Annotated in this window: 51 protein-coding genes and 5 tRNA genes (2 of these 56 cut by a window edge); 30 read left to right on the top strand and 26 right to left on the bottom strand. The window is 51.0% G+C overall.

Annotation, left to right across the window (positions count from 1 at the left end; all coding sequences use genetic code 11):
* The 8 genes from lpxD to tilS all read left to right on the top strand — a co-directional run.
* On the top strand, nt 1-559 hold the 3' portion of the coding sequence (gene lpxD / locus CCY32_RS13785; RefSeq protein WP_088331670.1) for a UDP-3-O-(3-hydroxymyristoyl)glucosamine N-acyltransferase. The gene continues 488 nt to the left of window position 1, outside the view; the window shows 559 of its 1,047 coding nt (coding positions 489-1,047); its start codon lies off the left edge, out of view; its stop codon occupies nt 557-559.
* Nucleotides 560-1,006 (top strand): 3-hydroxyacyl-ACP dehydratase FabZ, encoded by a 447-nt coding sequence (gene fabZ, locus CCY32_RS13790; RefSeq protein ID WP_088331672.1) that lies wholly within the window; start codon nt 560-562, stop codon nt 1,004-1,006.
* A gap of 4 nt (nt 1,007-1,010) precedes the next feature.
* Nucleotides 1,011-1,781: an acyl-ACP--UDP-N-acetylglucosamine O-acyltransferase gene (lpxA, locus tag CCY32_RS13795; RefSeq protein ID WP_088331674.1), complete on the top strand. Its 771-nt coding sequence runs from the start codon at nt 1,011-1,013 to the stop codon at nt 1,779-1,781.
* A gap of 228 nt (nt 1,782-2,009) precedes the next feature.
* Nucleotides 2,010-3,167 (top strand): lipid-A-disaccharide synthase, encoded by a 1,158-nt coding sequence (lpxB, locus tag CCY32_RS13800; RefSeq protein WP_088331818.1) that lies wholly within the window; start codon nt 2,010-2,012, stop codon nt 3,165-3,167.
* Nucleotides 3,157-3,759 carry a ribonuclease HII gene (gene rnhB, locus CCY32_RS13805; RefSeq protein WP_088331676.1) on the top strand — a complete coding sequence of 201 codons (603 nt, stop codon included), beginning with the start codon at nt 3,157-3,159 and terminating at the stop codon, nt 3,757-3,759. Before lpxB ends, rnhB begins: the two co-directional genes overlap by 11 nt.
* The gene (gene dnaE, locus CCY32_RS13810; RefSeq protein ID WP_088331678.1) at nt 3,746-7,213 is read left to right on the top strand and encodes a DNA polymerase III subunit alpha; all 3,468 of its coding nucleotides are present in this window, start codon (nt 3,746-3,748) and stop codon (nt 7,211-7,213) included. The genes rnhB and dnaE overlap by 14 nt, the downstream gene beginning before the upstream one ends.
* A gap of 124 nt (nt 7,214-7,337) precedes the next feature.
* Complete coding sequence (gene accA, locus CCY32_RS13815) at nt 7,338-8,294, top strand: acetyl-CoA carboxylase carboxyl transferase subunit alpha (protein ID WP_088331680.1); 957 nt, start codon at nt 7,338-7,340, stop codon at nt 8,292-8,294.
* 40 nt (nt 8,295-8,334) lie between these two features.
* Nucleotides 8,335-9,654, top strand: coding sequence for a tRNA lysidine(34) synthetase TilS (gene tilS, locus CCY32_RS13820; protein ID WP_088331682.1), 1,320 nt, complete (start codon nt 8,335-8,337; stop codon nt 9,652-9,654).
* A 60-nt stretch (nt 9,655-9,714) separates the two neighbouring features.
* Here the strand turns inward: tilS and CCY32_RS13825 are convergent, their stop codons facing one another.
* The 6 genes from CCY32_RS13825 to rnt all read right to left on the bottom strand — a co-directional run bounded on the left by CCY32_RS13825 (nt 9,715) and on the right by rnt (nt 16,398).
* On the bottom strand, nt 9,715-10,599 hold the full coding sequence (locus CCY32_RS13825) for a GGDEF domain-containing protein (protein ID WP_088331684.1): 885 nt from the start codon (nt 10,597-10,599) through the stop codon (nt 9,715-9,717).
* Nucleotides 10,600-10,677: 78 nt separating this feature from the next.
* Nucleotides 10,678-11,805, bottom strand: coding sequence for a patatin-like phospholipase family protein (locus tag CCY32_RS13830; protein WP_088331686.1), 1,128 nt, complete (start codon nt 11,803-11,805; stop codon nt 10,678-10,680).
* Nucleotides 11,806-11,970: 165 nt separating this feature from the next.
* On the bottom strand, nt 11,971-12,810 hold the full coding sequence (locus tag CCY32_RS13835) for an MBL fold metallo-hydrolase (protein ID WP_088331688.1): 840 nt from the start codon (nt 12,808-12,810) through the stop codon (nt 11,971-11,973).
* A 376-nt stretch (nt 12,811-13,186) separates the two neighbouring features.
* Nucleotides 13,187-14,896: a proline--tRNA ligase gene (locus tag CCY32_RS13840; protein WP_088331820.1), complete on the bottom strand. Its 1,710-nt coding sequence runs from the start codon at nt 14,894-14,896 to the stop codon at nt 13,187-13,189.
* A gap of 121 nt (nt 14,897-15,017) precedes the next feature.
* A complete protein-coding gene (gene tsaA, locus CCY32_RS13845) occupies nt 15,018-15,749 on the bottom strand; it encodes a tRNA (N6-threonylcarbamoyladenosine(37)-N6)-methyltransferase TrmO (protein WP_088331694.1) in 732 nt (243 codons plus the stop codon).
* Entirely contained in the window at nt 15,736-16,398 is a 663-nt protein-coding gene (gene rnt, locus CCY32_RS13850; protein WP_088331695.1) for a ribonuclease T, read from the bottom strand. The genes tsaA and rnt overlap by 14 nt, the downstream gene beginning before the upstream one ends.
* Nucleotides 16,399-16,606: 208 nt before the next feature.
* On the opposite strand from rnt, the gene CCY32_RS13855 reads away from it, so the two are divergent.
* Nucleotides 16,607-17,470, top strand: a complete 864-nt coding sequence (locus CCY32_RS13855) for an OmpA family protein (RefSeq protein WP_088331696.1) — start codon at nt 16,607-16,609, stop codon at nt 17,468-17,470.
* Between the two features lie 78 nt (nt 17,471-17,548).
* On the opposite strand, the gene gloA is transcribed toward CCY32_RS13855, so the two are convergent.
* From gloA to CCY32_RS13905, 10 genes are all read right to left on the bottom strand, one after another.
* Complete coding sequence (gene gloA, locus CCY32_RS13860) at nt 17,549-17,932, bottom strand: lactoylglutathione lyase (RefSeq protein WP_088331697.1); 384 nt, start codon at nt 17,930-17,932, stop codon at nt 17,549-17,551.
* Nucleotides 17,933-18,021: 89 nt separating this feature from the next.
* Nucleotides 18,022-18,657 carry an endonuclease III gene (nth, locus tag CCY32_RS13865; protein ID WP_088331698.1) on the bottom strand — a complete coding sequence of 212 codons (636 nt, stop codon included), beginning with the start codon at nt 18,655-18,657 and terminating at the stop codon, nt 18,022-18,024.
* A 4-nt stretch (nt 18,658-18,661) separates the two neighbouring features.
* Nucleotides 18,662-19,354, bottom strand: coding sequence for an electron transport complex subunit E (locus CCY32_RS13870; protein WP_088331699.1), 693 nt, complete (start codon nt 19,352-19,354; stop codon nt 18,662-18,664).
* Nucleotides 19,347-20,003, bottom strand: coding sequence for an electron transport complex subunit RsxG (gene rsxG / locus CCY32_RS13875; protein WP_088331700.1), 657 nt, complete (start codon nt 20,001-20,003; stop codon nt 19,347-19,349). The genes CCY32_RS13870 and rsxG overlap by 8 nt, the downstream gene beginning before the upstream one ends.
* Nucleotides 20,000-21,076, bottom strand: coding sequence for an electron transport complex subunit RsxD (rsxD, locus tag CCY32_RS13880; protein ID WP_088331701.1), 1,077 nt, complete (start codon nt 21,074-21,076; stop codon nt 20,000-20,002). The genes rsxG and rsxD overlap by 4 nt, the downstream gene beginning before the upstream one ends.
* A complete protein-coding gene (rsxC, locus tag CCY32_RS13885; RefSeq protein WP_246840624.1) occupies nt 21,073-23,247 on the bottom strand; it encodes an electron transport complex subunit RsxC in 2,175 nt (724 codons plus the stop codon). The genes rsxD and rsxC overlap by 4 nt, the downstream gene beginning before the upstream one ends.
* Before the next feature lie 27 nt (nt 23,248-23,274).
* Entirely contained in the window at nt 23,275-23,829 is a 555-nt protein-coding gene (gene rsxB / locus CCY32_RS13890; RefSeq protein WP_088331703.1) for an electron transport complex subunit RsxB, read from the bottom strand.
* Nucleotides 23,829-24,410 carry an electron transport complex subunit RsxA gene (gene rsxA / locus CCY32_RS13895; protein ID WP_088331705.1) on the bottom strand — a complete coding sequence of 194 codons (582 nt, stop codon included), beginning with the start codon at nt 24,408-24,410 and terminating at the stop codon, nt 23,829-23,831. The genes rsxB and rsxA overlap by 1 nt, the downstream gene beginning before the upstream one ends.
* A 152-nt stretch (nt 24,411-24,562) precedes the next feature.
* Nucleotides 24,563-24,639 (bottom strand) — tRNA-Asn (locus CCY32_RS13900).
* Between the two features lie 24 nt (nt 24,640-24,663).
* Nucleotides 24,664-24,740 (bottom strand) — tRNA-Asn (locus tag CCY32_RS13905).
* A gap of 840 nt (nt 24,741-25,580) precedes the next feature.
* Here CCY32_RS13905 and CCY32_RS13910 point away from each other — a divergent pair.
* The 3 genes from CCY32_RS13910 (at nt 25,581) to CCY32_RS13920 (ending at nt 29,907) form a co-directional block, all read left to right on the top strand.
* Entirely contained in the window at nt 25,581-26,900 is a 1,320-nt protein-coding gene (locus tag CCY32_RS13910) for an MATE family efflux transporter (protein ID WP_088331707.1), read from the top strand.
* Nucleotides 26,897-28,900 (top strand): excinuclease ABC subunit UvrB, encoded by a 2,004-nt coding sequence (uvrB, locus tag CCY32_RS13915; protein ID WP_088331709.1) that lies wholly within the window; start codon nt 26,897-26,899, stop codon nt 28,898-28,900. Before CCY32_RS13910 ends, uvrB begins: the two co-directional genes overlap by 4 nt.
* A 92-nt stretch (nt 28,901-28,992) precedes the next feature.
* Nucleotides 28,993-29,907: a LysR family transcriptional regulator gene (locus CCY32_RS13920; protein ID WP_088331711.1), complete on the top strand. Its 915-nt coding sequence runs from the start codon at nt 28,993-28,995 to the stop codon at nt 29,905-29,907.
* A gap of 44 nt (nt 29,908-29,951) precedes the next feature.
* Here CCY32_RS13920 and CCY32_RS13925 read toward each other — a convergent pair whose 3' ends face one another.
* Complete coding sequence (locus tag CCY32_RS13925) at nt 29,952-30,404, bottom strand: YaiI/YqxD family protein (RefSeq protein ID WP_088331713.1); 453 nt, start codon at nt 30,402-30,404, stop codon at nt 29,952-29,954.
* 28 nt (nt 30,405-30,432) lie between these two features.
* On the bottom strand, nt 30,433-31,899 hold the full coding sequence (locus tag CCY32_RS13930; protein WP_088331715.1) for a diguanylate cyclase: 1,467 nt from the start codon (nt 31,897-31,899) through the stop codon (nt 30,433-30,435).
* 263 nt (nt 31,900-32,162) lie between these two features.
* Here CCY32_RS13930 and CCY32_RS13935 point away from each other — a divergent pair, with 263 nt between their 5' ends.
* From CCY32_RS13935 to tyrA, 4 genes are all read left to right on the top strand, one after another.
* Nucleotides 32,163-33,695 carry an AbgT family transporter gene (locus tag CCY32_RS13935; protein ID WP_246840625.1) on the top strand — a complete coding sequence of 511 codons (1,533 nt, stop codon included), beginning with the start codon at nt 32,163-32,165 and terminating at the stop codon, nt 33,693-33,695.
* A 24-nt stretch (nt 33,696-33,719) separates the two neighbouring features.
* Complete coding sequence (locus tag CCY32_RS13940) at nt 33,720-34,295, top strand: DNA-J related domain-containing protein (RefSeq protein WP_088331719.1); 576 nt, start codon at nt 33,720-33,722, stop codon at nt 34,293-34,295.
* A gap of 268 nt (nt 34,296-34,563) precedes the next feature.
* Complete coding sequence (locus CCY32_RS13945; RefSeq protein ID WP_088331721.1) at nt 34,564-35,655, top strand: 3-deoxy-7-phosphoheptulonate synthase; 1,092 nt, start codon at nt 34,564-34,566, stop codon at nt 35,653-35,655.
* Between the two features lie 2 nt (nt 35,656-35,657).
* Nucleotides 35,658-36,785 (top strand): bifunctional chorismate mutase/prephenate dehydrogenase, encoded by a 1,128-nt coding sequence (gene tyrA, locus CCY32_RS13950; protein WP_088331723.1) that lies wholly within the window; start codon nt 35,658-35,660, stop codon nt 36,783-36,785.
* Between the two features lie 41 nt (nt 36,786-36,826).
* Here the strand turns inward: tyrA and bfr are convergent, their stop codons facing one another.
* Both bfr and CCY32_RS13960 read right to left on the bottom strand, forming a co-directional pair.
* Nucleotides 36,827-37,300: a bacterioferritin gene (bfr, locus tag CCY32_RS13955; protein WP_088331725.1), complete on the bottom strand. Its 474-nt coding sequence runs from the start codon at nt 37,298-37,300 to the stop codon at nt 36,827-36,829.
* A 100-nt stretch (nt 37,301-37,400) separates the two neighbouring features.
* Nucleotides 37,401-37,595, bottom strand: coding sequence for a bacterioferritin-associated ferredoxin (locus CCY32_RS13960; RefSeq protein WP_088331727.1), 195 nt, complete (start codon nt 37,593-37,595; stop codon nt 37,401-37,403).
* A gap of 231 nt (nt 37,596-37,826) precedes the next feature.
* Here CCY32_RS13960 and CCY32_RS13965 point away from each other — a divergent pair, with 231 nt between their 5' ends.
* The 5 genes from CCY32_RS13965 to CCY32_RS13985 all read left to right on the top strand — a co-directional run bounded on the left by CCY32_RS13965 (nt 37,827) and on the right by CCY32_RS13985 (nt 43,345).
* Complete coding sequence (locus CCY32_RS13965; RefSeq protein ID WP_088331729.1) at nt 37,827-38,432, top strand: peroxiredoxin C; 606 nt, start codon at nt 37,827-37,829, stop codon at nt 38,430-38,432.
* Between the two features lie 424 nt (nt 38,433-38,856).
* On the top strand, nt 38,857-39,780 hold the full coding sequence (locus tag CCY32_RS13970; protein ID WP_088331731.1) for an ATP-binding cassette domain-containing protein: 924 nt from the start codon (nt 38,857-38,859) through the stop codon (nt 39,778-39,780).
* Nucleotides 39,780-40,514 carry an ABC transporter permease subunit gene (locus tag CCY32_RS13975; protein ID WP_088331733.1) on the top strand — a complete coding sequence of 245 codons (735 nt, stop codon included), beginning with the start codon at nt 39,780-39,782 and terminating at the stop codon, nt 40,512-40,514. Before CCY32_RS13970 ends, CCY32_RS13975 begins: the two co-directional genes overlap by 1 nt.
* 6 nt (nt 40,515-40,520) lie before the next feature.
* Nucleotides 40,521-42,350, top strand: a complete 1,830-nt coding sequence (locus tag CCY32_RS13980) for a Gldg family protein (protein ID WP_088331735.1) — start codon at nt 40,521-40,523, stop codon at nt 42,348-42,350.
* On the top strand, nt 42,350-43,345 hold the full coding sequence (locus CCY32_RS13985) for a DUF4340 domain-containing protein (protein ID WP_088331737.1): 996 nt from the start codon (nt 42,350-42,352) through the stop codon (nt 43,343-43,345). Before CCY32_RS13980 ends, CCY32_RS13985 begins: the two co-directional genes overlap by 1 nt.
* 28 nt (nt 43,346-43,373) lie before the next feature.
* On the opposite strand, the gene CCY32_RS13990 is transcribed toward CCY32_RS13985, so the two are convergent.
* Nucleotides 43,374-43,916, bottom strand: coding sequence for a DUF1415 domain-containing protein (locus tag CCY32_RS13990; RefSeq protein WP_088331739.1), 543 nt, complete (start codon nt 43,914-43,916; stop codon nt 43,374-43,376).
* An 8-nt stretch (nt 43,917-43,924) separates the two neighbouring features.
* A complete protein-coding gene (folD, locus tag CCY32_RS13995) occupies nt 43,925-44,779 on the bottom strand; it encodes a bifunctional methylenetetrahydrofolate dehydrogenase/methenyltetrahydrofolate cyclohydrolase FolD (RefSeq protein ID WP_088331740.1) in 855 nt (284 codons plus the stop codon).
* Nucleotides 44,780-45,151: 372 nt separating this feature from the next.
* Here folD and CCY32_RS14000 point away from each other — a divergent pair.
* The 9 genes from CCY32_RS14000 to CCY32_RS14045 all read left to right on the top strand — a co-directional run bounded on the left by CCY32_RS14000 (nt 45,152) and on the right by CCY32_RS14045 (nt 54,663).
* Nucleotides 45,152-45,228: transfer RNA gene (locus tag CCY32_RS14000), tRNA-Pro, on the top strand.
* Nucleotides 45,229-45,250: 22 nt separating this feature from the next.
* A tRNA-Arg gene (locus CCY32_RS14005) sits at nt 45,251-45,327 on the top strand.
* Between the two features lie 62 nt (nt 45,328-45,389).
* Nucleotides 45,390-45,465, top strand: a tRNA-His gene (locus CCY32_RS14010).
* A gap of 235 nt (nt 45,466-45,700) precedes the next feature.
* Nucleotides 45,701-47,002 carry a trigger factor gene (gene tig / locus CCY32_RS14015; RefSeq protein WP_088331741.1) on the top strand — a complete coding sequence of 434 codons (1,302 nt, stop codon included), beginning with the start codon at nt 45,701-45,703 and terminating at the stop codon, nt 47,000-47,002.
* 141 nt (nt 47,003-47,143) lie between these two features.
* The gene (clpP, locus tag CCY32_RS14020; RefSeq protein ID WP_088331742.1) at nt 47,144-47,773 is read left to right on the top strand and encodes an ATP-dependent Clp endopeptidase proteolytic subunit ClpP; all 630 of its coding nucleotides are present in this window, start codon (nt 47,144-47,146) and stop codon (nt 47,771-47,773) included.
* 127 nt (nt 47,774-47,900) lie between these two features.
* Nucleotides 47,901-49,178 carry an ATP-dependent protease ATP-binding subunit ClpX gene (gene clpX, locus CCY32_RS14025; protein ID WP_088331743.1) on the top strand — a complete coding sequence of 426 codons (1,278 nt, stop codon included), beginning with the start codon at nt 47,901-47,903 and terminating at the stop codon, nt 49,176-49,178.
* Between the two features lie 361 nt (nt 49,179-49,539).
* Nucleotides 49,540-51,906 carry an endopeptidase La gene (lon, locus tag CCY32_RS14035; RefSeq protein WP_088331746.1) on the top strand — a complete coding sequence of 789 codons (2,367 nt, stop codon included), beginning with the start codon at nt 49,540-49,542 and terminating at the stop codon, nt 51,904-51,906.
* Nucleotides 51,907-52,143: 237 nt separating this feature from the next.
* Complete coding sequence (hupB, locus tag CCY32_RS14040) at nt 52,144-52,416, top strand: nucleoid-associated protein HU-beta (protein WP_088331748.1); 273 nt, start codon at nt 52,144-52,146, stop codon at nt 52,414-52,416.
* 330 nt (nt 52,417-52,746) lie between these two features.
* A complete protein-coding gene (locus CCY32_RS14045) occupies nt 52,747-54,663 on the top strand; it encodes a SurA N-terminal domain-containing protein (RefSeq protein WP_088331750.1) in 1,917 nt (638 codons plus the stop codon).
* A gap of 115 nt (nt 54,664-54,778) precedes the next feature.
* On the opposite strand, the gene CCY32_RS14050 is transcribed toward CCY32_RS14045, so the two are convergent.
* The 4 genes in view from CCY32_RS14050 to CCY32_RS14065 are tightly spaced (each overlapping or abutting the next) and all read right to left on the bottom strand, a layout consistent with a single transcriptional unit that may run on beyond the window.
* Entirely contained in the window at nt 54,779-55,558 is a 780-nt protein-coding gene (locus CCY32_RS14050) for an ATP-binding cassette domain-containing protein (protein WP_088331752.1), read from the bottom strand.
* Nucleotides 55,555-56,550, bottom strand: coding sequence for an oligopeptide/dipeptide ABC transporter ATP-binding protein (locus tag CCY32_RS14055; RefSeq protein ID WP_088331754.1), 996 nt, complete (start codon nt 56,548-56,550; stop codon nt 55,555-55,557). The genes CCY32_RS14050 and CCY32_RS14055 overlap by 4 nt, the downstream gene beginning before the upstream one ends.
* On the bottom strand, nt 56,550-57,443 hold the full coding sequence (locus CCY32_RS14060; protein WP_088331756.1) for an ABC transporter permease subunit: 894 nt from the start codon (nt 57,441-57,443) through the stop codon (nt 56,550-56,552). The genes CCY32_RS14055 and CCY32_RS14060 overlap by 1 nt, the downstream gene beginning before the upstream one ends.
* A protein-coding gene (locus tag CCY32_RS14065) for an ABC transporter permease subunit (RefSeq protein WP_088331758.1) crosses the window boundary here: on the bottom strand, nt 57,430-57,671 show its end. Its footprint extends 790 nt past the window's final position; the window shows 242 of its 1,032 coding nt (coding positions 791-1,032); its start codon lies off the right edge, out of view — the gene reads right to left on this strand; the stop codon is at nt 57,430-57,432. The genes CCY32_RS14060 and CCY32_RS14065 overlap by 14 nt, the downstream gene beginning before the upstream one ends.

A 57,671-nucleotide genomic window follows, 5' to 3' on the forward strand; every position in this document is an offset into this window, starting at 1 on the left:
CGTTCACATTGGCCATTCATGCCTGATTCAGGCCGGTGCCATTATCGGTGCGGATGGTTTTGGTTATGCCAATGATAACGGGCAATGGGTGAAGATCCCGCAACTGGGCCGGGTTATCATCGGTGACCGCGTAGAGATAGGCGCCAGTACCACGGTAGACCGCGGTGCGCTGGACGATACCTGTCTGGCGGACGGGGTCATCATCGATAATCAATGCCAGATTGCACATAACGTAGTGATTGGTGAAAACACGGCCATAGCCGGGTGCACTGTGGTAGGCGGAAGTACACGGATTGGCCGCAATTGCACTATAGGCGGCCTGAGTGCAATCACCGGTCATGTCGAGATTGTGGACAATGTGCACTTTACGGGAATGAGTATGGTGACTAAAGGAGTGAGTCAGGCGGGAGCGTATTCCTCAGGGCTGCCATCACAACCGAGTCGTGAGTGGCGTAAAGCAGTGGTCAACGTGCGCAACCTCGATCGGCTCAGCCAACGTGTCAGAGAACTGGAAAAACATTATTCGGAGCACGATAGTGCTGGCAAAGGAGACAGATAGTTGGCTAACGAGTTAAAGCTTATCGATATTGAAGAGATCATGGAGCTATTGCCCCATCGCTACCCGTTTTTGTTAATTGACAGGGTGACGGATTATGAATTGGGCGTCTCCATTAAAGCGTATAAAAATATCTCATTTAATGAACCCTGCTTTACCGGGCACTTTCCCGGAAAGCCCATCTTTCCAGGTGTCATGATTCTGGAGGCCATGGCGCAGGCCGCTGGTATTCTGGGCTTTAAAACCGTGGGTAATTCAGATGAGCTCTACCTGTATGCCGGCATTGATAAGGCTCGCTTTAAGCGCCCTGTGGTGCCCGGAGACAGGCTGGATTTTTCAGTTGAATTGATCAAAGAGAAACGGGGAATCTGGAAGTTTTCCGGCGTGGCCAGTGTGGACGGTGAAGAGGCCTGTAGTGCCGAATTTATGTGTGCAATGAGGAAGATGTAGCAAGGTGATCCACCATACAGCCCAAATAGACCCCAGTGCAAAGCTTGGCAACAACGTAAAAGTGGGTGCCTACTCACTGATCGGAGCGGATGTTGAAATAGATGACAACACGGTGATTGAGTCCCATGTCGTCATTAAAGGCCCGACCCGAATCGGTAAGGCTAACCATTTTTATCAGTTTTGCTCCATCGGTGAAGATTGTCAGGATCTCAAGTATGCCGGTGAACCGACTCGCCTGGAAATCGGCGACGGTAACACCTTCAGAGAATGTGTCACGGTGCACCGTGGCACAATCCAGGACAACTCACTGACACGCATCGGCAATAATAATCTGCTGATGGCCTATGTGCATCTGGCCCATGACTGCATGGTGGGTGATAACAATATTTTTGCTAACAATGCCAGTATTGCCGGCCATGTGCATGTGGGCGATTGGGCCATTCTCGGCGGTATGTCGGGGGTACACCAGTTTTGTCATGTGGGATCCCACAGTTTTTGTGCAGCCGGTACTATCCTGCTGAGAGACCTGCCACCTTACGTCATGGTGGGAGGGAAGGATGCCAAACCTCATGGTATCAACGCCGAAGGGTTACGCCGCCGCGGATACAGTAAAGAGAGTATTTTACAGATCCGCCGGGCTTACAAGGTGCTGTATCGCAGTGGTAAGACGACAGACGAAGCGTTGCGTGAACTGCGTGCTATGCAGGAGCAGACTCCTGAGCTGGAGATTCTGGTAGACTTTGTGGCGAATTCTCCCAGAGGTATTGTCCGCTAGGGTGAGCAAGGTGCTTTCGGCCCTTGTCGGCGACGTGGTGATGTATTTCATCAGGCACTGCGCGTCAGTCATAGTGATTGCCGTCCTTTGAGGCAGCGCATACAAAGCTCACTCCGGAGAGGTTGTTTCTGGCCCGTTCCGCTGACTAAACCATAGCGGTTGCCTTTGATTGAAGCAGTTTTGCGTTCAACAGAATCGAATATGAAAGAGAAGCAGGCCCACATCCGTATGACGACTCCCCCTATCCGAATCGGCATTGTTGCCGGAGAAGCGTCCGGCGATATTCTCGGAGCCGGACTGATTCAGGCCTTGAAAAAGCGCCTGCCACAGGTCGAATTTATTGGTATTGCCGGTCCCAGAATGCAACAGCAGGGATGCCAGACACGGTTCGATATGGAAGAGCTATCCGTCATGGGGCTGGTAGAGGTGCTGTCACGCATTCGCAGGTTGCTGGAGGTCAGACGTCAGCTGGTGAGCTACTTTACCGCCAATCCGGTAGATGTGTTTATTGGTATTGATGCACCGGATTTTAACCTCGGGCTGGAGCTGCGACTCAAGCAACAGGGTATCCCGACCGTACACTATGTCAGCCCCACTGTCTGGGCGTGGCGGGAAAAACGCATTGTAAAGATTGCCCGTGCTACTAACATGGTGCTCAGTCTGCTTCCCTTTGAAAAAGTCTTTTACGATCGTCACAAGGTGCCCTGTACGTTTGTGGGCCATACCCTGGCAGATGCGATTCCGTTGAAGCCTGATCAACAGGCGGCGAGACAGCAACTGAATATTGCCGCCGATGCATCCGTACTGGCAGTACTGCCCGGAAGCCGTGGCTCAGAAGTTGAAAGGCTACTGCCCCCCTTTTTGCAGACCGTTGCGCTGTTGCAGCAACAGAACCCGACGTTAATTGTCATTATCCCTGCGGCCAACGAACGCCGGCGTACGCAGATTGCCGCGATGCTTGCCAGCACGCCACAAAAGGTAGATGTCATTGTCATCGACGGGCAGTCCAGAGAAGCCATGATTGCGGCAGACGCGGTACTACTGGCTTCCGGTACCGCTTCCCTGGAGGCCATGTTATGCAAAAGGCCCATGGTTGTGGCCTACAAGTTTAACTGGTTAACCTATCAGATGGGTAAGCGCATGTATAAACCTCAATGGTTTTCACTGCCTAACTTGCTGGCTAATGAAGCGTTGGTGCCGGAATTGGTGCAGCACCAGGTGCAACCGGCTGTGATGGCGGCAAAGCTCAAAGGCCTGCTGGAACAGGATACCTCGGCGTTAGTGCAACGCTTTGAAGGTCTGCACAAAACGCTCAGACTTGGGGCCGATGAGCGGGCCGCGGACGCGGTGCTGAGCCTGTTGAATGCGAGTCAAAATGAACAATAGCACTTTGATCGCCGGCGTGGATGAAGTGGGGCGGGGCCCTCTGGTCGGGGATGTGGTAACCGCAGCGGTGATCCTCGATGCCCGTCATCCCATTGAGGGACTGATGGATTCCAAGAAGCTCAGTGAAAAGAAGCGCCAGCATTTTTATGCCTTAATTAAAGAAAAAGCGCTGTGCTGGTCCATTGGCCGGGCCAGCGCCAAAGAAATCGATGAGCTGAATATCTTGCAGGCCACCATGTTGGCCATGGAACGCGCTGTCGAAGGGCTTTTTATTCAGCCCCAGCATGTGCTGGTAGATGGCAATCGTTGCCCTGCCTGGGCCTATTCCAGTGAGGCGGTAGTGAAAGGTGACGGGTTGATTCCGGCGATTTCCGCGGCCTCCATCCTGGCCAAAGTGACCCGGGACGCACAGATGAGCGAGCTGGCCCGGGAATATCCGGCATACGGATTTGAGCGTCATAAGGGCTATCCTACGGCGGCGCATCTGCAAAGTCTGGCGCAACTGGGGCCCACCCCTCATCATCGGCTCAGTTTTAAACCCGTACAGCGCGCTCTCGAACAACAGCAGGACAGTACCAATGGCAGACATTAACTTTGTGCACCTGCGGGTGCACAGTGACTTTTCTATGATGGATGGGTTGAACAAGACCGCGCCCATTCTTGAAAAGGTGAAAGCGCTGAACATGCCCGCAGTGGCCATTACTGATCAAATGAACCTCTGTGGTCTGGTGCGCTTTTACGATAAAGCCCATAACCTGGGGATCAAGCCGGTGATTGGCGCAGATTTCTGGGTTCAGAGTGATTTGCTTGGCGACCAGCTTTATCGTCTGACCTTACTGGCCCGTAATAATCAGGGTTACCAGAATATTACCCAGCTTATCTCAAAGGCCTATCTGCGTGGCCATGTGCAGGAAAGACCGGTTATTGATCGGGACTGGCTGCAGGAACACCATGAAGGCATTATTGTTCTTTCCGGTGCCATGGCGGGGGATCTGGGTATTGCGCTGACTAAAGGCAATAGCGAAATGACGCAGAGCATTGTTGATTTTTATCAGCAGTATTTTGCCGAGCATTACTATGTAGAAATAATGCGCACCGGCCGTCCCGGCGAAGAGGATTATCTGCATCAGGCGGTCGCTATGGCGACACAGCGGCAGTTGCCTGTGGTTGCCACCAATGAGGTCTGCTTTCTTGAAGCCGAACATTTTGATGCCCATGAGATCCGGGTGGCGATCCATGATGGCTATACCCTTGACGACAAACGGCGCCCCAAACGCTACAGCGCAGAGCAATATCTGCGTAGTAGTGAAGAAATGTGTGAACTTTTTGCCGACATTCCTGAAGCCCTGCAAAATACCGTTGAGATTGCCCGGCGCTGCAATGTGACCGTGCGTTTAGGCGAGTACTTCCTGCCTAAATTCCCTACCGGCGATATGACCGATGAAGATTTTCTGGTGATGAAATCTGAGCAGGGGCTGGAAGAACGTCTGGCCTTTCTGTTTCCCGACCAGCAGGAACGTCAGGCCAAGCGAGGGGAGTATGATGAGCGCCTGAAAATAGAGCTTCAGGTGATTAATCAGATGGGCTTTCCGGGTTACTTCCTGATCGTCATGGAATTTATCCAGTGGAGTAAAGATAACGGCATTCCCGTTGGACCGGGGCGGGGGTCAGGGGCCGGCTCGCTGGTGGCCTATGCACTGAAAATCACCGATCTCGACCCGCTGGAATTCGATTTGCTGTTCGAGCGGTTTCTGAACCCTGAACGGGTATCCATGCCCGATTTCGATGTCGACTTTTGTATGGATCGCCGTGATGAAGTGATTGATCATGTTGCCGATCTGTATGGGCGCGAGGCGGTGTCTCAGATTATTACATTTGGCACCATGGCGGCCAAAGCTGTGGTGCGCGACGTGGGCAGGGTACTCGGACATCCCTATGGTTTTGTCGATCGTATATCCAAGTTGATCCCCGGTGATCCCGGTATGACCCTGGCGAAAGCCTTTGAGGTAGAACCGCGTCTGCCGGAAACCTACGAGCAGGATGAAGAGGTACGGGATCTGATTGATATGGCCCGCATTCTGGAAGGGGTCACCCGTAACGCCGGAAAACATGCCGGTGGTGTGGTTATCGCCCCCACTAAAATCACCGACTTTTCGCCCTTGTATTGTGACGAACATGGCCAGTTCCCGGTGACGCAGTTTGACAAGAACGATGTGGAAACCGCGGGACTGGTTAAATTTGATTTCCTTGGCCTGCGTACGCTGACGATTATCCAGTGGGCGCTGGATATGATTAAAGCCGGTCAGGGCAAAGATATCGATATTACGGCTATCCCCCTTGAGGATGCGCCGAGCTTTAAAGTGCTGCAAAACGCAGAAACCACCGCGGTGTTTCAGCTTGAATCCCGTGGCATGAAGGACCTCATTAAGCGTCTTCGTCCGGACAGCTTCGAGGATATCATTGCATTGGTGGCACTTTTTCGTCCCGGCCCGTTGCAATCGGGCATGGTGGATAACTTTATTGACCGTAAGCATGGTCGAGAAGAAATTTCCTATCCCGATGCGCAGTACCAGCATGAATGTCTTGAAGAAATTCTGCAGCCCACCTACGGCATTATCCTGTATCAGGAGCAGGTCATGCAGATTGCCCAGGTCATGGCGGGATACAGCCTCGGTGAGGCCGACTTATTGCGCCGTGCGATGGGTAAGAAAAAACCTGAAGAAATGGCCAAGCAGCGGGAAGTGTTCCGCCAGGGGGCTGCCAGGAATCAGATTGATCCCGACCTGGCGATGAAAATTTTTGATCTGGTGGAGAAGTTTGCAGGCTACGGCTTTAACAAGTCTCACTCCGCTGCCTATGCCCTGGTGTCGTATCAGACCCTGTGGCTGAAGACTCACTATCCCGCTGAATTCATGGCTGCGGTCATGTCGGCGGACATGGATAACACCGATAAGATTGTTACGCTGGTTGACGAATGCCAACGCATGGGACTCACGGTGCTGCCTCCTGATGTTAATACTGGCCAGTACAAGTTCTCCGTCAATGAGCAGGGGCAGATTGTTTATGGTATTGGTGCCATCAAGGGGGTGGGTGAAGGTCCGATTGATGCCATTATTGACGCCCGCAAGCAACAGGGCGCCTTCAGCGACCTGTTTGACTTTTGTGCACGCCTGAATCTCAAGCGCATCAACAAAAGGGTATTAGAGAAGCTGGTGCTGGCCGGTGCCATGGATAACCTGGGACCCCACCGGGCGTCCCTGATGGCCAGTTTGCCAGAGGCCATTGCCGCAGCCGATCAACACGCCAAGGCGCAGTCCTTCGGACAGGAGGACATGTTTGGTTTGCTCAATACCGAGCCGGAACAGGTTCAGCAGGCCTTTGCCGATGTTGCACAGTGGCAGGAGAAAGTGTGGCTGGAAGGAGAGCGCGAAACCCTGGGGCTTTACCTGACCGGGCATCCCATAAACCAGTACCAGCAGGAAATCCGCCACTATAGTAATGGGCGCTTAGTGGACATTAAACCGACCGGACGGGAGGGCAGTGCCACCGTCGTGGGGTTGGTGATTGACATGCGTGTGCTGGTGAACAAAAAAGGCCGACGCTGGGCAATTGTGACACTGGATGATAAAAGTGCCAGAATGGACGTGCGCTTTTTCCCCGATATGCTCGAAGAGTATGAAGCGGTGCTGCAAAAAGATAAAATTTTGGTAGTATCGGGACAGGTCAGCTTTGATGAGTATTCGGGTGGCAATACAATGTCCGCCCGGGATGTCATGGATATTGTGCAGGCCCGGGAAAAAAATGCCAGAGCGGTTATACTGCAGCTTCAGCAACAACAGTGCAGCAGCCACTCGGTGGCTGAACTTAAAGCGGTGTTAAGTCAGTATCAGGGAGGAACCTGTCCGGTTCATTTCGATTATTATCAGCCACATGCGCGGGCTGTTTTGGCGGTGTCGGCCAACTGGTACGTCACCCCGGATGATGACTTATTACATCAGCTACAACAGTTATTAGGTGAAGAGCAGGTCAAGCTGGCATTTCATTAGTCAGTGCATGTGTTCTCGCCAGAGCGCCACCTGGTCATATGCCACAAGGGCAAGTGAAGGAAGGCAAACAGTTTTTTATTATTTCCCCATATCGGGGAAATATCAGACGAGTTAAGGTCGTGGGATGAGTTTGAACTATCTGAGTTTTGAGCAGCCAATCGCAGATTTGGAAGCCAAGATTGAAGAATTACGCCTGGTCAATCAAGGGGGCGAGTTCGATGTCGGGCTGGAAGAAGAAATCACCAAGCTCAGGGAGAAAAGTGCTGAGCTGACCAGAAAAATCTTCGGTGATTTAGGTGCCTGGCAGGTGTCCCAACTGGCCCGTCATCCGTTACGTCCTTATACGCTCGATTATCTGCCGCGTATTTTTACGGAGTTTGACGAGCTCGCCGGAGATCGTGCCTTTGCCGATGACAAAGCAATCATTGGCGGTCTGGCAAAGCTTGATGAGCAACCGGTTATGGTTATTGGCCATCAAAAGGGCCGTGACACGCAGGAAAAGATAAAGCGCAACTTTGGTATGCCCAAACCTGAGGGATACCGTAAAGCGTTGCGACTGATGGAGGTGGCAGAACGCTTTCGTCTTCCCATTATCACCTTCATTGATACGCCTGGGGCTTACCCGGGAGTGGGGGCTGAAGAACGTGGGCAGAGTGAAGCTATCGCCCGCAATCTCAAGGTGATGGCGGGACTTAAAGTGCCGGTTATCTGTACCGTCATCGGTGAAGGGGGCTCCGGTGGCGCCCTGGCCATCGGTGTGGGAGATCGGGTTAACATGCTCAAATACAGCACCTACTCGGTTATTTCACCGGAAGGCTGTGCATCCATTCTATGGAAAAGTGCCGAGAAGGCACCATTGGCGGCTGAAGCCATGGGCGTCAGCGCGGAACAGATTAAGAAACTGGGATTGATAAACAGCATTGTCGAAGAGCCGCTGGGCGGTGCTCACAGAGATTATGACGGCACCGCTGCGAACCTTAAAGCCTGCCTGAAACAGCAACTTGCGCAGTTGCAAAAACTGGCTATTCCGGAGCTGCTGGAAGAGCGCTATCAGCGCTTAATGTCATTTGGATATTGTTGATCATGAGTAAGGGCCGCATCAGCGGCTCTTTTTTTAAGCCATGTTGTATACCCATTTCGAAGCGCAGTTACTGAGCTACCTGACCCCCGCACAACCCTTGTATGTGGCCTACAGTGGGGGGCTGGATTCTCATGTTGTGCTGCACCTTGCATCACGTTTTGTCTCCACACACCCCCAGCATACGTGTCATGCCGTGCATATCCATCATGGTTTGAGTCCACATGCAGATAGCTGGCAGAAACATTGCGCCAGGGTCTGCGAGGACATGGCGATCCCCTTTCTCAGCCATCGACTCGCTTTACAGCACCAGCAAGGCGAGAGCCTTGAAGCTCAGGCCAGAAACGCTCGCTATCAGGCCCTGGCGAATCTGATTCCCGCTGGCGCCATGGTCCTGCTGGGACAGCATCAACAAGATCAGGTGGAGACGCTGTTATTGCAGCTAAAGCGCGGTGCTGGCCCGAAAGGCTTAAGCGGTATGGCGGTTTACGCACCAAAAGACGACCTGCACTATATCCGACCGCTGTTAGCATGCGATCAGCAACAGCTTTGTGATTATGCCCGGCAACATCACTTGCACTGGGTAGAGGATGAGTCGAACGAGGACAAGCGCTTTGATCGCAATTTTCTGCGCCACGAAGTGTTGCCTTTATTAACTAACCGCTGGCCGGGTGTGCAAAAGGCCATAGCGCGTAGTGCTGAATTATGTGCACAGCAGCACAGGTTGCTGGAAGAGCAGAGCCGGATGAACCTTGAGCAGGTGATGGCTGATGATCAGACTCTGCGACTTCCTGCGCTGATGAAATTCAGCGAGCTCTGGCGAAAACACATGATCAGAAGCTGGCTGGCGGAGCTTGGGGTACCGATGCCGCCCCAGGCGATGATGCATCGAATCGAGTCAGAACTGATTCATGCCCGTGAGGATGCCTGTCCGAGCCTGGTATGGGGGGACTGGCAGTTAAGACGATTTGACCGGCATGTGTACCTGCTGCCGAGCCAGATGGGCGCTTCACCAGAGCCTCTTTGCTGGCGCAAAGAGTCACAACTGCGTCTTTGTGATGGACGCCACATCATTTTTGTCCCGGGCACACGACCCGATGCGTCATCAGGCTGGCTGGGTTTAAAAGCGTACGACGAGCTTAATATCGAGTTCAGTGGCTGGTCGCAAGCCTTTCGACCTGCTGGCGCGAAGCAGAGTAAGCCCCTCAAACAATGGTTTCGGATTTGGAAGGTGCCACCCTGGCAACGTCCTTACATTCCCTTGTTACGACATGGGGGAGAGCTGGTAGCTGTGGTGGGCTATGCAGTATCACAAGGCTGTGAGGCAAGCGGAGAGCGCGATCTCTGGGTGGCAATCCGCTGACGCAGGTTGGGCCACGGGCGGCAAGGTATTGCCGACTGTGAGCATCGGGGCTGTGGCCCGTTATGCCGACTCGACCCCTTGATAGTTGGCTTCTTTGAGTTGATAGAGTGCCAGATCAGCGCGCTCAAACAGGCTTTCACTGGTATCCCCTTGTCGGTACAGGCTGACACCGATACTGCAGCTGGCATTGTACTGGCGCAGCACCGGATAGCTGTTCATTGCCCGGCGAATACGCTGGCCAATACACAGCAGGGCTTTGGCGTCGGCATCTTCTATCAAACAACAAAACTCATCGCCGCCAAAACGAAAGGCAAAGTCGGTATCACGCAGACAGTCATTGATAGCCCTGGCGACGCTGATTAGCACCTTATCGCCTTCCTGATGACCGTACTGATCATTGATCAGTTTGAATTTATCCATGTCAATCACCACCAGTCCAAACCGGCTGCCGCTACGATTAGCATGACTGATCAGACGTTGCAGTGCTTCGTCAAAGCTGGCGCGGTTACCTAAACCCGTAAGATGGTCCTTGGTAGCCATGTTGGCCAGTCTGGCATGCGCCATGGCGTGTGCCAGCGGCGTGACGATACAATCATGCATCTCGTGCAACAAACGCTCCTCGTGGGCCGAAGGCTTGCGGGCAAAGCGGTAGGTGACGCAGATACGCGGATCGAGTTGTTGTGGTGCCTCAAGCTGGCGATGATAGACGCCGGCTAATCCGGTCGCATAGCCCTGATCAGGGGCATGGATCTCAAGGCCGGTTACGGTGAGGCGCTCGCCAAGCAGGGTCAGCGCAATGTCGGCAAGCTTAGTGATGTCAATCGTACTTAACATACGTTGCATTATGGTCAGCATGTCCGCATCAGACAACAGACGGCGGGATTCACCGAAATGGAAGAATCTGTCTTTTTCTGTACCACTGTATAAGGGGGCTAACTGGTCCACATTTCACTCCTGCCGGATATTTGACGTCAGGTAAACATCGTTCTCTTAGCAGGAATGTGAGCAAAAGTTGTGCCAGCCTTAAATCTCCAGAAAGGCGCTGATTTCTTCCAGTCGGTGTAGCCCATCCTGATAGCCCTGATCGATCAAAGCCTGACAAAAAGGGCCGTCAAATAACAGATAACTGAGCAAGCTGGATTCCGAATCGGGACGAATGCCGATAAGCCGCATCAGCGTGCGTACACCTTTAGGCAGACGTCGGTAATACTGAGCGGCAATGTCGTTGAAATTGACCTTGGGATTAATGACGAGGCAATCAATGGGTTTAAGGTGGGTAGCCTGGCGCTGCTTGTCGCTGAGTAACGACAGGGTGTGGTTAATACGATAGAGCCGCTCAAGATCGGAATGCAGCGTATCGGCAAAGATCGTGTCCAGCAAATGACCGGCTATCATCGCGCTACTGGGGTGATGCTGAAGCTGATGCTGTTTATCCGGCTTTGGCTGTTCGACGCCGATGACCAGAATTTTCTCTGCGCCCAGATGAATGGGGGTGCTCAATGGAGACAGTTGGTGAATAGAACCATCGCCATAATACTGCCCTTCGATTCTGACGCTGGGAAAAACCAGCGGAATGGCCGATGAGGCCATCAGATGCTCTACATTCAACTGGGTGATCTGTCCCCGGCGTTTGGCACGTTGCCAGGACGACAGATCGGCGTCGCCCTGAAAAAAGCTGATAGAGTCATTGGCACTGTAACTGGATGCCGTGACACTGATGGCTTTTAGATGACCCCGTTGGATATTACGATCAATGCGGTTGAACTCCATGTTCTGACGAAGCAACTGATTAAGGGGCCGGTTGTCCAGCAGACTGCTCGGACGGCGCGGTGTATCTCTGGTTTGCAGACCCTGTAGCTGGTTTTTCAGCAAATACCCAAATACCGACAGCAAATCACTTTCGTATACCTGCTCACTGCGAAAGTTCTTCCACACCCACTCCATTTTTCTTACCCCCAGATGATAGCAGGAGGCGTAACAGGCCAGGGATGTGGCATTGATGGCACCGGCAGAGGTACCACAAATCACCGGGAACGGCAGACTATGGCTACGTGGAAGCAGTTGGGTGATGGCTTTAAGGACGCCTACCTGATAGGCAGCGCGGGCGCCACCACCACTGAGAAGCAGGGAAAATCTATGTCGTTCCAGCATATTCCGTCCTACACATTCAAATGGTTCTGGCGGCTGTCATAAAGTCAGTTAGTTTAGCATTGAGGAGTGTGCAAGTGGTGGGGTAATACCATGAATCTGTGCATTCTGAGCGTGAATCAGCGTGTGACGGTTTGTTGCCTGCTAAACACCGTCACGATGCCCGTTTTAAAATTCAATACAAATGCCTTCAGCGGCGGCGAACAGTTGTAAATCCATTTGTCCGATTTCGATGACCTCCTGACAGTGATGCTCCAGTGATTCGATTTCACTGTCGGTGCGCACCTCGTCATGACTGTATAGCGCCAGTCGTTTTGCCCGACATGCCATGGCCAATTTCACGGCTTCCTCGGCGATAGAGTGTCCCCAGCCGGACTTTTTCGGCATATCCGATAACATGTATTGGGCATCATGGATAATCAAATCGGCGTCCTTGGCAAAGTCGACCCATTCAAGAAAATCCGTGGCTTTTTTGTAAGGCGGGTAGAGTTCATTGTCGGTGATATAGGCCACTTTGGCATTGTCTGCCTCAATGACAAAGGCACTGCCATTACCCGGATGATTCATTTTGTTGCGGCTGATGGTCGCGCTGTTTAAGGACCAGCTGGAGGTGCTGTCCGCCACCGGTTGGATATTGATATTGGCAGGCAGGTCTCGGTAATTGACCGGGAAATAGCTGCCGTTCATTTGCTCGAGTATGGCGTTTGGCTGGTCTGGCGTGGTTTGTCCGGGGGTGATAAAAATATTTCTGTCTGGCTGATAGATAGGCGCAAAAAACGGAAAACCCTGAATATGATCCCAGTGATTATGGGTCAGCAGCAGATGTATATCATTTTCTTTCTGGATCAGCTTTTTACCCAGAGTACGGATGCCCGTGCCGGCATCGAGAATGATATCCGTGCCGTCATCCAGCTCAATATGCACGCAGGCTGTGTTACCGCCATAGCGAACATACTCTGGCCCCGGAGTGGGCACTGAACCTCTGACACCATAAAAGGTTAATTTCATAGATTAGTCTGACCTGTTCTGAATCAAGGATACCCCTTTATTATAAGCTACAGCATCGGCGACGTTGGATCAGCTTTTCTCAGGTATATTCCTGTTAATATTTGTATAACCTGACAGGGTGTTATTGATTGGTTACTGTGCTGGCGCTTTATCGCTGGTGGCTAACAGGACGATGGGACAAACTGAACCATCGTAACAGCGTTACCGGGGACAGAGATTTTCTGTCAGAGTAGCGGCTGGAAGACGGTATAAAGTAAAAAGAGCGGCGGCGCTGCCAAAGCTCTATCCGGGCAGGTGTGACGTGCAGCGTAAGGGCAATGCCAGAGTGTGCATAGCACACCGCTGGCAAGGACGAGAAACCATGTTGACCCTGTTGTTACAGGGCTTTTACAAAGCCCGAAATCTCACTCAGTGACATCAGCTGTTTGTCACCACTGCGACGATTCTTGTATTCCACGTTGTTTTCATCCAGGTTGCGTTCACCGATGATAATCTGATGGGGAATACCCACCAGTTCCATATCGGCAAACATCACGCCCGGGCGTTCTTTGCGATCATCAATCAGCACATCCACACCTGCTTCCAGCAGTTCCTGATAGAGTTGGTTGGCGGCTTCCTGAATACGGTGAGATTTGTGCATATTCATAGGAATGATGGCGACTTTGAAGGGGGCAATGGCGTCAGGCCAGGTAATACCAAACTTATCATGATTCTGTTCGATGGCCGCGGCGACAATACGGGTAACGCCGATACCATAACAGCCCATCGACAGTGGCTGGTGTTTGCCTGATTCGGTCAGCACTCCGCAGTTCATCGACTGAGAGTACTTGTCACCTAACTGGAAGATATGACCGACTTCGATACCACGCTTTATTTCCAGCACTCCCTTACCATCCGGAGAAGGGTCGCCAGCCTGTACATTACGAATATCTGCGCTGTCTCCGGGTTCCAGATCGCGGTACCAGTTAATATTGAAAAAGTGTTTACCATCAATGTTGGCACCGGCAGCAAAATCACTGATGCCAGCCACGCTATGGTCGATAATAAAGGGGATGGGCAGATTAACCGGGCCCAGTGAGCCAGGACCTGCACCAATGGTGCGGCGAATGTCTTCTTCGCTTGCAAAGGTCAGAGGCGCCGCGACCTGCGGTAATTTTTCAGCTTTCACCTCATTGAGTTGATGGTCGCCGCGAACCAGTAAGGCAATCAGGTCACTGTCACACTCATCACTGGCTTTGACCACCAGGGTTTTTACGGTTTTCTCTACCGCAACAGGGAATTGTTCAACCAGTTCAGCGATAGTAGTGGCCTTAGGCGTTTCTACCAGATGCATTTCACCCTGCGGTGCATCGGGAGCTAATTCACTTGGGGTAAGCTCGGCCATTTCCACATTGGCGGCAAACTCAGATTCTGTGCTAAAGGCAATGGCATCTTCGCCGGAGTCCGCCAGAACATGAAATTCATGTGACATACTTCCGCCGATGGAGCCGTTGTCGGCGATGACAGGGCGATAGCTCAGGCCAATGCGTTCAAAGATATTGCAATAGGCGCGAAACATTTGCTGGTAAGACTCTTCCAGTGATTCCTGTGTGAGGTGGAAGGAATAGGCATCTTTCATGATAAATTCGCGACTGCGCATCACACCAAACCGGGGGCGCACCTCATCACGGAATTTTGTCTGGATCTGAAACAGATTCAGCGGAAGCTGTTTGTAACTGCTGACTTCCCGTTTCACCAGATTGGTGATCACTTCTTCATGTGTGGGACCGAGGACGAAGTCCCGTTTATGGCGATCATTGAGACGCAATAATTCCGGACCATACTCGTCCCAGCGACCAGACTCCTGCCACAGGTCAGCCGGTTGTACCATCGGCATCAGGATCTCCAGCGCGCCCGCTTTGACCATCTCTTCGCGGACAATCTGGGTAACCTTATTGAGCACTCTGAGCCCGGTGGGAAGCCAGGTATACATGCCTGAAGCCAGTTTGCGGATCATCCCAGCCCGAATCATCAGCTGATGGCTGATAATTTCTGCGCTCGCTGGTGTTTCTTTTTTGGTTGATAGTAAATACTGACTGCTTCGCATAGGCATCACTCAATAATGGGCACCCGTTGATCAAGGTACCTTGTCCGAAAATCGGGCGCCATTCTAACAGCACCCCCGTCAGGGCAGAAGTACAGTAAGTAGATTTTTATGCATTTTTACGTCAAATCAGCTCAATGGCCGTGACTTCAATGCGGTTATCTACACTTTGCCAGTGAATATTCAGGTTATCCAGACGCATGGCATAAGATTGTGGCAGAGCTTGCGCTGTTTTATAGGCCGGACGGGGATCCTGAGCCAGCACCGCTTCAATCAGGTTTTTCATTTTTTGCGGCTCTGAGCACACCTGCCCGAGTTGCGCCTGTGCCTGCGACGAAAAGTCTACTGACAAACATGGCGGCGGTGACACGGCATAGCCTGAAACGGCATCCGGATGAGCATCCGCATAGGAAAGGTAAGGCTTAATATCGATAATCGGTGTGCCATCGAGCAAGTCCATGCCCCGTACCTGCAAACACACCTGCCCCTGGTGTTGGTGAAGATGCAGGAACTCCACCACCGATATCCCCAGATTATTGGGGCGATGGGTGCTGCGGCTGGCGAACACACCCATGCGCTGATTGCCCCCCAGTCGCGGTGGTCTGACGGTGGGTTTCCAGCCCCGAGTCTGGGTCTGGTGAAACTGAAACACCAGCCACAGGTGAGAGAACTGTTCAATACCGCGAAAACAGTTGAGGTCATTGAAAGGAGGAAAGAAGCGAATTTCCCCCACCGCTTCTTTGACCAGGCCTGGTTGACGGGGAATGGCAAACTTCTGTTTATAAGGGGTATGGATAAGCCCGATGGGCTGCAGTGACATTGCGCCTGATGGCGGCGGTGACTCAGTCGTGTTCATGGGTGTCACTGTCGGGCTGACTGTTGTTGAGCGGCCATCCCCCGAGCTGATGCCAGCGATTTACAATGGTGCAAAACAAATCCGCTGTTTTCGAGGCGTCGTACAGTGCTGAATGGGCTTCATTCTGGTCGAAACTGATTTGTGCGGCCTGACAGGCTTTAACCAGCACAGTCTGACCAAAGGCCAGTGCAGCCAGACTGGTGGTGTCAAATGACACAAAAGGATGAAAGGGCGTCCGCTTGATACTGGCTCGCTCTATGGCGGCGTTAACGAAGTTCTGATCAAAGGCTGCATTGTGGGCGACGATGACCGAGCGCTGACACTCAGCCTGCTTCTGTTGCTTGCGGATCTGTTTACACAAGTCCTTCATGGCGTCTGTTTCATCAATGGCGCCGCGTAGTGCACAATAGGGATCAATGCCATTGAATTCCAGCGCGGCCTTTTCCAGATTGGCGCCTTCAAAAGGCTGGATATGATGATGAAAGGTCTGATCTTTTTGCAACAGCCCCTGTTCGTCCAGTTTCAGTGTGACGGCAGCGATCTCCAGCAAGGCATCGGTGCGATGGTTAAATCCAGCCGTTTCGACATCGATAACAACCGGGAAATATCCTCTGAATCGCTGCTTGAGTTGTGGCGTTGTCGCTGACATGTTGACCTTGATTGCTTGTTGGGCGCAGTATTATGACAATACTGCTGCTATTTTGCCATCAAGTGAGCGGTGCGATTGCCGATAATATGGCTATAGTAGGGGTTGTCTCATCCACTGAGCGGATGTGGCAATCACAATAGTCTCGCAAACGGGCCTATGGCAATGCCATGATCCGGGCGATTGCAACGGTGTGGAAACAGGATAACGCATGAAAAAGTGTATTGTGGCACTGATGGTGATAATGGCGATGCCTGCGGCGGCCAGTATCCGGCACTATGCCGCCAAAGTGGAGAATTCACAGTGGCAACTGAGCAACCAGTCACGATTGCAGTGTACCTTGAGTCACACTATCCCCGGCTATGGTGATGCATTGTTTACCAGCCAGGCCAGCAAGGAACTGAACCTGGAATTTGAACTGGCGATGCAGCGATTACCCAAAGACTACGGGGTTGCCGCAGTGTATTCCATCCCACCGAGCTGGATGCCGGGCGCGATGCAAAAAGAAATTACTGATATGTCTATTCGCAAGCAGTTCAATGGCGACCTGCCCGAGCAAGCAGCCTGGACGATTTTGTCTGAGCTGGAAAAAGGCTACTGGCCAACCATTTATTATCAGGACTGGTACAACCCTTACGACAAAGTGGCGGTGGGTCTCAATGCCAGTAACTTTGTGCAGCACTACTATGCCTTTTCGCAATGTGTTGCCAATTTGCTGCCCTTTAGTTTTGAGGATATTGCCTATTCGGTGCTGACGTATGAGAAAAACTCTGATGAATTGACCCGTCAGTCAAAGAAAAAGCTCAATATGATCGGCGAGTACCTCAAAGAGGATCAGGAGCTAGAGCTGGTGCTGCTGGATGCCTATACCGACAGTTATGGCGGTAGCTGGAATAACCTGCAGTTATCCTTACGCCGGGCTGAGAAAATTAAAACCCACTTTACCGGCATGGGCGTGGCGGAAGAGCGAATTGAGGTAACAGGTCACGGCGAGCGTCGCCATATCGCCCCCAATACCACCGAGATGTCGCGGGCGAAAAACCGCCGTGTTGTCATTCGTATGGACAGACTCTAGGACATGGCAAAAAGGGCGCCAGAGGCCTTTGCGAGACTTTTCAGGGTTTTTGCCTGACAGGGCAACAGTAAGCTGGCCTCAGGGGCGTTGGATAAGCTCAATAGCGTAACCATCGGGGTCCCGTACAAACGCTATGACCGTGCTCCCACCTTTGACCGGTCCCGGTGCTCTGTAGACATCTGCGCCTCGGGCGCTGAGGGTGTCGCACAGGGCATAAATATCTTCACAGCCTATGGCAATATGACCAAAGGCCTCACCTATCTCATAGTGATCTTTATCCCAGTTATAGGTCAGCTCCAGGACACTGTTTTCGGCTTCGTCGCCATAACCGACAAAAGCCAGCGTGTAGCGGTATTGCGGATTCTCAGACTGACGCAATAACTGCATGCCTAAGCACTGTGTATAAAACTCGATGGAGCGCTGAAGGTTTCCTACTCTGAGCATGGTGTGGAGTAATCGCATTTTTTTCGCCTGTTAATTAGGGTACATAAATCAGGTGTCTGGCCACTCTTACAAAGAGGGATTGCGTGCGGTGAGTGCAACCACGTCTGCTAGGTATCGGCCTTTTCTTTAAATTCACACAAGTCTTCAATCAGGCAGGCGCCACAGCGCGGCTTTCTGGCAACACAGATATAACGACCATGCAGAATCAGCCAGTGGTGAACGTCCACTTTAAACTCTTTAGGCACGACTTTAAGCAGTTTTTGCTCTACCTCGTTGACGTTTTTTCCTTTAGCCAGTCCGGTTCTGTTACTGACCCTGAAAATATGAGTATCAACGGCAATAGTGGGCCAGCCAAAGGCGGTGTTGAGGACCACATTGGCGGTTTTGCGACCAACACCGGGTAAGGCTTCCAGCGCGCTTCTGTTTTCGGGTACCTGGGAACCATGTTGTTCAACCAGAATACGGCAGGTTTTGATCACGTTTTCAGCTTTGGCGTTAAACAGACCAATGGTTTTAATGTAATCCTTCAGTCCCTCAACACCCAATGCCAGAATGTCCTCAGGGGTGTTGGCAATCGGAAACAGCTTTGTGGTGGCCTTGTTGACGCCCACATCTGTGGCCTGCGCGGACAAGATAACGGCAATCAGCAGCTCGAAGGGCGAACTGTAATTGAGCTCAGTGGTAGGGTGGGGATTATCGTCACGCAAGCGGGTTAATATCTCTTTGCGTTTTATCTGATTCATACAACTAGCTCTCTGTCGTGACCCGGGCCCGCTCTATGACTTTTTGCGGTTTGCTGATAAGTTGCTCCACCCGTCTGTCTAATGCGTTTTTAACGGCAATCAGTAACCCCAAACCAATAAATGCGCCGGGGGGCAAAATCGCCAGCAAAAAGTTATGTTCTGTTTCAAACAGGGTAATGTGCAAAGCCCTGGCCCAATCACCAAACAGGAATTCGGCTCCGGCAAATAAGGTGCCATAGCCCAGGACTTCACGCAGTGCCCCCAGCAATATCAATACGGCTGAAAACCCGATTCCCATCATCAGCCCGTCAAAGGCGGCATATTTCACCGGATTTTTAGACGCATAGGCTTCGGCTCTGCCAATAATGGCGCAGTTGGTTACGATCAGTGGGATAAAAATCCCCAGAGCCAGGTAAAGGTTGAAGGTAAAGGCGTTCATCAGCAGCTGCACTATGGTTACAAAGGCGGCGATGATCATCACAAAAATGGGTATGCGAATTTCATTGGGCACCAGATTACGCACCAGAGAAACCGTGGTATTGGAACCGATTAGCACCAGTGTGGTGGCGAGTCCCAGACCCAGACCGTTGATCAAGGTACCGGTGACGGCCAATAAAGGACACAGTCCCAACAATTGCACCAGAGCGGCATTATTCTTCCATAATCCCTGATGAGACAGGGCCTGATATTCACTCATGCTCATCCTCTGCTTGGGTTGTTGGCCCACACTGATTGGGCGCCTGCAAAATACGTTGGCGGTTTTCGGAAGCAAACACAAGGGTGTCTCTGACCGCTTCAATGACTGCCCGGGGGGTGATGGTGGCACCGGTGAACTGATCGAAATCGCCACCGTCCTTGCGCACCGCCCAGCTCTGCGGGTGGGTGTTATCCAGGGATTTGCCATCGAAGCTTAAGATCCAGTCAGAGATTCGGCGATCGATTTTATCCCCCAGCCCCGGCGTCTCCCTGTGCTGCAATACCCGAACACCGCTGATTACACCCTGCATATCAATGCCCACCAGCAGGTGAATGTTACCGCTGTAGCCATTGGGCGTCATGGTCTCGATGGCCAGTGCCTGAGGCTCACCATTAAGACTCGCCCGATAAAGGGTTTTAGGCTCCTGATTGCCCAGCAAGTCGGGGGCCGTCACGCGGGTACAATCCTGCTCCAGCTCATTGTCGTGCCAATCCGGTGGAATGATGCTGTTAAGGGTTTGCTGCAATTCATTGCGCTGTTGTTCAGCAATTATGGGACGGGTGAACATATCGGTCAGTGCAATCAATGCCGTTGTCACCAGTGCAAAGGCGGCCAGAATCAGACCATTTTTCTGCATACTTTGGGTCATGACTTTTTCACCTTTTTGACTGAACGGCTGTGACCATAGGTACGCGGACGGGTGTAGTAGTCAATCAGTGGCACTGCCATATTAGTCAGCACAACTGCAAAAGCGATGGCATCGGGGTAACCTCCCCAGGTTCGGATGATAATGATCCAGGCACCGATGAGAGCGCCATACATCAGCCGTCCTTTGTCAGTAGTGCTGGCGGAAACAGGATCGGTAGCAATAAAGAAGGCCCCCAGCATAGTGCCGCCACTGAGCAGGTGGAACATCACTGAGGGGTACACATCGCTATTGCTCAGATGCAGAATGAGCGCGATCACCGCCATCGCAGCCAGCATACTTACGGGGATATGCCATTTGATTGCACGCATTTTGAGCAGGAACAAACCACCACACAGGTAGGCGAGATTTATCCAGAACCAGCCAATTCCCAGGCCATCCGTGAAGGGCTGCTTGGTGAGGGCTTCGGTGTAGGTGAATCCCTGACTCAGGTCAGTTTTGACACTATCGAGCGGGGTAGCCATGGTATATCCATCCGCCAGGTTACGTACCTGATTGAGACTGTACCCCTCGGCTGTATAGCCCGTAAAGATCAGGTAGCAGGCATCCAGCAGGTCATATCCGCGGGCGGCAAGTTCCTGCGGTGGCAACCAGGAGGTCATGGCCACAGGAAAAGACACCAGTAACGCAATATACGCTGCCATCGCCGGGTTAAATAAATTAAAGCCCAGCCCACCATACAGCTGTTTGACAATGGCGATGGCAAAAAACGCACCGATAGCGGTTACCCACCATTCTGCCAGCGGGGGCAGACACAACGCCAGCAGCAAGGCAGTGAGCAGGGCGCTACAATCGGACAGGGCCTTTTCAAAATCCTGTTTGCGGCATTCCAGGATAGCGGCTTCTGTTACCAGTGCCACGGTTGCGGCAATGAGAAACTGAATCAGGGTGCCCCAGCCAAAGAACCACAGCTGCGCCGCAAAGCCGGGCAGGGTGGCATAGCAAACCAGGCGCATGAGCTGAGCAGTGCTGCGCTGATGGTATTGATGCGGTGAGCTGCTTACGGATGACTTCATGATGAGTTTTTATCCTTCATGGCTTTTTTCGCTTTCGCCCGGGCAATGGCTTCTGCCACCTTACGCTTTTTCTCACTGTCAGCGGCAATAGGCTGAACCTCTTGTTCTGACTCTTCATGGGCTTGTTGTTGCGCTCGCGATGCTTTTTTCGCTTTGGCCCGGGCAACCGCCGCAGCGACCCTGGCGGCTTTGTCATCTTGTTCAGGTGATTCAGGCTGCTCTGGTGTCGTTGTCTTTTGTGCCGATTGTTTTTTCGCTTTAGCGCGGGCGACCGCTGCAGCGACTTTAGCGGCTTTGTCATCCTGTTCAGGTGCGTCAGGCTGCTCTGGTGTCGTTGTCTTTTGTGCCGATTGTTTTTTCGCTTTAGCGCGGGCGACCGCTGCAGCGACTTTAGCCGCTTTGTCATCCTGTTCAGGTGCGTCAGGCTGCTCTGGTGTCGTTGTCTTTTGCGTCGATTGTTTCTTTGCTTTAGCGCGAGCGACCGCTGCGGCGACTTTCGCGGCTTTGTCATCCTGTCCCGCGTTTGCATCGGGTTGTACCTCGTTGCCGGACGACGAGGCCTGTGCTTTTCTGGCTTTGGCGCGGGCGATGGCGGCGGCCACCTTGTCGCTGTTATCTGACGGTGCTCCGTTATCCTCCTGTTTGGCTTTCGCCCGGGCCAGTGTCGCGGCGATGCGGGCTTGACTGCCCCCATCATCTTCCTGCATTGCGGCCTTTCTCGCCTCGCTGGCGCGTTTATGGCGGGCTTCACGCTCGGCCTTTTCCTGCTCCAGTCGTAGCTTTCTGGCTTCAAAGCGTTCACGGGCTTTATCGGCTTTTTGCTTCTCTTCTTCCTGTGTGCGGATTTCTGCCTTAGCCACCCGATAATAATGCACCAACGGAATTTTGCTGGGGCAGACATAGGCACAGGCCCCGCACTCGATACAGTCAAACAGGTTGTAATCTTTGGCTTTTTCTAATTCTTTAGCCTGGGCGTGCCAGAACAGCTGTTGTGGCAGCAGTTCTGCCGGGCAGGCATCTGCACAGGCACTGCAGCGAATACAGGGTTGTTCCGGGCCCATGTCGGGCATCTCTTTCACCCCTGGTGCAAGGAGGCAATTTGTAATTTTGACCACGGGGATCTGATCTGACACCAGTTCAAATCCCATCATCGGGCCGCCCATGATCAGCTTTTGCTGCTGCTGTTTATCCACATCTGCCTGTGCCAGCAAATGGGCGATAGGTGTGCCCAGCAAGGCCCAGACATTACCGGGGTTTCTGAGTGCCTTGCCCGTTAATGTTACGACGCGATGGATCAGTGGTTTACCGGTGAAAATCGCATCGGCAACGGCATAGCAGGTGGCTACGTTTTGCATTACCACGCCCACATCCACGGGCAAGCCATTGTGGGGCACTTCGCGGTTGGTGAGAACCTGAATCAATTGCTTCTCACCACCGGCCGGATACTTGGTGGGCACGCTGCAGATGATGTAGTCGGAATTTTCCTGACAAGCCACCTGCATGGCATGAATGGCCTCAGGCTTATTGTCCTCTATAGCGATCAATACGTATTTGGGGTTGAGCAGGTGACAGAGAATGTCGATACCCTGGCGAATTTGCCAGCTGTGTTCCCGCATGAGTCTGTCGTCAGCGCTGATGTAAGGCTCACACTCAACGCCATTGATAATCAGAAACTCAATGTCTTTTTTGGGAGTGACTTTAATGTGTGTGGGAAATCCGGCCCCACCCAGGCCACTGATACCGGCACGGCAGATGGCTTCCAGTACCTCACTTTTCGGGTGCTGCCGATAGTCGAGCATAGGCGTGAGTTCTACCCAATGTTCCTCACCATCAGGGGTCAGCTCTATGGTGGTCTCAGGCAGCCCGGAAGGATGTGCGGAGACATGTTCGCGGATCGCCGTGATTTCACCTGAGGTCGAAGCATGCACCGGCACAGCGAAGGGATTCATGCTCTGCGTTAGAGGTTGGCCTTTGTTGACGCGGTCACCCACGGCAACCTTGATCTGGCCCTCCACCCCGATGTGTTGCTTGACGGGAATATACAGTTTTTCGGGTAGGGGAATACGCGAGATCGGTGTCTGATTAGACAATTCTTTGAATTGTTGCGGATAGACTCCCCCCGGAAAGTCCGAGAAGCTGCCCTGGCGAATTTTTTCTATCAGTGACTGCAATGGAAATCCTATTCAATCAGACCTAGTTTATTCTACGTTCTTCACAGCAATGCTTTCTAACTGCCAGCGCCAGGATGAAACCGTGGGTCTCAGCGGCACCATGTCGATACAATCGACAGGGCAGGGATCCACACACAGATCACAACCTGTGCACTCATCGACAATCACGGTATGCATTTGTTTCGACGCCCCGACGATGGCGTCTACCGGACAGGCTTGAATGCATTTGGTGCAACCGATGCATTCATCCTCGCGAATGTAAGCGACCTTCTTGATGTCCTCTTCACCATGTGCGCTGTCCAGCGGTTTAGCTTCTACCCCCATGAGATCGGCCAGATGCCTGATGGTGGTTTCTCCGCCTGGGGGACATTTATTGATCTCATCTCCCTCGGCAATGGCTTGCGCATAGGGCCGACAGCCGGGATAGCCACATTGTCCGCACTGCGTTTGCGGCAAGATAGCATCGATTTGATCCACCAGGGGGTCACTCTTGACCTTAAAACGCACCGCTGCATAACCTAATATCAGGCCAAAAATCAGCGCCAGTGCGCCAATGGCTAGCAGTGCAACGAGAACCGACATCAGAGTTTTACCAGTCCGGTGAAGCCCATAAAGGCCAGCGACATAAGTCCAGCGGTGATCATGGCAATGGAAGCGCCTTTAAACGGCGCCGGTACATTCGCCGCTGCCAACCTTTCACGCATGGCGGCGAATAATATCAACACTAACGAGAAGCCCAACGCCGCGCCCAGTCCATAGATAATCGATTCGACAAAATTATGCTGCTCGCGAACGTTCAACAAAGCCACACCCAGCACCGCACAGTTAGTGGTAATCAGTGGCAGGAAGATACCCAACAAACGGTATAGGGTTGGACTGGTTTTATGCACGACCATTTCTGTAAACTGCACGACTACGGCGATGACCAGAATGAAGCTGAGGGTGCGCAGATAGCCAATATCCAGCGGTAGCAGGATATAGTGCTCTATCAGGTAACTGCTCAACGATGCCAGGGTGAGAACGAAGGTTGTGGCCATAGACATGCCAATGGCTGTTTCCAGCTTACTCGACACGCCCATAAAAGGGCACAAACCCAGAAAGTTCACTAATACAAAGTTGTTTACCAGTACCGTGCCAATCAGCAACAGTAAGTACTCAGTCATACCTCAGTTCACAGCCTTTTTGGTGCATTAAAAAATGGCGCCCATTATCCGTGTTTATGCACTGATTAACAACTTGATATTATTAGGGATATTTCAAGAGTGTTGTGCATAAATGTGCACAAAATAGTGAAGTTATTGTGAGCGCTGCAAGATGGCTCCCCCTCCCCGACTCGAACGGGGGACCTGCGGATTAACAGTCCGTCGCTCTAACCAACTGAGCTAAGGGGGAACAGCAGAAACGTGATAGAGAATTTGGCTCCCCCTCCCCGACTCGAACGGGGGACCTGCGGATTAACAGTCCGTCGCTCTAACCAACTGAGCTAAGGGGGAGCAGAAATTCATGTTGAAGCTACCAGTAACCTGAGGTCACCGCCGTTTTCAACGGAGGCGAATATTAATGAGGCCTTCTGTTACTGTCAACAGTGGAGACGATTATTTTTGCGCCTTTATGCCTTTCTGTTGATTTGCTGAGCAATAAAGGTAAAACAGGTTGCAAATCGAACCATTTTCCCGGTTATTCAGGGAGGTATAGATGCCTGATATCGATTGCATATAAAACTCGTTAGCTATTCTATTTTGTTATTATAATTTGCTTGTTATCTGTATGGATAAACAGGTTTTAACAAAAGTGTAACATGGCTATCCGGTGCATAAGGTTAGTGTCGACTCACATAAATTTGTCCACACTCTGGCACAACAGGCACAAGTATTGGTGAGTATGAAGTTATCCACTAAATCTGTGGATAACTATGTTGATGAAACCCATAGATTGACCGGCCTGATCATTTCCATACTGTCAATAGTGATCTTTTAAAATTTAAGAAAAATTAAAAATATTCAATAAAAACAATGGGATGAAATTTTCTTCGGGGTGGCCGGAATAATTTCCTCCGCTTCCGATGGATTATTCCACTGGCTTGTTAGTTATTTATGCCTTTGTTGCATAAAACTTCCGCTAAAACAGCTTTTTATCGATGTAGTTGGGTTGAATGCCGGGCTGATGTAAAGATGCAACTGAGCCTGACTGAGCGTGGGGCTGTCGAACAAGTCATGGTTTTCTTGATTGCAGTCACCTATCATAGCGCCTCCATAAACGCCAAGAGTGATTGAGTGAGCCAGACGCCCAAAGCGGATCTATTGAACAGTCCGATTCCCAGCACATTACGTCGGATGACTGTGCCTATGATTCTGGGCATGGTGATGCTGATGACCTTTGGCCTGGTCGATACCTTTTTTGTTAGTTTGCTGGGCACAGAAGAGCTTGCCGCCATCAGTTTTACCTTTCCGGTCACCTTTACCCTGATTAGCCTGAATATTGGTCTGGGCATTGGTGCCTCTGCCACGATTGCACGCTACCTCGGTTCAGGTAAAGCCCATTTAGCCAAAGAGTTTGGTACCGGTGCGCTGATGCTGTCACTGCTTTTGGTGGGCAGTCTGGCGCTGATTGGCTTTATTACCATCGAGCCTGTCTTTCGCTTACTCGGCGCCACTGACGGGCAGATGGTGCACATCCGCGATTACATGCATATCTGGTACCTGGCCGGGGTATTTCTTGCCTTTCCCATGGTGGGTAATGCGGTGTTGCGCGCCGCCGGAGATACCAAGACGCCAAGCATCATTATGGCCGCCGGGGGGCTGATTAACGCGCTGCTGGACCCGCTGCTTATTTTTGGCTGGGGACCGATTCCGGCACTGGGCATTCAGGGTGCAGCAATTGCGACGATGATCGCCTGGGGCAGTGGCTGTGCTTACATACTGTATTTGCTCGTGCATAAACGGCAATTAATTTTACCGCGCTTACTGACTTTGGATGAATTCAGGCTCACCAGCGCTAGCATCCTTAAAATTGGTTTGCCGGCTGCGGGCGCCAATATGCTCACGCCTATCGCCAATGGCATACTTACCGCGATTGTTGCCACTTATGGTGCTGAGGCTGTGGCGACCTGGGGGGTGGGGAACCGTCTGGAGTCGATTGCTTCCATCGTGATCCTCGCACTGTCTATGAGCCTGCCCCCATTTATCAGTCAGAACTATGGTGCCGGTAATCTGCAACGGGTCCGGCAGGCTTACCGTCTGTGCATCAGCTTTGTGCTGGTCTGGCAATTGCTGGTCTTTGCACTGCTATGGTTGGCGTCGCCTTATATTGCGATGGCGTTTGCCGAGGAACAGGAGGTGGCCGAGCTGATCCAATTATTTTTGTTAATAGTACCTTTGGGGTATGGTCTGCAAGGCGTGATTATTCTGACTAACTCATCGTTCAATGCACTGCACCGGCCAATGAGTGCGTTGTGGCTTAGCATACTAAGGTTATTCGTGTTTTTTGTTCCGGTGTCTTATCTGGGCAGTCTTTTATTTGGACTGACCGGGATGTTCTGGGCCGGCATTCTGGCAAATTTGATGACGGCCAGTGTGGCGTTCCTGTGGTTCAGACGGCGATTGGCATTTGAACAGCAACTTCATGATCAACAGATTCAGGCAGAGGCGCAATGAGCAGAGGATTTGAACTGGTATCGTCTTATCAGCCGGCGGGCGATCAGCCCAAAGCCATAGAAGCCCTGGTTGAAGGGCTCAACGATGGCCTGGCGAGTCAAACCTTGCTGGGGGTGACAGGCTCCGGCAAGACTTTTACCATGGCCAGCGTGATCAAAGACGTACAGCGACCTACGCTGATCCTGGCGCATAATAAAACTTTGGCCGCCCAGTTGTATGGTGAGATGAAGGAGTTCTTTCCAAATAACGCGGTGGAATACTTTGTTTCCTATTACGATTACTATCAGCCTGAAGCGTATGTGCCCACCACGGATACCTTTATTGAAAAGGACGCTTCCATTAATGACCATATCGAACAGATGCGACTATCCGCTACCAAGGCGCTGATGGAGCGTCGGGATGTGGTTATCGTTTCCAGTGTCTCTGCCATATACGGACTGGGCGATCCTGAATCCTACATGAAGATGCTGTTACACCTGCGCCAGGGTGATCTGATGGATCAGCGCGACGTTCTGCGCCGATTGGCTGAGCTGCAGTATACCCGCAACGATGTGAATTTTGAGCGTGGCACCTTCAGGGTACGTGGAGACGTGATTGACATTTTCCCGGCCGATTCTGAGCGTGAGGGAATTCGGGTTGAACTGTTCGACGAAGAGATCGAAAAAATCAGTCTGTTTGACCCGCTTACCGGTGCCGTTGAGCGCACGGTTGTCAGAGCCACGGTTTTCCCGAAAACCCACTATGTGACGCCGCGAGAGAAAATTCTGGAGGCCATCGAACACATTAAGCTGGAACTTAAAGATCGTCGCGAGCAACTCAAGTCGGTGAATAAACTGATTGAAGAGCAGCGTATCAGTCAGCGCACCCAGTTTGATATAGAAATGATGCTGGAACTGGGGTATTGCTCGGGCATCGAAAACTATTCCCGCTACCTTTCAGGACGTGCGCCGGGCGAACCCCCACCAACTCTGATTGATTATTTTCCGGCCGACGGATTGTTATTTATTGATGAATCTCATGTCACCGTCTCGCAGATTGGCGCCATGTATAAAGGCGATCGCTCGCGCAAAGAAACGCTGGTGGAGTATGGTTTTCGCCTGCCATCAGCGCTGGATAACCGACCGCTGAAGTTTGATGAGTTTGAGGCGTTATCACCGCAGACCATCTATGTTTCTGCCACCCCGGGTAACTATGAACTGGACAAATCGGATGGCGAGGTAGTGGAACAGGTCGTGCGTCCCACCGGACTTATCGATCCGGAAATTGAAGTCAGGCCAGTGGCTACTCAGGTGGATGATTTGCTCTCGGAAATCCGCAGTCGTGTGGCCGTGGATGAGCGGGTTCTGGTGACCACACTGACTAAACGCATGGCAGAAGATCTGAGTGATTATCTGGATGAGCATGGTGTTAAGGTGCGTTATCTTCATTCGGATATTGATACGGTAGAACGAATGGAGATCATCCGTGATCTGCGCCTGGGTAAGTTTGATGTGCTGGTGGGTATTAACCTGCTGCGAGAAGGTCTGGACATGCCCGAAGTGTCACTGGTGGCGATTCTGGATGCAGACAAGGAGGGCTTCCTGCGCTCTGAGCGTTCGCTTATTCAGACCATCGGGCGTGCCGCCCGTCATCTCAACGGTAAGGCTATCCTATATGGCGACAGAATTACCGGCTCTATGCAGCGGGCTATTGATGAAACGCAGCGGCGTCGGGATAAACAAATTGCGCATAATCTCGAGCATGGGATCACGCCCACCAGCCTTAACAAGTCTGTGACCGATGTGATGGATCTGGGTGGCAGTTGGGTATCTAACAAGCGACGCAAAGTGGCAGAAGCCGAGCAGGGTTACCAGTTCCGCTCCGCTGACGATATTATGCAGCAGATCGGTACCATTGAGGCGAAAATGTTTGAGCATGCCAAGAACCTGGAATTCGAGCAGGCTGCGGCCTTGCGCGATGAGGTTGAAGCCTTGCGACAGCAGTTAGTGGCAATGTCCTGAGGTGACGCACTGTCCAGTTTGATAACTGTTTGCATCCATACCAAGAACGGGTGTAGTATGTTTTGGCATACCTATAACAAGATCTGGAAACTATGCTCAACAGACTTCAAGAATCCGATATCAAGCTCCTGCGGGTATTTTACGCGGTAGCCTCCTGCAACGGTTTCACTGCCGCTGAACCAGTGCTGCGAATGCAACGCCCCAATATCAGTGCCGCCATTAAAAAACTTGAAGAGCGCCTTGATCTTGTTCTGTGTCACCGTGGGCGCGGTGGGTTTCAGATGACCAAAGAAGGCGAAGTGGTATTCCAGGAAACCAAACGCATCTTTAATGCCTTCGATAACTTTGTGTTCAATCTCAAGAGTCTGCACGATGACTTTTCCGGTCATATCACACTGGTACTGATGTCCAGTTTACCCCTGCGTTTGTCTCAGGCGGTAAGTAAAGCGGTTAAAAGTACCATGCAGAAGTTTGATGATATTCACTTTAATATCCAGACGCGCCTGTACAATGAAATTGAGCATGTGGCGCTATCCGGCGAGTGTCATCTGGTGGTCTCCAGCTATGATATGGTTAAGCCTGAATCACTGGTGTTCCATCCCCTGGGGGTCAGTAACACAGGACATTTGTATTGCCATGAATCTCATCCGCTGGCCAAGTACACAGAGGGGTTTCCCGATTCGGTGCGGCTTGAAGACTATGCTTCTGTGGGGATCACGGGACTGTCGTCATCCAATTATGTGAATGAGCAGCAGCGCATGGCGATTCACACCTTCTCCGATTCCTATGAATCTTGTCTTTCTGCGGTGCTGACCGGTAATTACCTGGGATTGTTGCCCGATGCGCTGGTGCAGAGTCATGCACCGGGACTGGGTCTGGTGGCCATTGGCGGCGATGCCTTTCGCTTTAGCCATGAATTCTTTGCCATCAATGGAAAAAACACCATTCTCAATCCGGTGTTGAAACACTGTATTCGTGAACTGAACTACTTCGCACAGCAAGAATAACCTAATCGGCGTAGCCCGGTGTTCGCACCTTTATGGCGGAATGCTTATGATGCTTTACTGCGGGTGAGGTAGGCATCCAGTTTGTTGGCAAAGGCTTGCTTGTCAGACTGGCTGAGTGGCGGGGGACCGCCAGTTTGCACACCACTGGCCCGCATGGTGTCCATAAAATCACGAATGTTAAGGCGCTGGCGTACATTGCTTTTGTCCAGCCACTCTCCTCGCGGACTCAATACTAAGGCATCTTTCTCGATCACCTCGGCAGCCAGCGGAATGTCACTGGTAATGATTAAATCACCGGCTTGAGTCCGACGAACGATTTCATCATCCGCCACATCAAACCCCGAGGATACCTGCATTGAGCGTACGAAGCGTCCGGGTGGGGTGCGCATTGGCTGATTCGCCACCAAAATAGTGTCTGTTTGCGTCCGCTCCGCCGCCCTGAACAGGATTTCTTTTATGGCCACAGGGCAGGCGTCGGCATCAACCCAGATTGTCATGACACACCTTACTGATCATTTTCTTATCTTACTCCTGTTCATCGTCAATGCAGATGCAGTCGCGTCCCTGCTTTTTCGCCCGATAGAGGGCTTTATCTGCTCTTTCAAAGCAATTTGTCATTGCCTCACCGGCCTGTAAGCGGGCGATCCCAAAGCTGCAGGTCACCGGTTTATCCACAGAGAATGTCGTGGCGCGAATGCGCCCTGCTATGCGTTTTGCCAGCTCATAAGCATCGTCAAGGCAGTCCTGCTGGCTGAGGATCACAAACTCTTCTCCTCCCCAACGGCCCACCACATCCTGTTCCCGGACACACTGGCACAAAATGGAGGACAATTCCTGTAGCACGCTATCACCGCTATTATGGCCATATTGGTCATTAATTTCTTTAAAATGATCGATATCCAAAAGGATAAGGCTGCAGCGCTGTTCGGCGCTGTTGCTGCGATTATCGGGTTTGAGGTGGGCGCTGAAAAAGTGGCGGTTATATAATTTGGTCAGTGGATCATGATTGGAGAGGAACTCCAGCTCCTTATTGGAATCTTCCAGCTCTGCTTTAAGTGCTTCCAGCTGACTGTTCTTAACTTCCAGCTTGCGGTTGTAGCGACGAATCAGCAGGTTCCAGGAAGCCAACAAACCAATGATCACAAGCGTAAAGAATGCCAGTTGCCAGGCAAGGGTATAGTTGTGGTTTTCGATGACGCGAATATTATTCCATTTTTTCTGTATTGCCAGGTGATCGGCTTCGCTCAGTTCGCTCAATGCCTTGTTAATTTTGGGCAGCAGACCCGCCAAAGAGGGAATGACCGCCATTCTCAGTTCATCCTGAGGCCATGCCCAGCCATTGATCTTGAGATCCAGCAGCGCCTGTTGCTGCACATAAGCGTTGACTGAATACAGCGAGCCGACGAATATTTCAGCCTCCCCTTCAGCTACCGCCATCAGACCCGCTTTTTCGCTCTCAACTTCAACCACATTCAGAGTGGGAAAGTGGCGTTCCAAATACTCTAACAGACGGTAGCCTCGGGGAATGGCGACACGCCGCTCACCAACTTGTTCAAACCCCTGTAAAAAAGGTTCGCTGCGGCGGGAAACCAGTACATTGGGCGCATAAAAATACACATCACTGAAGGCTAAAAACGTTTGTCGCTGTGGGCTTTTGTTGAGCATTGGAGAGAGATGACAGGACCCTTCACGGAGCAATCTGAGGGTTTCACGCCAGGATTGCGTGGGCTTGAACTGCAGATTGAGTCCACTGCGTTCGGCTAACCTTTGTACATAGCCTGAGGACATGCCGATGTGTTGTCCCTGTTCAATGGCCTCATAGGGTAGCCAATCAGGATCGATGCAATAGGTTATAACGCTTGGCGTGCGGCTGATTGTTTGGGCATCATCCCCTTCGGGTGTCGAATGTGCCTGCTGGTAAGGCATCAGGTACAGGCAAGCCAACAACAACACGTTGTAGGTTAGGGCGGCGATCCGGTTAAGCGCTTTCACAGTTTCGCTTACTTTCTCGCAGAACAGAGCACATCTGGTTATCAGGCATGTCGATGTTATTCAGCGTTTTTCTTTAGTGTGTGATCTAAGTCATTATCAATCAAGTCTTTTGCCTGAGTTAAGGCAGCATAAGTCACTGAAGTCGTGTATCTGCGGTATGGCGGTGGTACCTGGACTATGGCAAACTGACGCCATTATGGCAGTTTATGCTGCCTGTAAAAACAAGATTAAAAACCATAACAATAATTAAGGGAGAGCCTCCGGTGAGTACAACTAACTGGACCAGTCGCGCACTGGATAAGATTGAGCGGGTGGGTAACAAACTGCCGGATCCGGCAGTAATATTTCTGATCAGTCTGATCATTGTATGGGTGCTGTCTGCACTGTTGTCAGGCAGCAGCTTCAGTGCCATAGACCCAAGAACCGATGCGCCGGTGGTGGTTAATAACCTGCTTACCGGCGCGAGCCTGGCTGACTTCTTGTCCCGCATGGTGACCATTTTCACTGGATTTGCCCCCTTAGGCGTGGTGTTAGTGGCCATGCTGGGTGTGGGTGTGGCGGAGCACTCGGGTTTTATCAATGCCGGCCTTAAACGTATGCTCGACTCCACGCCCAAGATGTTGCTCACGCCGTCTATTATTCTGGTGGCGATTGTCAGTCATACCGCCACAGACGCCGGTTATGTGCTGGTTATTCCCCTTGCCGGTGTAATTTTCTATGCAATGGGCCGCCACCCTTTGGCGGGGATCGCGGCGGCGTTTGCTGGCGTGAGCGGTGGATTCAGTGCCAACTTTGTGCCGTCGGCTATCGATCCTTTGCTACAGAGCTTTACCCAAAGCGCCGCACAGATTATTGACCCGAATATTCAGATCAATCCCCTGAACAACTGGTTTTTCACCGGTGCCTCCAGCATATTGATTATTTTATTGGGCTGGTGGCTGACGGATAAGGTGATTGAGCCCAGATTAAAAGATACGCCAGTGGACGGAGATCCGGATGAGATCCCTAAGTTTGATGAACTTGGGAAAAAAGAACTCACCGCCCTGCGTTTTGCCGGGCTCACTATGCTGATAGGCATTGTGTTACTGGTTATGGCAGTATGGCCAGAAGATTCCGCCCTGCGTGCACCGGATGGCAAGCTGGCGTCTTTTTCTGCGCCGTTGATGCACAGTATCGTTCCTCTTATTTTCCTGCTTTTTATCCTGCCAGGAGTGGTGTATGGGTATCTGGCCGGGACCTTTAAATCCAGTAAAGATGTGATTGGCGCGATGAGTAAATCCATGGGCAGCATGAGTTACTATGTTGTCATGGCGTTCTTCTGCGCCTTATTCATCGATGCCTTCGGTAAATCTAACCTTGGGGCTTTACTGGCCATCGAGGGCGCACAGCTGCTCAAGACGCTGCAGCTACCGAGTATGGTGACCATTGTCGGTCTGGTATTTCTGACCGCCTTTGTGAACCTGTTTGTGGGTTCCGCTTCGGCAAAATGGGCATTGCTGGGACCCATCTTTGTGCCCATGCTGATGCAGTTGAATATCTCTCCGGACCTGACGCAGGCGGCATACCGTCTGGGGGACTCTTCATCCAACATCATTACCCCGCTGATGCCATACTTTCCGCTGGTAGTGGTGTACTGTCAGCGTTATGTGAAAAGTACCGGGATTGGCACCTTGTTGTCGCTGATGTTGCCCTTTTCAATCTGTATTATCATCGCATGGACGGCATTCCTGTTGATTTACTGGGCGTTGGGTATTCCTTTAGGGATACAGGCCAGCTATGTGTATCCGGCTCCCTGAGTTACCTGCTGATGGAGGCTGATAATGGGTCAGCCTCCTGACATTACCGATATACTGCATCAATTACTGTGTGAGCATCCGCAGGGGATCAGTGAACACGCCTTAATCACCCGCCTGCAACAACCCGAATACGGCGTACTGAGCGAGAAGGTGAATTTTTCCGATTCGCTCAGTTTGTTTCAGGCCCATTTCTACCTCTTTAATCAGCTTTACCAGTTGCGTCAGCAACTGCGTGCCGAACAATTGGCTGATCTGGCTATCAGCGCACTCTCTATCCGTCTGTTGCCATATAGTCAGGGTAAAGCGGGGCTCACTGACACCGATTCACTGGCTGACTACTATCTGGATTGGAACCAGTTTGAAAAGACCGGCACAGATGATGTCAATGCATTGCTTAACGATTTCTGGTTGCGAATGGCCGGTCAGATCAGTGAGCAGGAGCGCACTGAGGCGTTATCAGTCCTTGAACTGCCGGGCAATGCCACGCAGGCACAAATACGCAGGCAGTACCGCATTCTGATCCATCGTCATCATCCGGATAAAGGTGGTGATGCCGCAATCACCCAGCAACTTAACAACGCTTACCGGAAACTGATGTGAGTCGTGCGCCACAGGGAGTACAGGCCCTGCATTGAGGTAATATTTACTGGCGATTCAGGAACAATACTTGCCAATCAGTTTGCGTGATGATAAAAAGTCAATCCCTTGTATATATTTAAACGAGAAATGAAAGTAAAGAAAACGTTACGGAGCTTGCTGAAGACGTCCCGATACCGCTGATCTTTCCTCACCACTTTTCCAAGTCGGTGTCATACTTTCTGTTGTCATCCTTTATTTATTTTCCAATTACAATTCAGGTAGTGTTGTTATGTTAAAAGACGCCATTAATAATGTTCACGTGTCCGGTGAACAAGTACTGATTACGCCGGATGAGCTGGCGCAGGCGTTGCCGGTCAGTGAATCCGCGCTGAATATCATTCAGCAATCCCGTTCCACCATTGCAGATATCATTCATCGTCGCGACCACCGTTTGCTGGTTGTCAGCGGGCCTTGTTCTATTCATGATGTGGAAGCCGCAAAAGAGTATGCACTCAAGCTTAAAGAGCTGCACGAAGAGACGAAAGACAGTCTGTACATTGTGATGCGGGTCTATTTTGAAAAACCCAGAACCACGGTAGGTTGGAAGGGCCTGATCAATGATCCCCATCTTGATGGCAGTTTCGATATTGAGACCGGACTGCGTAAAGCCAGAGAATTGTTGATCTGGCTGTCAGAGTTGCAGTTACCCGTGGCAACAGAAGCCTTAGATCCAATCAGTCCGCAATATTTGTCTGAACTGTTTTCCTGGGCAGCCATCGGTGCCAGGACATCGGAGTCGCAGACTCATCGCGAGATGGCCAGTGGCTTATCCATGCCTGTAGGATTTAAAAATGGCACCGATGGTAGCCTGGATATTCCTATTAACGCGCTCAAATCCGCGGCTTCCGGTCACAGCTTTATGGGCATCAATAAGCAGGGGCAGGTGAGTATGATTCAAACTCAGGGGAATCCTGATGGTCATATTATTCTGCGCGGCGGCAAGCAGCCTAACTATGATTCTGTCTGCGTTGCCGAATGTGAAGAAGAGATGCAAAAAGCTGGCCTTAGCGCTGGACTGGTGGTGGATTGCAGTCATGCCAATTCTAATAAGGACTACCGTCGGCAGCCACTGGTGGCGGCAAATGTCATGAACCAGATCCTCGAAGGTAACCAGTCAATTATTGGTATTATGCTGGAGAGTCACCTGCATGAAGGAAACCAAAGCAGCGAGAGCAAGCAACTGAAGGATTTACAGTATGGGGTGTCCATTACGGATGCCTGTATTGACTGGCAAACCACCTCACAGTTACTCAAGAAAGTGCGTGATAAGCTGATCACCGTGTTACCCATGCGAATGAAAAAAATGGAGCGGGCGGTATAACCATGAGCTCGGATACAGATCCTCTTTCTGGCTTGCGTCAGCAAATCGATGAGCTGGACAGTCAGCTGGTCGCCTTGCTGGGTAAACGTCTTGCTGTGACCAAACAAGTGGGCGAGATAAAAAGTCGCGTGGGATTACCGATTTACGTCCCTGATCGCGAAGCGCAGCTGCTGCAAAAGCGTCGAGCAGAAGCCGAAGAATTAGGCCTTTCAGGAGATTTGATAGAGGACCTGCTGCGCCGCATCATGCGCGAGTCTTATCAGACCCAGCATGTGCGTTATCAGTGCACCAACCCCAACCTTGGCAAGGTGGTCGTGGTGGGTGGGCGCGGTGCGCTGGGCTCGGTATTTACTGAGATGTTTGAGCGCAGCGGTTACCAGGTCTGCGTGCTGGAAAAAGAGGACTGGGAGTCGGCGCCATCCATTCTGGCCGATGCGGGTATGGTGTTGATTTCTGTGCCGATGAAGCTCACCGAACACATCATTCGCAGCCTGCCGCCATTGCCCAAAGACTGCTTGCTGGTTGATATTACCAGTACCAAGACTGGCCCACTAACGGCAATGTTAGACAAACATCCTGGCGCCGTGCTGGGTCTGCATCCGATGTTTGGACCGGATGTCTCCAGTCTGGTCAAGCAAGTGGTGGTGGTATGCGAGGGGCGATACCCCCAGCGCTACCAGTGGTTGTTAGAACAGATGCGCAGTTGGGGTGCCATTCTCAATACCTCCACGGCAAAAGAACACGATGATGCCATGGCGTTTATTCAGGTGATGCGGCATTTCTGCTCTTTTGTGTACGGGGCGCACCTCGCCGGAGAGAATCCGCCGCTGGAGAAATTGATCCAGTTCAGCTCGCCTATCTACCGTTTGGAACTGGCTATGGTGGGCAGACTCTTTGCTCAGTCACCGGATCTGTATGCTGACATTATTTTTAACAGTAAAGAGAGTGTGGCGTTGTTGCGGCGTTTTCAGCAGCGTTTCAATGCGGCCCTTGAGGTGTTAGAAGGGGGCGATAAGGGTGCCTTTATTAAGGAGTTCTTTCATATTGGCCAATGGTTTGGCGATTTCGCTAAGAAAAGTCTGGTAGAGAGCAAGAAGCTGTTGCTCAAGGCTGATGATGACAGGGCGTGATGCCATCAAAGAGGGAAAACCCTCTTTGATGGGGCTCCTGCTCAGTCTTTATCTACCTGAGACTGGTTGTAATTCTCAATGCCCAATTGCTCGATGAGCAGCAACTGGGTCTCCAGCCAATCCACTTGCTCTTCTTCCTTATCCAGCGCCTTGCTGAGTAAATCCCGACTGACATAATCCTGAATCGATTCGGCATAGTCGATGGCTTTGCGTAAGGTCGTCAGGGCGTGTTGCTCAATGTTCATGTCACATTTGAGCATCTCCTGAGTATCTTCACCAATATGCAGTTTCCCCAGGTCCTGCAGGTTAGGCATGCCGTCAAGAAAGAGAATGCGTTCCATGAGATCGTCCGCCAGTTTCATTTCGCAGATGGAATGTTGATATTCTTTGCTGGCCAGCTTGTTTAATCCCCAGTTCTTAAAAATCCGTGAGTGGAGAAAATATTGATTGATGGCAACCAGCTGGTCGCCGAGCACCTTATTCAGATGTTTGATGAGATCTTTGTTACCTTTCATTATTTTACCTTCAATGGCGTTTGTGGGTAAGTATAGAGAACTCTGATGCAGCTGTCTTGGGAAGAAGGTCAGGGCGTCTGGGCTGAGCGAGAGAGGAGGGTCAGCTCACTTCTTTGAATAATGATTCATCAATAATGGTGTTATCGATTACCTGTTGCGCTAATTGCACACATTTACCGCATTGACTGCCGACGCCGAGTTGTTTTCTTAACTCACGCATGGTGCCGATTCCCTGTTCACGAACCGCGCTGGCAATGTGTTTATCGGTAATGCCGTGGCAAAGACACACAAACATAAATCATTCTCCTTTGTCAGTGTTAATGATAATAATTGTTATTTGGCTTTCAGGCAACAGGATTGTGCAATTTTTTATCGTTTGAGTGTGTACGAGAGTTTTTTCATTAATTCCTGAACTTTTCCCTTGGATTTGTCTCTGGCGCCCATACTTAGATACATCCTAGAGTTTATTTTCGGTGGCTGGCATGGCTCAGCTACCAGTTCTACAACCAAGAAAACGGAGAAAATGATGAGTGTATTAGTTGGTCGTCCCGCCCCAGACTTTACCGCTGCCGCCGTTCTCGGCAACGGTGAGATTGTCGAAAACTTCAACCTCAAGGAAAACATTAAAGGGAAGAAAGCGGTCATTTTCTTCTATCCGCTGGATTTCACTTTTGTTTGTCCTTCAGAACTGATCGCCTTTGATAAGCGCTACGATGAGTTTAAGAAGCGCGGTGTAGAAGTTATCGGTGTATCTATCGATTCTCACTTCAGCCACAATGCATGGCGCAACACGGCCGTAAACGACGGCGGTATTGGTGCAGTGAAATATCCTTTGGTTGCTGATATTAAGCACGAAATTTGTCAGTCCTTTGATGTTGAACACCCAGAAGCGGGTGTTGCATTGCGTGGTTCTTTCCTGATCGATGAAGAAGGTGTGGTGCGCCACCAGGTGGTTAACGATCTCCCTCTGGGCCGTAACGTTGATGAAATGCTGCGTATGGTTGACGCGCTGAACTTCCATGAAGAACATGGTGAAGTCTGCCCGGCCGGCTGGCAGGAAGGCAAAGATGGTATGCAGGCCAGCCCTGAAGGTGTCGCCAAGTACCTTTCTGAACACAGCACTGAACTTTAAGTCTTGCTGACTGAAAAGCCGCGAGAGATTCGCGGCTTTTTTATATCCAGGGACGGATGGTATGCCGGGATAGTCGGGAACGTTTTCCCGGCGATATCCAAGGACGGATGGTATGCCGGGATTGTTGGGAACGTTTTCCCGGCGATATCCAGGGATGGATGGTATGCCGGGATAGTCGGGGTCTGATTCATGGGTGCGCCAGCGTGATGGAGTGACTGGAAACAGCATTGATGTGCTGTCAAAAGCTTGAATTCCTGTCACGGGTGCCCATATTCCGACCAGGTCGGTATCTAAACAGAGGCTATATGGCATCGATGCCAGTTTATTACAGCGTTACGTCTCGGAACTGTTGCTGGTACAGCCGTAGTCGCTCATATATCCTCTGTTTAGGCACCTCTAACTCTTTGATCATGTAAGGAATCCTATGATCTCAGTAACCAAACTCACAAAAATATTTGGTGATTTCAAAGCCGTCGACAATCTGTCGTTTGAAATCAGAGCGGGCGACGTGGTGGGGTTCTTAGGCCCCAACGGCGCGGGTAAATCGACGACCATGAAGATGCTCACCGGGTTTCTTCCCCCCAGCAGTGGTGAGATTCGCATCAGTGATATGTCCATGGAGCAGTCCAGTAAGGCGATACAAAAGCAGATCGGCTATCTGCCGGAAGGGGCGCCTGCCTATGGGGATATGAATGTTGTCGAGTTTCTCAGCTTTATTGCCGATATCCGAGGACTCAAAGGACAACTCAAGCATAAACGCATGGAAGAGGTGGTCAGGCAGGTGCAGCTCGAAGAGGTGCTCAGGCGTCCTGTTGAGAATCTCTCAAAAGGGTTTAAACGGCGCGTCGGACTGGCACAGGCGATTATCCATGATCCTGATATCCTGATTCTGGACGAGCCTACAGATGGTCTGGACCCGAATCAGAAACATCAGGTGCGGGAGCTGATCAAGCATTTCTCAAAAGACAAGATCGTGATTATCTCCACGCATATCCTGGAGGAGGTGACGGCAGTGTGCAACCGGGCCATGATCATTGCCGCCGGACGCATGCTGTTTGATGCCAGTCCAGCCGATTTGCAAAAGAAATCCCGTTACTATCAGGCCATCAGCCTGCATTTTACTCAGCTTACTGATATTTCCGGACTGGCCGAGCTGCCCGGGGTAGCGGATATGGAAGTAGACCGGCATAACGGCCGCGTGACACTTTTTCCTGAAGGTGAACAGGATTTGATGCCGGTGGTCTCTGCGTATATTCGCGATCGTGGCTTACAGGTTGACACCCTGTATCAGGAACAAGGCCGTCTGGATGATGTGTTCAGACAAATGACTGAAGAGGTAACTGCATAATGGGCAACGTATTGACCATATTCCGGCGGGAGTTTCTGAGCTTTTTCGCCACCCCTGTCGCGTATGTTTTTATTCTGATTTTTCTGATGCTCAGTGGCGTGTTCAGCTTTTACATTGGCAATTTGTACGAGCGCGGACAGGCCGATCTGTTGCCGTTCTTTAATTTCCATCCATGGCTTTATCTGTTCCTGGTACCTGCCATAGCCATGCGAAGTTGGTCAGAAGAGCGCAAAAGCGGCACGATTGAGCTGCTGATGACCCTGCCGGTGAGTATATTCGAAATCATGCTGGGGAAATTCCTCGCCGCATGGCTGGTGCTGGGACTGTCACTGGCCCTGACGTTTCCGCTGTGGCTAACGGTTAATTATCTAGGCAGCCCGGATAACGGCATTATTGTTGCCGCCTATCTCGGCAGCTGGCTGATGGCAGGCGCATTTCTGGCCATTGGTATCTGCATGTCAGCCTTGACCAAAAGTCAGGTGGTTGCCTTCATTCTGGCTGTGGTGGTGTGCTTTATCTTTGTTTTAAGCGGCAGCAGCATTGTTCTGGATGCATTTACCGGATGGTTGTCTCCGCTGTTACTGGACACTCTCGCCTCACTCAGTTTTCTCACCCATTTTGAATCCATGGCCAAAGGGGTGATTGCGCTGGATGATGTCGGCTACTTTGTGATTGTCATTGGTATCTGGCTCTATGCAGGCTTGCTTGCGGTTGAACAGAAAAAAGCGGAGTAAGACAGGATGATAAATAAGCTTTCTTCGATACTGGCGGCACTACTGTTACTGCTGGTATTTTTTGTACTGGTGCTGCTGAATAATCAGCTACTGGATGGCGTCAGGGTGGATCTGACCGAGGATAAGGTGTACTCGCTGTCCGACGGCAGTAAGCAAATTCTCAGGGAACTGGATGAGCCTATCCATTTGTACTTTTTTTATTCGGATAAGACCTCCAAAGGGATGACCAATCTGCGCAATTACGCGAGCCGGGTAGAGAGCCTGCTGGAAGAATACAGCAGCATTGCCGGAGGCAAGCTGATTCTGCATAAGGTTGATCCGGAGCCCTTCTCAGAGGCGGAAGACCAGGCCAATCAGTTTGGTCTTACCGCTGCCTCCATCGGCGCGGCAGGCGATGCCATTTATCTTGGGCTGGCGGCACGAAATGCCTACGATGATGAAAAGGTGATACCGTTTTTTGACCCGCAGAAAGAAAGCACACTGGAGTATGAGTTGAGTAAGCTCATTTATCAGCTCAGCGATCCTCAGCAAGTGAAGGTGACGTTGATCACCGATCTTTCTGTGCAAGGGGGGCAAAACCCCATGACTGGACGTTTCGAGCAGCCTTGGACCAGTGTGACCCAGTTGCAGCAACTGTACGAGGTGGAAACACTGGGGCTGGATGCCACTGCGGTGCCGGACGATACCAATGTGCTGATGCTGGTGCACCCTCAGAATGTCAGTGAGAGCCTGTTATTCAGTATCGACCAGTATCTGCTGAGTGGCGGGAAAGCACTGGTTTTCCTTGACCCCCATCATGAGTCCGATCCGATGGCGGCAATGGGTGGTGCAAACAGTTCTGACCTGCAAAGGCTACTGGATGCCTGGGGAGTCACCTTTTCTGCCACTGACGTTGTGCTGGATGCGGCAACAGGGCTGGAAATTCGGACGCAGACCGGAACAACCCGTCATTTAGGTTTTCTGGGGCTGGGGGCAGAGCAGATGGCAGATGATGATGTCATCACCCGTGATCTGGATATGATCAACGGGGCCTCCTTCGGACATCTGACTCATGATGATGCGGTGCAAACGGCATGGCAGCCATTGTTACAGTCTTCTGAGTCAGGGGCGCTTACCGACAGTAACCGCTATGCCATGATTCGCGATGTCAGCCAACTCGATGCAGATTTTGCCCAGGCTCAGCAACATGTGTTAGCCGCACGTTTGTCGGGCCCGGCGCGCTCAGCATTTGAAACGGTGCCTGAGGGAGTAGAAGAGGGCTCACACCGACAGCAAACGGACAGCCTGAACCTGATTTTGGTGGCGGATACCGATTTGCTGACAGACAGGTTCTGGGTCAGCCAGTCCAACTTTTTTGGGCAAACCATTTATACCCCGTTTGCTAACAATGGTGACTTCCTGACCAATGCTGTTGAAAACCTGAGTGGTAGTGAGGCGTTGATCAGTATCCGCAGTCGTGGCACCTTCTCGCGACCTTTTGAAGTGGTTGAGGCGCTCACTGTCAAGGCTGAGCAATCTTTCCGAGAGCAAGAGAAACGCTTGCAGCAACAGCTGGATGAAACGGAGCAGCAACTGGCGCAATTACAGGAGCAGGGCGGTGATTCCGGTGCTCTGGTGTTGTCGCAATCGCAGCAACAGATGCTGGAAGAATTTATGCAGCAGAAAATTGATATTCGCAAAGCCTTGCGGGATGTCAGGCATCAACTGGATAAGGACATTGAGCAGCTGGGAACCCTGCTTAAATTTATCAATATTGCGCTGGCGCCGATCTTACTCGTGTTGATCTTAAGCGCCATGTTTCGTCTGCTCAGGACCGCCAAAGGGAGAAGTCTGTGATGCAAAAACACCTGTTTTCCTTGTTACTCATTGGATTGTTGGGGCTACTGGCAGGTTATCTGCTTATTAATGCTCAGAATAACCAGGCTGAATTGCAAAGTGGGCCTTTGCTACCGGAGTTAGAAGAGGCCGCGGCTAACGTGGATAAAATGGTTCTGCTCACCGCAGGTGGTGAAAAAATCGAAGTGTTGCGGGATGGGGATTCGTGGCTGATGAGCAGTCACGGATACTATCCGGTATCCACACAGAAGCTTGCCGATTTGCTGCAGGATGTGGTGGATGCCCGAAAACTGCAGCCCAAAACACAGCGTCAGGAGCAGTTGTACCGGCTCGGACTGGCGTCCTCTGAGCAGGGCGAACCGGCAGAACTGACCCTCTATACCAAAACGTCAGACTGGAAGATTCTGGTGGGCAATAAACCCTCCAGTGGTCTTGGACATTATGTGCGTTTTGCCGACAGCACCCAGGCCTGGTTAATCGATCAGACCTTATCCGTTCCGGTCAGTGCTCAGGACTGGATGCGTCAGCCTATTCTGGACATGGGGGTATCTTCGGTACTCAGCATTCGCCGCAATGACGGTACTCCGTGGAAAGTGACGCGGGATACTGCCGAAGGTGAGTTTGTGCTGGAGCAAAGAGATGCTGACGAGCCACTGCGTTATGAAGGGGTGCTGCAAAACTATGTCAGCACACTCATGGGACTCAATTTTGAGGAGCGCGTGGACGCGGAACAGGGATTCTGGGACAGCCTTAATCCGGCTGCTGACTTTACTATTGAACTGGAGGACGGAAGGCAGATTTCACTCGCCCTGGCAAAGGCTGAGGAACAGTACTACGTCTCTTATTCGCTGGAAAGCGGAACGGCCTACTGGCAAAACAGTTTCTATCAGATCTCAGGGTTTTCAGCGGGCCAGTTGCTGAAAGGCCAGGCCGACTTTATGGCCGAGGAAAACCCGTCCCAGGAGAAGTTGCCGGTAAACAGTCCTTCGCAATAGCGAGGGGCTGCGTCCGCCCAGGGGAAGCTTAGCGACGCAGGCAGTGATCAAGCTTTTCTTGCAGATGCTCACTGCCCAGCGCCCGAGCTTTGGCGATATTGCGGCGTGGAATATTCTCTGGCTGGCGATAGTGGCTGATGGCTTTTTCCACTTCACTTTCCCTGAGCAGGTGCAACACCGGCAAAGGCGCTCGATTGGTATAGTTTGAAGGGTCGTTGGCAGGCTCACCGTCAAACTGATAATGAGGATGAAAGCTGGCCAACTGGAACTGGCCACGCAGCCCCTGCTTGTCCAAACAGGCGTCAGCCTGGGCCACCAGATCCAGATAACGATGAAAATCAGCAAAACCCCGGGCTAGTATGAGCAAAGTGTTGGCGATTTCCGGCGTCGACTGCAGATAGTCAATTTCGGTCTCGAAATCCTTCAGCACCTGTTTGGCTTTTTGGCCATAACTGACGGTATATCGTGTGCGATCCAGCTCTGCTTTGGCGAAAGGACAGAAGTTAAAGCCGACAACCACTTCCTCAACCCAGCGCTTGACCGGTTCAATGTAATCGGCGTGTTGATCCACGAGGCTGATCAGCTATGAAAATTAACGTAAGCTTCAAGGGTATTTTCTATCAGGCTGGCAACGGTCATCGGACCCACCCCACCTGGTACCGGCGTGATCCATCCTGCTCGTGATGAGGCGGCGTCAAAGGCCACGTCTCCTACCAGCGTGCCGTCATCCTGGCGATTAATACCCACATCAATAACGGTTGCCCCCGGTTTAATCCATTCCCCCGGAATAAACTCAGGTTTACCCACAGCAACGACTAACAGATCAGCGCGTTCCACATGGCTTTGTAAATCCCGCGTGAACTTATGGCATACGGTTGTGGTACAACCGGCCAGCAAAAGTTCCAGAGACATGGGGCGGCCAACGATGTTGGATGCACCGACAATCACAGCATCCAGTCCTTTAACCGGTCTGCGTGTTGATTCGATCATTTTCATGATCCCTTTGGGCGTGCAGGGGCGCAGAGAAGGAATGCGCTGAGCCAGACGTCCAATATTATAAGGATGAAAGCCATCCACATCTTTACTGGGGTGAATCCGCTCCAGAATCGCTTCCGCATTCAGACCTGCTGGCAAAGGCAGTTGCACCAGAATACCGTCCACAGATTTATCCGCATTAAGCTCATCAATCAGATCCAGCAGTTGCTGTTCTGTTGTTCGAGCCGGTAAATCATAGGAACGCGAGACAAAGCCTACTTCTTCACAGGCGTTGCGTTTACTGCCCACATAGACCTGAGAGGCTGCGTCGCTGCCTACCAGGATCACGGCCAGTCCTGGAGCCCGTTTACCAGCATCTTTAATAGCCTTTACCTGACTGGCGACTTTCTGACGAACCTGTTGAGCAATGAGTTTTCCATTAATGAGCTGTGCTGACATGTTTTTGATCTGTATTTAGGGAAGTGTGCTGATTGAATAATATTGTCCCATGAACCCTGCGACAGGGCAATTCTGTGACCGTTTCAGAACCACCAGTGACATTCAATGCCTGATAGTGGATGAAAAATTTAGTCAGTAAGATGTCTTATCAGGTTCTGTTGTCTCTATATTGCTGTGATTTGGGTGAGGGCTAACGTGGATGCGTGTTTCTGTTGGTGATAACAATTCAGGTTGTATTTGTTGGTTAATTCACCGAGACGCTGGAATTTTAGGCATCTGCACTTTAGCATGTGAAAAAGTGTTTGACGCTCTCATACCAAGCCGGTAATATTCGCGCCCCGTAGCAGACACGAAGTTGCTACGAGCAAGAATCGGTGAGTAGCGCAGCTTGGTAGCGCACTTGTTTTGGGTACAAGGGGTCGCAGGTTCAAATCCTGTCTCACCGACCAATTCTTGCTCCGGGTTCGAAAAGCGCCCGTAGCTCAGCTGGATAGAGCAACGGCCTTCTAAGCCGTGGGTCGCAGGTTCGAATCCTGCCGGGCGCGCCAGCGGACCAGGCAGTGTAACTCAGAATTGGCCACAGAAACTGTTGGCAAATATCTACTCAGTGGTGGGCGTAGCTCAGTTGGTAGAGCCCCGGATTGTGATTCCGGTTGTCGTGGGTTCAAGTCCCATCGTCCACCCCATTCTCTTATTTTCTCTCTTATTGCGCTTTATTCTGAATACCTCGTTATCGCCTCAATATTCATGCTTGTTTTCACTGGAATTAGTCGGCCTGTACCGGTATAATGCTGCGTCTTTTTATCAGGCCCTAAATTCACCCGTCAAAATTTGCCCCATGGTTACAGTGTGAGCTGAGTCTGGTGCGAGAGATTGGGGTGATATTACATAAAGCCGAACAGGCAAAGTTGAGGTAGAAGAATGCAAGTTTCAGTTGAGACGACTCAAGGTTTAGAACGCCGTCTTACCATTACCGTACCGGCAGAGAAAGTCGATACGGCCGTGAAATCACGTTTACAACAATTAGCTAAAACCCAACGTATTAATGGTTTCCGTCCTGGTAAAGTGCCTGTGAACGTGATTAAAAAACGTTTTGGGCAAGCAGTGCGCCAGGAAGTGGCGGGTGAAGTGATGCAGCGCAACTTCTATGAAGCGGTAGTGCAGGAAAAACTGAATCCTGCCGGCATGCCTGCTTTTGAATTGCAAAAAGACACGGATGGAGAAGACTTAGAGTTTGTTGCTTCTTTTGAAGTGTATCCTGACGTTGAAATCAAAGATCTGGACAAGATCAAAGTAGAGAAGCCGGTTGTTGAGATCACAGATAAAGATCTGGATAACATGATGGATACTCTGCGTAAGCAGCATGCCAACTGGAAAGAAGGTAAGCGCAAAGCCAAGAAAGAAGACCGTGTGACCATCGATTTTGTTGGCACAATTGACGGTGAAGAATTCGAAGGCGGAAAAGCAGAAGATTTTCAGCTTGAACTCGGTAAAGGCAGCATGATCCCCGGTTTTGAAGACCCCATCGTTGGTCACAAGCCCGGTGAAGAAGTGATCGCCGATGTTACCTTCCCTGAAGATTACCATGCCGATAAGCTCAAAGGTAAGGAAGCGCAGTTCAAGATCACCATCAAGAAAGTTGAAGGTCTGGACCTGCCGAAAGTTGATGATGAATTTGCCAAACTGTTCGGTGTAGAAGATGGCGGCGTTGAAGCATTGCGTGACGAAGTGCGCAAGAACATGCAGCGTGAACTGGAACAGACACTGAAAAACCAGGTGAAAGAGCAAGTGATCAATGGTCTGGTTGAAAGCAACCAGATTGACCTGCCCAAAGCGCTTGTGGACCAGGAAGTGAATCAGTTGCGCCAGCAGGCATTGCAGCGTTTTGGCAACCAGCAGCAAGGCAATATGCCTGAACTGCCGGCAGAGTTATTTGAAGAAAATGCGCGTCGCCGGGTTTCTGTTGGGCTGTTGCTGGGTGAAGTGATCAAGCAAAAAGAGCTGAAAGTCGACGAAGGTAAAGTACAGTCTTTGATCGAGACCACAGCCTCTGCGTATGAAGATCCAGAAGAAGTGATCAACTATTACAAGAGCAACAAGGAACTGATGCAGCAAATGCAGAACCTGGCGCTGGAAGAACAGGCGGTAGAAAGCTTGCTGGCTGATGCCAAGGTAAAAGAAGTTAAGAAGAAATTTGACGACATTATGAACAAGCAAGCCTGATTTCGCGCTTGCTCGTTGACTTAGTCTGTCAGCACCTGATTAAATGCCCGGTACATACCGGGCATTTTTTATTTCTGCAGGGATGAAACTCCAGCCGCAAACACAGGACGTGCACAGGCGTCAAACAGTGAGACGATTAACATGATGGATAAGTCTTTAGAAACTATGAATTCTCTTGTTCCAATGGTGGTTGAGCAAACTTCCAAAGGAGAGCGTTCCTACGATATCTTTTCCCGCCTGCTGAAAGAGCGTGTGATCTTTTTAGTTGGCCAGGTAGAGGATCATATGGCCAACCTTATCGTGGCGCAGATGCTGTTCCTCGAGTCTGAAAATCCTGATAAAGATATCTTTTTGTATATCAATTCTCCCGGCGGTTCGGTTACAGCCGGCATGGCCATCTATGATACGATGAATTTTATCAAGCCGGATATTAGTACGGTGTGTGTCGGGCAGGCCGCCAGTATGGGTGCCTTCTTGTTATCAGGTGGCGCGAAGGGCAAGCGCTATTGTTTGCCAAATTCCCGGGTGATGATTCATCAACCCCTGGGCGGATTTCAGGGACAGGCATCGGATTTTGAAATTCATGCCAAAGAAATTCTGTCTGTTAAAGAGAAGCTGAATCGCTTGCTGGCTGAGCATACCGGGCAGGACTATGAGACAGTCGCTCGCGATACAGACAGAGATAACTTTTTGAGCGCCACATCGGCCAAAGAGTATGGTTTGGTGGACGAAGTGCTCAACAGCAGGTTAGATGCGCATAAGCAAAAGTAGGTCAGGATTAATCCAAACGGATTATTTGGCCGATAGTAATGAATAGATGTAAGCTTAGGTAGTGATCGATACTCCTGTAACCTAGAGTTCGCAAGGGTGTTCCACATCTGACAGAGGTAAAAAGTAAATGAGCGATAATCAGAGCGGGGAAGGTGACAACAAACTCTTGTACTGTTCCTTTTGCGGTAAGAGTCAGCATGAAGTACGCAAGCTGATCGCCGGACCATCGGTGTTCATTTGTGATGAGTGCGTCGAGTTATGTAATGACATTATTCGCGAAGAAATCAAAGAAATCGCACCCAAGAAAAAGCAGAGTGCGTTACCTAAACCCAATGAGATCCATCATCACCTCGACGATTATGTGATTGGCCAGGAGCACGCTAAGAAGGTGCTTTCGGTAGCCGTTTACAATCACTACAAGCGTTTACGTAATGGTGATGTGCACGAAGGTGTGGAACTCGGTAAGAGTAATATCCTGCTTATCGGCCCGACGGGCAGTGGTAAAACCCTGTTGGCTGAAACGCTGGCCCGCTTCCTGGACGTGCCGTTTACGATGGCCGATGCCACTACGCTAACCGAAGCCGGTTACGTGGGTGAAGATGTCGAGAACATTATTCAGAAGCTGCTGCAAAAATGCGATTACGATGTAGAGAAAGCTCAGCGTGGTATCGTCTACATCGATGAGATTGACAAGATCTCACGCAAATCAGATAACCCTTCGATTACACGGGATGTGTCGGGTGAAGGGGTTCAGCAGGCCTTATTGAAGCTGATTGAGGGAACCGTTGCGTCGGTGCCGCCCCAGGGTGGAAGAAAGCATCCGCAGCAGGAGTTTTTGCAGGTTGATACGTCGAAAATTCTGTTTATCTGTGGTGGCGCGTTTGCCGGCCTGGATAAGGTCATCGAACAGCGGGCACAGACTGGCACCAGTATCGGTTTCGGCGCAGAGGTGCGCAGTAAGTCAGATATGATGGGGCTGAGTAAGCTGTTTCAGCAGGTAGAACCGGAAGATTTGGTTAAATATGGCTTGATCCCTGAGTTTATTGGTCGTTTACCGGTTGTGGCAACACTAGAAGAACTCAATGAGGATGCCCTGATACAGATTCTGTGTGAACCGAAAAATGCCCTGACCAAGCAGTATGGGGCGCTGTTCTCGATGGAGAATGCAGAACTTGAGTTTCGAGAAGACGCGCTGCACGCCATAGCAGTAAAAGCCATGGAGCGTAAAACAGGCGCCAGGGGTTTGCGTTCCATCGTTGAAGGTGTCTTGCTGGAAACAATGTACGATCTGCCTTCCATGGACGATGTGAGTAAGGTGGTGATAGATGAGTCGGTAATTCGCGGTGAATCTAAGCCGATCCTTATTTACGATAACGCCAAAGAGAAAAAAGCGGCATCTGAATAGTCTGAAAGGCCCCTCTGGGGCCTTTTTTATGTCCAGGGACGGACGGTATGCCGATGTTGGAGGGATTGTTCATCGGCGATGTCGGGACGGACGGTATGCCGATGTTGGAGGGACTGTTCATCGGCGATGTCCAGGGCCGGACGGTATGCCGGATGCCGGGAGAGCGTAACATCGGCATGCAGCGATATTTGCCTGATGGGTGGGAGTCACGCCAACCCAGATGGCGGCCGCGCTTCTGAGTCAACATGGCGATGCCGTTAAGGTTTTAAATGCCTTATGTACAGAGATAGGACGTTGGTGATTGAACTTTCTGTCGCCATCCCCATATTATTACCCAACTGAAACAGTAAAGAGATTCCTTATGACGAGTAAGCAGGCCGAAGTGGTCGAAATGCCGGTACTGGCACTGCGGGATGTAGTGGTCTATCCGCATATGGTAATTCCTTTGTTTGTCGGCCGTGAGAAGTCCATTCAGTGCCTGGATGCTGCCATGGATAAAGACAAGCAGATCTTTTTAGTGGCGCAAAAAGACGCCGGTGTCGATGAGCCCGAGGCTGATGATATTTATCGCGTTGGCACCATAGCCACCATCTTACAGCTGCTAAAACTCCCTGATGGCACAGTGAAGGTCCTGGTTGAGGGCAATGTGCGTGGAGAAATTCAGACTTATCTGCAAGACCAGGAGTACTTTGTAGCTGAGGTAATTAAAAAGGCGGATGAGCCTATTGATGATGCGGAGCAGGAAGTCATGATCCGCTCTGCAACCTCTCAGTTTGAAGGCTATGTGAAGCTGAATAAAAAGATTCCCCCCGAAGTGCTGACTTCTTTGAATGGTATTGAAGATGCGGCCAGACTCGCTGATACCATGGCGGCACACATGCCGCTGAAATTGTCGGAAAAGCAAAAAGTACTGGAAATGGATCAGGTGGGTGAGCGGCTTGAGTATCTGATGGCACTCATGGAGAGTGAAATCGATTTGCTCCAGGTAGAAAAGAAAATCCGTACCCGGGTCAAAAAGCAGATGGAAAAGAGCCAGCGGGAGTATTACCTGAATGAGCAAATGAAAGCCATTCAGAAAGAACTCGGTGAGCTGGATGATGCACCTGATGAATTTGAAGCACTGAGTAAGAAAATTGATGACGCGAGAATGCCTGCCGACGCAAAGCAAAAGGCCAGTGCTGAGCTACAGAAGCTGAAAATGATGTCACCTATGTCGGCAGAAGCGACGGTGGTGCGCAGTTATATTGATTGGCTGGTCAGTGTGCCCTGGTACAAACGCAGCAAGGTGAAAAAAGATCTCGCCAATGCTGAGAAGATCCTGGATGCGGATCATTATGGGCTTGAGCGCGTCAAAGAACGCATTATTGAATATCTGGCGGTACAGCAGCGGGTTCGTAAACTCAAAGGGCCAATTCTGTGCCTGGTCGGGCCTCCCGGAGTGGGAAAAACCTCATTGGGACAGTCCATCGCTAAGGCGACAGGACGTAAATATGTGCGTATGGCATTAGGTGGTGTCAGAGATGAAGCGGAAATCCGCGGACACCGCCGCACTTACATCGGCTCTTTGCCGGGTAAACTGGTACAGAAGATGGCCAAAGTGGGCGTGAAAAACCCACTTTTCCTGCTCGATGAAATCGACAAAATGTCCTCAGACATGCGCGGAGATCCGGCCTCGGCACTGCTGGAAGTATTAGATCCGGAACAGAACAGCACCTTCAGTGACCATTATCTGGAAGTGGATTATGACCTTTCAGATGTCATGTTTGTCGCTACGTCTAATAGCATGAGCATTCCCGGCCCTCTGCTTGATCGGATGGAAGTCATCCGGTTATCAGGGTACACCGAAGATGAGAAGCTCAACATTGCCCAACGTCACCTGATTGAGAAACAAATGGGGCGAAACGGCTTGAAGAAAGGCGAGCTGGTACTAGAAGAGTCCGCCATTATCGGCATTATCCGTTATTACACCCGCGAGGCCGGTGTGCGTAATCTCGAGCGTGAGATTTCTAAGGTCTGTCGCAAAGCGGTGAAAAATATTCTGCTGGATAAGTCCGTTAAGAAAGTGGTGGTGAATGACGAGAATCTGGCCGATTATCTGGGTGTTCAACGTTTTGATTATGGTAAAGCAGACAAGAATAACCAGATAGGGCAAGTGACCGGTCTGGCCTGGACCCAGGTGGGTGGAGACTTGCTGACCATTGAAACGGCTGCCGTTCCGGGTAAGGGTAAAACAACCTTCACAGGCTCACTGGGCGATGTGATGCAGGAGTCGATTCAGACTGCCATGACGGTAGTGAGAAGTCGGGCCGAAAAACTGGGTATCAGCAAAGATTTTCATGAAAAGCGTGATATTCATGTGCATGTTCCCGAAGGCGCGACGCCAAAAGATGGCCCCAGTGCGGGTATCGCCATGTGTACCGCTTTGGTCTCGACACTTACCGGTAATCCGGTCAAATGTGATGTGGCCATGACCGGTGAAATTACCTTACGCGGAGAGGTGCTGGCCATCGGCGGACTCAAGGAAAAGTTATTGGCGGCGCATCGCGGTGGCATTAAAACGGTGGTGATTCCAAAGGAAAACGAGCGGGATCTGAAAGAAATCCCGGACAATGTTAAACAGGATCTTGATATCCACCCTGTGCAGTGGATCGATGAGGTGTTGGTGCTGGCGCTGGCCAACAATCCTGAGGGCTTTGAGCCTGTTGAGCCCCCGGAACAACAGAAATAACCGCTGATACGGGGCTTTTTGTGGATTTTTTCGCGTTCAGGGCTTCCCAACAGGGAAAGTTGTGGTAGCCTTTAACTGGAACTGGCCACAAGCCCTGATACAAAAGGCTTTTGAGCTATTCTCATTAACCAAAAAATATCTAAGTCTTAGCTTGAAGTAAATCTTCAAGCTTGTTATAACAAATTCGCAACAAGTGTGCGGAACAGACAAATAATAACAAATGAAGGGGATGATATTGTGAATAAGTCTCAACTAATCGATAAGATCGCTGCTGGTGCTGATATTTCAAAAGCCGCTGCTGGTCGTTCGTTGGACGCATTGACCGATGCAGTAACTGAAGCACTCAAAGACGGTGATCAAGTTGCATTGGTTGGTTTTGGTACTTTCTCTGTACGTGAGCGTGCTGCCCGCAGTGGCCGTAATCCACAGACAGGTGCAACTATCCAGATTGCAGCGGCCAAAGTGCCTTCTTTCAAAGCTGGTAAAGCACTGAAAGACGCCTGCAACTAAGCACTAAGCGTGTTTAAAAAAAGCGATGAGTCATCTCATCGCTTTTTTTATGTCCAGGACGGTATGCCGAAAGTGCATGGACGCGCAAGAGCGGCGATGTCCAGGACGGAGGGTATGCCGAGGGCATATGGTTACACTATCTTTGGGTTATCCAGGGGCGGTCAAGAGTGTTCAGGTTAAAGTAAAAGGCTGGCTTTTGACGGTGCATTTTTAGTGGCGGCAGCGCCGTCAATTTCCCTCTTCTGTAGCATTCTGTTTGTCCGGACAATACGTTATAATCACCGCCATTTTAAGTCTGCCGTCAGGCTAAATCGGAGTTTAAAGACCAAGATGTTAGAGAGAATCAGAGAAGGGTCACAAGGCCTGGGAGCCAAAATTATACTGGGCTTGGTGATCATTACCTTTGCTTTAGCGGGTGTTGGTAGTTACCTGAATGCTAAAAGTGATCAGCCTGTTGCCAGCGTTAACGGTGAAGAAATTGGTCAGGCAAGCCTGGAGCGGGCTTATCAGAATGAACGAGCGCGAATGGAACAGCAGTATGGTGATGCCTTTATCGATATGATGGCAGATTCTGACTATATGCGCACATTCAGGCGTAATCTTCTCGATCGTCTGATTGCAGAAAAACTGGTGGAACAGGCTGCAGAAGAACTGGGTTTGCGGGTCAGTGATCAACAAGTCAAACAGGCGATTATTGAAACGCCCAGCTTCCAGATAGCAGGGGCGTTTAATAATGACAGATATCAGGCAGTTCTTCGCCAGAATGGTCTTCAGCCCAAAGATTTTCGCGATATCCTGCGCCAGGATATGACTCGCCAGCAAGTCGTAAGGGCCGTGCTTGGTTCAGAATTCAGTCTCGAGAGTGAAGCACAGCTGGCGTTCAGATTACAACAACAGACCCGCGATCTTGCCTATCTGTCTATCCCGGCCAGTGCCTTTATGTCTGATGTGGAGGTTAGCGACGAAGAGCTTAACGCCTTCTATCAGTCCAATATCAGCCAGTTTGATACGGAAGAAAAAGTCTCACTGCGCTATATAGAGGTGACGGTGGACGATATGTTGTCACGGGTACAGGTCAGCGAAGAAGAATTAGAAGAATACTATCAGCTCAACGCCAATGATTATCGCTCTGAAGAGCAGCGTCGCGCATCTCATATTCTGCTGGAGGTTGGTGAGGATAATAAAGACGAGAAAATGGCGCTGGCGCAGGAATTGTATCAGCGTTTACAGGACGGGGCTGACTTTGCGGAACTCGCCCAAGAGTACTCTGATGATACCTTCAGTGCCGAAAATGGTGGTGATCTGGATTGGTTTGGTCGTGATGTGATGGACCCTGAATTTGAACAGGCGACCTTTGCATTGCAGCAGGTGGGAGAGATCACTGAGCCCGTTGAAACGGAGTTTGGTATTCATCTGATCAAGCTCACCGACATTCAGCCGGAACAAGTACAGACTCTGGATGAAGTGCGTGAAGAGATTGCTGCTCAGGTACAACGTGATAAGGCGGTTGCTGAGTTCTATGACCTGCATGAACAAATTGCGCAGGTGGCTTTTGAAATGCCGGATAACCTCGAAGAGGTGGCTGAGCTGGCCGGTAAGTCTGTACAATCTACGGCGCTGTTCTCGCGCAGCAGTGCGCCCGAGTTGTTCGCGTCAAATCAGATGCAGAATGTGGCGTTTTCCGACGAATTGATCCTCGATCGCGTGAACAGTGAGGTCATTGATATCTCCTCTGAGCACCTGTTGGTAATGCGTGTCAGTGAACATCAGCCGCAACGAACCCGTCCGCTGGATGAAGTTGAGCCGATGATTTACGAACAGCTACAGTCGCAAAAGGCACAGCAGGCCGCAAGAGCCTGGGCCAATGAGGTGCTGAGTCACTATCAGGCAGGCGAGGATCAGGCTGCACAAGAGAAGCTGGCAGAGATGTCTCTTACATGGCAGGACCATGAAGGTGTCATGCGTTACGGCACTGCTCTGCCCCAGTCTGTGGTAGAACAGGGCTTCAAACTGCCTGCGCAGAGTCAACAGAATATGGCAGTGGTGAACACTACCGATGGTAATGTGGCGATTGTAAAAGTGGACCAGATTCACAATGCTGATGCCGCTGAGCCAGCCATGTTGGCACAGATTTCTGAACAACTGGCAGAGGGTCGTGGACAGCGTGTTTACACGGACTTTATTGAGGCTCTTAAGGCCCAGGCTGACATTGAACTGTATGCAGTACAGCCTGCCGAAACACGCTAGGTTGTTATAGCCGTAGGTCGCTTTGGCGGCTTTAAATAAAAAACCACTGCCAATGCAGTGGTTTTTTTGTTGACGTTTAACGGTGTTCTAGTTTAACGGTGTTTTAAACGGTAAATCACTGGCCGGATATCAGCTCCTGATGGGCTTGTATGGTGCGCTTGGTGTATTCTGATTTTGGCCAGTTGAAAATCACTTCTGTCTTACCCGATTCGATAACCTGCCCTTTTTCTAATACCAGTATTCTGTCACTGATATGGCGGACAATACCCAGGTTGTGAGAGATAAAAATAAAGCCAAGGCCCAGTTGTTGCTGCAGACTCATGAGCAGATTTGCCGTTTGTGACCGTACCGACGGATCCAGTGCAGCGAATGGCTCGTCGGCGACAATCACCTGAGGGTTCAGGATCAGTGCTCTGGCTACCGCCGCACGCTGATGTTGGCCTTCTGAGAGCATATGACGGTAAAAATATTGGTGCTCAGGCAGCATCCCCACCTGAATCAGCGTGTTCTCAATTTGTTTTTTTCGCTCACTGGCGGACATGCCGGTATTCAGAATGAGCGCTTCATCCAGCTGACGTCCAAGAGTGAGTCCCGGGTTCAGTGACTCTTTACTGTGCTGGAAGATCATCCTGATAGCACTGAAACGTCGTTGTTTTGAGGTGTTACAGACCGGCTCACCATTTAACAAGATGCTGCCTCCTTCAGGCTCCAATACGCCGACCAATAATTTTGCCAGCAGCGATTTACCCGAGCCATTTTCGCCCATGACAGCCATGGTCTCACCGCGTTTTAACTCGAAACTCAACGGCGACAAACGAAACAACTCCTGGGAGCCAAACAGACTGTTTTTGTTCTTGCGGTATGACAGACCGCTGACCGTCAACAGGCTGTTCATGCTTTACCTCTGTGTAAGGGGAAGTGACAGGCATACTCATGACCATGAATGCGCCGGGTTATGGGCATTTTCACACATTCTCGCTGGGCTCTCGGGCAACGGGGACCGAGACGGCAACCGATGGGCAAGTGCTGCAGGGTAGGAATGGTTCCATCGAGACACGAGAGGGGCGATTTGGGCGGCAAATCACGACGAAAGCTCGGCGCACTGTCCAATAGTGCCTGAGTGTATGGATGCAACGGGCGGCGCTTTATCTGTGACATCTTGCCACTTTCCACTGTCTGGCCGCAGTACAGAACTGTCATGGTATTGGCCATCGCGGCGATGGCCAGCAGATCGTGACTGACAAAAAGTACACTCAATCCTGCGGTCTTATTGAGCCTGGTCAGTAGTTTCAGTATCTGTACCTTGGTGGTGGTCTCCATGCCAACGGTGGGATTGTCAGCTATCAGCAGTTTAGGCCTGGATATCAGGGCCATAGCGATGGAAAATTTCTGACAGATATCTTCCGGCAATTGGTGGACATAGCTGGAAAGGCACTGATTATGGTCACGAATTCCCACCCGATGTAGCTCCTGAATAGCAATATCCAGGCGTTGCTGTTTGCGTTGCCAGAACCAGCCCTTACTTAGTCGGTGGGCAGGAATGCTCTCTTCGATTTGCTCTCTTAGGGTTGCCGAGGGGTCCAGAGAGGCAGAGGCATTTTGTAAGATCACAGAGATGTCGTTGCGGGTGATCGCTCTGCGCTGACTTGCAGACATGCCCAACAAGTCATTGCCTTTCCAGTTCATTCGATCGGCGGTGACGCGCCAACGTTCGGGTATCGCGCCGACAATAGATTTGACGATCAGGCTTTTACCTGAGCCTGATTCACCCACTAACGCCCGAATTTCGCTGGGCTCAATGCTCAGGCTGACTTTATCCAGCGCACTGACCCAACCCATAGGGGTATCGATTTCCAGGGTCAGATTTTTGATGTCCAACATCGGCATTATTGCAACAACCTTTTTTTCAGTGCGGTGCGCAGGCCATCCCCTACCAGGTTGATGGAGAGTACCATCAAAAAGATGGCCGCGCCGGGCAGTGCAACACTCCAGGGCGCCGCGTAAGCCGTATCCAGGGATTCCGATAACATGGCACCCAGTTCAGGTGACGGTGACTGAGCCCCCAGGTTGAGAAAGCCCAGTGCTGAGATATCCAGGATGGCAACGGACAACGCCATGGTGGCCTGTACCACCAAAACTTCCACCATGTTTGGCAGTACGTCGCGCATCAACAGTCTTTGATTGCTCGCGCCATCGAGTCGTGCCGCAACGATATACTCTTTTTGAAACTCGCGTCTGACCAGGTCCCGGGTCTGATGAATAAACTGGGGGATGAGCGCCAGCGTGATAGCCCACATGCTGTTCAGCAATCCGGTTCCGAGTATTGCCACGATAATAATGGCAATCAGCAGGGTAGGAATCGCCATAATAGCATCAAGCAAGTGGTTGATGACGCTGGCTCGCAGTCCCCTGCTCATACCCGCGTAGGCACCAATGCTGCAGCCTACCAACATGGCGATTAACACCAGTACGACACTGCTGCCCAGCGTGATCCTGCAGCCATGAATAACCCGACTGAGTAAATCCCGACCGAGGCTGTCTGTACCAAATAAATGGCTGATTTCACCATTAATATCCCAGGCCGGAGGCAGAAGAAGCATGTCGGTATTTTGCTGCAGTGGGCCGTAAGGCACCAGCATCGGCCCAATAAATGCGGCAAGAATAAAAAAGGCCAGGCACCATAGTCCTGCCAGGGCAACATGGTTATTCTGGAACTCTGTCCAGGTATGTCGCATCGGCGAGGGATAGTATTCTTCCTGATAAAAGCTAGGCCTGGGCATAGAACTGCCTCTTATTTAAGGGGTAGAGGATACGCACGATCAAATCAACGGAAATGGTGAATGTCACAACAATGGCAGAAACCGCCAGCATGCCCCCGCGAATTGCCGGATAATCACGCTGATAAATGGCCTGAATCAACCACTCACCAATTCCTGGCCAGGAAAAAATCACTTCTACAATCATGGCATTGGTGAGCAGTACCGTAAACTGCATCGCCAGCTGCGGCA

Source organism: Lacimicrobium sp. SS2-24 (assembly GCF_002201535.1).
GTDB lineage: Bacteria > Pseudomonadota > Gammaproteobacteria > Enterobacterales > Alteromonadaceae > Lacimicrobium.

Excerpts from the sequence above, each read along its gene's own strand:
- lpxB (WP_088331818.1), top strand. The coding sequence starts at position 2,010 with ATGACGACTCCCCCTATCCGAATCGGCATTGTTGCCGGAGAAGCGTCC.
- rnhB (WP_088331676.1), top strand. The coding sequence starts at position 3,157 with ATGAACAATAGCACTTTGATCGCCGGCGTGGATGAAGTGGGGCGGGGC.
- dnaE (WP_088331678.1), top strand. The coding sequence starts at position 3,746 with ATGGCAGACATTAACTTTGTGCACCTGCGGGTGCACAGTGACTTTTCT.
- accA (WP_088331680.1), top strand. The coding sequence starts at position 7,338 with ATGAGTTTGAACTATCTGAGTTTTGAGCAGCCAATCGCAGATTTGGAA.
- tilS (WP_088331682.1), top strand. The coding sequence starts at position 8,335 with ATGTTGTATACCCATTTCGAAGCGCAGTTACTGAGCTACCTGACCCCC.
- CCY32_RS13830 (WP_088331686.1), bottom strand. The coding sequence starts at position 11,805 with ATGCTGGAACGACATAGATTTTCCCTGCTTCTCAGTGGTGGTGGCGCC.
- CCY32_RS13835 (WP_088331688.1), bottom strand. The coding sequence starts at position 12,810 with ATGAAATTAACCTTTTATGGTGTCAGAGGTTCAGTGCCCACTCCGGGG.
- CCY32_RS13840 (WP_088331820.1), bottom strand. The coding sequence starts at position 14,896 with ATGCGAAGCAGTCAGTATTTACTATCAACCAAAAAAGAAACACCAGCG.
- tsaA (WP_088331694.1), bottom strand. The coding sequence starts at position 15,749 with ATGAACACGACTGAGTCACCGCCGCCATCAGGCGCAATGTCACTGCAG.
- rnt (WP_088331695.1), bottom strand. The coding sequence starts at position 16,398 with ATGTCAGCGACAACGCCACAACTCAAGCAGCGATTCAGAGGATATTTC.
- CCY32_RS13855 (WP_088331696.1), top strand. The coding sequence starts at position 16,607 with ATGAAAAAGTGTATTGTGGCACTGATGGTGATAATGGCGATGCCTGCG.
- gloA (WP_088331697.1), bottom strand. The coding sequence starts at position 17,932 with ATGCGATTACTCCACACCATGCTCAGAGTAGGAAACCTTCAGCGCTCC.
- nth (WP_088331698.1), bottom strand. The coding sequence starts at position 18,657 with ATGAATCAGATAAAACGCAAAGAGATATTAACCCGCTTGCGTGACGAT.
- CCY32_RS13870 (WP_088331699.1), bottom strand. The coding sequence starts at position 19,354 with ATGAGTGAATATCAGGCCCTGTCTCATCAGGGATTATGGAAGAATAAT.
- rsxG (WP_088331700.1), bottom strand. The coding sequence starts at position 20,003 with ATGACCCAAAGTATGCAGAAAAATGGTCTGATTCTGGCCGCCTTTGCA.
- rsxD (WP_088331701.1), bottom strand. The coding sequence starts at position 21,076 with ATGAAGTCATCCGTAAGCAGCTCACCGCATCAATACCATCAGCGCAGC.
- rsxB (WP_088331703.1), bottom strand. The coding sequence starts at position 23,829 with ATGTCGGTTCTCGTTGCACTGCTAGCCATTGGCGCACTGGCGCTGATT.
- rsxA (WP_088331705.1), bottom strand. The coding sequence starts at position 24,410 with ATGACTGAGTACTTACTGTTGCTGATTGGCACGGTACTGGTAAACAAC.
- CCY32_RS13910 (WP_088331707.1), top strand. The coding sequence starts at position 25,581 with ATGACTGTGCCTATGATTCTGGGCATGGTGATGCTGATGACCTTTGGC.
- uvrB (WP_088331709.1), top strand. The coding sequence starts at position 26,897 with ATGAGCAGAGGATTTGAACTGGTATCGTCTTATCAGCCGGCGGGCGAT.
- CCY32_RS13920 (WP_088331711.1), top strand. The coding sequence starts at position 28,993 with ATGCTCAACAGACTTCAAGAATCCGATATCAAGCTCCTGCGGGTATTT.
- CCY32_RS13925 (WP_088331713.1), bottom strand. The coding sequence starts at position 30,404 with ATGACAATCTGGGTTGATGCCGACGCCTGCCCTGTGGCCATAAAAGAA.
- CCY32_RS13940 (WP_088331719.1), top strand. The coding sequence starts at position 33,720 with ATGGGTCAGCCTCCTGACATTACCGATATACTGCATCAATTACTGTGT.
- CCY32_RS13945 (WP_088331721.1), top strand. The coding sequence starts at position 34,564 with ATGTTAAAAGACGCCATTAATAATGTTCACGTGTCCGGTGAACAAGTA.
- tyrA (WP_088331723.1), top strand. The coding sequence starts at position 35,658 with ATGAGCTCGGATACAGATCCTCTTTCTGGCTTGCGTCAGCAAATCGAT.
- bfr (WP_088331725.1), bottom strand. The coding sequence starts at position 37,300 with ATGAAAGGTAACAAAGATCTCATCAAACATCTGAATAAGGTGCTCGGC.
- CCY32_RS13960 (WP_088331727.1), bottom strand. The coding sequence starts at position 37,595 with ATGTTTGTGTGTCTTTGCCACGGCATTACCGATAAACACATTGCCAGC.
- CCY32_RS13965 (WP_088331729.1), top strand. The coding sequence starts at position 37,827 with ATGAGTGTATTAGTTGGTCGTCCCGCCCCAGACTTTACCGCTGCCGCC.
- CCY32_RS13970 (WP_088331731.1), top strand. The coding sequence starts at position 38,857 with ATGATCTCAGTAACCAAACTCACAAAAATATTTGGTGATTTCAAAGCC.
- CCY32_RS13975 (WP_088331733.1), top strand. The coding sequence starts at position 39,780 with ATGGGCAACGTATTGACCATATTCCGGCGGGAGTTTCTGAGCTTTTTC.
- CCY32_RS13980 (WP_088331735.1), top strand. The coding sequence starts at position 40,521 with ATGATAAATAAGCTTTCTTCGATACTGGCGGCACTACTGTTACTGCTG.
- CCY32_RS13985 (WP_088331737.1), top strand. The coding sequence starts at position 42,350 with ATGCAAAAACACCTGTTTTCCTTGTTACTCATTGGATTGTTGGGGCTA.
- folD (WP_088331740.1), bottom strand. The coding sequence starts at position 44,779 with ATGTCAGCACAGCTCATTAATGGAAAACTCATTGCTCAACAGGTTCGT.
- tig (WP_088331741.1), top strand. The coding sequence starts at position 45,701 with ATGCAAGTTTCAGTTGAGACGACTCAAGGTTTAGAACGCCGTCTTACC.
- clpP (WP_088331742.1), top strand. The coding sequence starts at position 47,144 with ATGATGGATAAGTCTTTAGAAACTATGAATTCTCTTGTTCCAATGGTG.
- clpX (WP_088331743.1), top strand. The coding sequence starts at position 47,901 with ATGAGCGATAATCAGAGCGGGGAAGGTGACAACAAACTCTTGTACTGT.
- lon (WP_088331746.1), top strand. The coding sequence starts at position 49,540 with ATGACGAGTAAGCAGGCCGAAGTGGTCGAAATGCCGGTACTGGCACTG.
- CCY32_RS14045 (WP_088331750.1), top strand. The coding sequence starts at position 52,747 with ATGTTAGAGAGAATCAGAGAAGGGTCACAAGGCCTGGGAGCCAAAATT.
- CCY32_RS14050 (WP_088331752.1), bottom strand. The coding sequence starts at position 55,558 with ATGAACAGCCTGTTGACGGTCAGCGGTCTGTCATACCGCAAGAACAAA.
- CCY32_RS14055 (WP_088331754.1), bottom strand. The coding sequence starts at position 56,550 with ATGCCGATGTTGGACATCAAAAATCTGACCCTGGAAATCGATACCCCT.
- CCY32_RS14060 (WP_088331756.1), bottom strand. The coding sequence starts at position 57,443 with ATGCCCAGGCCTAGCTTTTATCAGGAAGAATACTATCCCTCGCCGATG.